General features: G+C 59.3%; 51 protein-coding genes (1 of these 51 running past the window's edge). 20 read left to right on the top strand and 31 right to left on the bottom strand.

The window, feature by feature from the left end:
• The 7 genes from parE to hemG form a co-directional block, all read right to left on the bottom strand.
• Nucleotides 1-784: the beginning of a DNA topoisomerase IV subunit B gene (gene parE / locus WH50_RS14530; protein ID WP_104155640.1), read on the bottom strand. It extends 1,121 nt beyond the left edge of the window; only the first 784 of its 1,905 coding nucleotides appear in the window; it begins with the start codon at nt 782-784; the stop codon falls past the left edge of the window.
• Between the two features lie 33 nt (nt 785-817).
• Complete coding sequence (locus WH50_RS14525) at nt 818-1,396, bottom strand: YqiA/YcfP family alpha/beta fold hydrolase (RefSeq protein WP_110187954.1); 579 nt, start codon at nt 1,394-1,396, stop codon at nt 818-820.
• Nucleotides 1,393-2,190: a metallophosphoesterase family protein gene (locus tag WH50_RS14520; protein ID WP_110187953.1), complete on the bottom strand. Its 798-nt coding sequence runs from the start codon at nt 2,188-2,190 to the stop codon at nt 1,393-1,395. Before WH50_RS14520 ends, WH50_RS14525 begins: the two co-directional genes overlap by 4 nt.
• A 197-nt stretch (nt 2,191-2,387) precedes the next feature.
• Nucleotides 2,388-2,840, bottom strand: a complete 453-nt coding sequence (locus WH50_RS14515; protein ID WP_104155637.1) for a DUF1249 domain-containing protein — start codon at nt 2,838-2,840, stop codon at nt 2,388-2,390.
• 214 nt (nt 2,841-3,054) lie between these two features.
• Nucleotides 3,055-3,711, bottom strand: coding sequence for an NUDIX domain-containing protein (locus tag WH50_RS14510; RefSeq protein ID WP_110187952.1), 657 nt, complete (start codon nt 3,709-3,711; stop codon nt 3,055-3,057).
• 312 nt (nt 3,712-4,023) lie between these two features.
• Nucleotides 4,024-5,793, bottom strand: coding sequence for a GGDEF domain-containing protein (locus WH50_RS14500; protein WP_110187950.1), 1,770 nt, complete (start codon nt 5,791-5,793; stop codon nt 4,024-4,026).
• A 181-nt stretch (nt 5,794-5,974) separates the two neighbouring features.
• Nucleotides 5,975-7,327, bottom strand: a complete 1,353-nt coding sequence (gene hemG / locus WH50_RS14495; RefSeq protein WP_110187949.1) for a protoporphyrinogen oxidase — start codon at nt 7,325-7,327, stop codon at nt 5,975-5,977.
• Between the two features lie 230 nt (nt 7,328-7,557).
• On the opposite strand from hemG, the gene WH50_RS14490 reads away from it, so the two are divergent.
• From WH50_RS14490 to WH50_RS14470, 5 genes are all read left to right on the top strand, one after another.
• The gene (locus WH50_RS14490; RefSeq protein ID WP_104155633.1) at nt 7,558-8,049 is read left to right on the top strand and encodes a 3'-5' exonuclease; all 492 of its coding nucleotides are present in this window, start codon (nt 7,558-7,560) and stop codon (nt 8,047-8,049) included.
• Nucleotides 8,050-8,266: 217 nt separating this feature from the next.
• Nucleotides 8,267-9,022, top strand: coding sequence for a sulfite exporter TauE/SafE family protein (locus WH50_RS14485; protein ID WP_104155632.1), 756 nt, complete (start codon nt 8,267-8,269; stop codon nt 9,020-9,022).
• A gap of 296 nt (nt 9,023-9,318) precedes the next feature.
• Complete coding sequence (locus tag WH50_RS14480) at nt 9,319-12,426, top strand: diguanylate cyclase (RefSeq protein WP_110187948.1); 3,108 nt, start codon at nt 9,319-9,321, stop codon at nt 12,424-12,426.
• 200 nt (nt 12,427-12,626) lie between these two features.
• Complete coding sequence (locus WH50_RS14475; protein ID WP_110187947.1) at nt 12,627-13,652, top strand: nucleoside hydrolase; 1,026 nt, start codon at nt 12,627-12,629, stop codon at nt 13,650-13,652.
• Nucleotides 13,653-13,664: 12 nt separating this feature from the next.
• Nucleotides 13,665-15,071, top strand: coding sequence for a hypothetical protein (locus WH50_RS14470; protein ID WP_207780313.1), 1,407 nt, complete (start codon nt 13,665-13,667; stop codon nt 15,069-15,071).
• A gap of 71 nt (nt 15,072-15,142) precedes the next feature.
• Here the strand turns inward: WH50_RS14470 and WH50_RS14465 are convergent, their stop codons facing one another.
• Entirely contained in the window at nt 15,143-15,964 is an 822-nt protein-coding gene (locus WH50_RS14465; protein ID WP_110187946.1) for a nitrate- and nitrite sensing domain-containing protein, read from the bottom strand.
• 48 nt (nt 15,965-16,012) lie between these two features.
• A complete protein-coding gene (locus tag WH50_RS14460; RefSeq protein WP_110187945.1) occupies nt 16,013-17,128 on the bottom strand; it encodes a methyl-accepting chemotaxis protein in 1,116 nt (371 codons plus the stop codon).
• Nucleotides 17,129-17,564: 436 nt separating this feature from the next.
• On the opposite strand from WH50_RS14460, the gene WH50_RS14455 reads away from it, so the two are divergent.
• Together WH50_RS14455 and WH50_RS14450 are read left to right on the top strand one after the other, a co-directional pair.
• Nucleotides 17,565-18,548, top strand: a complete 984-nt coding sequence (locus tag WH50_RS14455) for a substrate-binding domain-containing protein (RefSeq protein WP_110187944.1) — start codon at nt 17,565-17,567, stop codon at nt 18,546-18,548.
• A gap of 48 nt (nt 18,549-18,596) precedes the next feature.
• A complete protein-coding gene (locus WH50_RS14450; protein WP_165838434.1) occupies nt 18,597-20,933 on the top strand; it encodes an ATP-binding protein in 2,337 nt (778 codons plus the stop codon).
• Between the two features lie 59 nt (nt 20,934-20,992).
• On the opposite strand, the gene rimI is transcribed toward WH50_RS14450, so the two are convergent.
• From rimI to WH50_RS14430, 4 genes are all read right to left on the bottom strand, one after another.
• On the bottom strand, nt 20,993-21,442 hold the full coding sequence (gene rimI, locus WH50_RS14445) for a ribosomal protein S18-alanine N-acetyltransferase (protein WP_110187942.1): 450 nt from the start codon (nt 21,440-21,442) through the stop codon (nt 20,993-20,995).
• A gap of 16 nt (nt 21,443-21,458) precedes the next feature.
• The gene (locus WH50_RS14440; RefSeq protein WP_133251329.1) at nt 21,459-22,358 is read right to left on the bottom strand and encodes a hypothetical protein; all 900 of its coding nucleotides are present in this window, start codon (nt 22,356-22,358) and stop codon (nt 21,459-21,461) included.
• An 88-nt stretch (nt 22,359-22,446) separates the two neighbouring features.
• A complete protein-coding gene (locus tag WH50_RS14435; RefSeq protein ID WP_110187940.1) occupies nt 22,447-23,994 on the bottom strand; it encodes a 2-isopropylmalate synthase in 1,548 nt (515 codons plus the stop codon).
• A gap of 163 nt (nt 23,995-24,157) precedes the next feature.
• Nucleotides 24,158-24,838: a DNA-3-methyladenine glycosylase gene (locus tag WH50_RS14430; protein ID WP_110187939.1), complete on the bottom strand. Its 681-nt coding sequence runs from the start codon at nt 24,836-24,838 to the stop codon at nt 24,158-24,160.
• 33 nt (nt 24,839-24,871) lie between these two features.
• Here WH50_RS14430 and WH50_RS14425 point away from each other — a divergent pair, with 33 nt between their 5' ends.
• The 3 genes from WH50_RS14425 (at nt 24,872) to WH50_RS14415 (ending at nt 26,997) form a co-directional block, all read left to right on the top strand.
• Nucleotides 24,872-26,017 carry a MalY/PatB family protein gene (locus WH50_RS14425; protein WP_110187938.1) on the top strand — a complete coding sequence of 382 codons (1,146 nt, stop codon included), beginning with the start codon at nt 24,872-24,874 and terminating at the stop codon, nt 26,015-26,017.
• Nucleotides 26,018-26,131: 114 nt separating this feature from the next.
• Nucleotides 26,132-26,506, top strand: coding sequence for a rhodanese-like domain-containing protein (locus WH50_RS14420; RefSeq protein WP_110187937.1), 375 nt, complete (start codon nt 26,132-26,134; stop codon nt 26,504-26,506).
• Between the two features lie 56 nt (nt 26,507-26,562).
• Entirely contained in the window at nt 26,563-26,997 is a 435-nt protein-coding gene (locus WH50_RS14415; protein ID WP_133251328.1) for a hypothetical protein, read from the top strand.
• Nucleotides 26,998-27,022: 25 nt separating this feature from the next.
• Here WH50_RS14415 and WH50_RS14410 read toward each other — a convergent pair whose 3' ends face one another.
• The 5 genes from WH50_RS14410 to ptsJ form a co-directional block, all read right to left on the bottom strand.
• Nucleotides 27,023-27,397, bottom strand: coding sequence for a hypothetical protein (locus WH50_RS14410; RefSeq protein WP_104154442.1), 375 nt, complete (start codon nt 27,395-27,397; stop codon nt 27,023-27,025).
• 26 nt (nt 27,398-27,423) lie between these two features.
• Complete coding sequence (locus WH50_RS14405) at nt 27,424-27,891, bottom strand: DUF2489 domain-containing protein (RefSeq protein WP_165838433.1); 468 nt, start codon at nt 27,889-27,891, stop codon at nt 27,424-27,426.
• A 19-nt stretch (nt 27,892-27,910) separates the two neighbouring features.
• Entirely contained in the window at nt 27,911-28,639 is a 729-nt protein-coding gene (locus tag WH50_RS14400; protein ID WP_243410122.1) for a tRNA-uridine aminocarboxypropyltransferase, read from the bottom strand.
• 73 nt (nt 28,640-28,712) lie between these two features.
• Complete coding sequence (locus tag WH50_RS14395; protein ID WP_110187934.1) at nt 28,713-28,970, bottom strand: helix-hairpin-helix domain-containing protein; 258 nt, start codon at nt 28,968-28,970, stop codon at nt 28,713-28,715.
• A gap of 30 nt (nt 28,971-29,000) precedes the next feature.
• On the bottom strand, nt 29,001-30,296 hold the full coding sequence (gene ptsJ / locus WH50_RS14390; protein ID WP_110187933.1) for a MocR-like B6 salvage transcription factor PtsJ: 1,296 nt from the start codon (nt 30,294-30,296) through the stop codon (nt 29,001-29,003).
• A gap of 94 nt (nt 30,297-30,390) precedes the next feature.
• Here ptsJ and WH50_RS14385 point away from each other — a divergent pair, with 94 nt between their 5' ends.
• The 7 genes from WH50_RS14385 to WH50_RS14355 all read left to right on the top strand — a co-directional run bounded on the left by WH50_RS14385 (nt 30,391) and on the right by WH50_RS14355 (nt 36,551).
• Nucleotides 30,391-31,200 (top strand): YggS family pyridoxal phosphate-dependent enzyme, encoded by an 810-nt coding sequence (locus WH50_RS14385; RefSeq protein WP_110187932.1) that lies wholly within the window; start codon nt 30,391-30,393, stop codon nt 31,198-31,200.
• A gap of 197 nt (nt 31,201-31,397) precedes the next feature.
• Complete coding sequence (locus WH50_RS14380; RefSeq protein ID WP_110187931.1) at nt 31,398-32,372, top strand: AurF N-oxygenase family protein; 975 nt, start codon at nt 31,398-31,400, stop codon at nt 32,370-32,372.
• On the top strand, nt 32,372-33,421 hold the full coding sequence (locus WH50_RS14375; RefSeq protein WP_110187930.1) for a 2Fe-2S iron-sulfur cluster-binding protein: 1,050 nt from the start codon (nt 32,372-32,374) through the stop codon (nt 33,419-33,421). The genes WH50_RS14380 and WH50_RS14375 overlap by 1 nt, the downstream gene beginning before the upstream one ends.
• 59 nt (nt 33,422-33,480) lie before the next feature.
• On the top strand, nt 33,481-34,200 hold the full coding sequence (locus WH50_RS14370; protein WP_110187929.1) for a glutamine amidotransferase: 720 nt from the start codon (nt 33,481-33,483) through the stop codon (nt 34,198-34,200).
• Entirely contained in the window at nt 34,200-35,072 is an 873-nt protein-coding gene (gene pdxK / locus WH50_RS14365; protein ID WP_110187928.1) for a pyridoxine/pyridoxal/pyridoxamine kinase, read from the top strand. Before WH50_RS14370 ends, pdxK begins: the two co-directional genes overlap by 1 nt.
• Before the next feature lie 4 nt (nt 35,073-35,076).
• On the top strand, nt 35,077-35,328 hold the full coding sequence (locus tag WH50_RS14360; protein ID WP_110187927.1) for a cytoplasmic protein: 252 nt from the start codon (nt 35,077-35,079) through the stop codon (nt 35,326-35,328).
• A complete protein-coding gene (locus WH50_RS14355; RefSeq protein ID WP_110187926.1) occupies nt 35,325-36,551 on the top strand; it encodes an aspartate aminotransferase family protein in 1,227 nt (408 codons plus the stop codon). Before WH50_RS14360 ends, WH50_RS14355 begins: the two co-directional genes overlap by 4 nt.
• Before the next feature lie 126 nt (nt 36,552-36,677).
• Here WH50_RS14355 and WH50_RS14350 read toward each other — a convergent pair whose 3' ends face one another.
• The 5 genes from WH50_RS14350 to kynA all read right to left on the bottom strand — a co-directional run bounded on the left by WH50_RS14350 (nt 36,678) and on the right by kynA (nt 41,083).
• Nucleotides 36,678-37,214, bottom strand: coding sequence for a DinB family protein (locus tag WH50_RS14350; protein WP_110187925.1), 537 nt, complete (start codon nt 37,212-37,214; stop codon nt 36,678-36,680).
• 91 nt (nt 37,215-37,305) lie between these two features.
• Nucleotides 37,306-38,220 carry a hypothetical protein gene (locus tag WH50_RS14345; RefSeq protein ID WP_110187924.1) on the bottom strand — a complete coding sequence of 305 codons (915 nt, stop codon included), beginning with the start codon at nt 38,218-38,220 and terminating at the stop codon, nt 37,306-37,308.
• 154 nt (nt 38,221-38,374) lie between these two features.
• Complete coding sequence (gene kynU / locus WH50_RS14340) at nt 38,375-39,619, bottom strand: kynureninase (RefSeq protein WP_243410119.1); 1,245 nt, start codon at nt 39,617-39,619, stop codon at nt 38,375-38,377.
• Entirely contained in the window at nt 39,612-40,247 is a 636-nt protein-coding gene (gene kynB, locus WH50_RS14335) for an arylformamidase (RefSeq protein ID WP_110187923.1), read from the bottom strand. Before kynB ends, kynU begins: the two co-directional genes overlap by 8 nt.
• A 14-nt stretch (nt 40,248-40,261) precedes the next feature.
• Nucleotides 40,262-41,083, bottom strand: a complete 822-nt coding sequence (gene kynA / locus WH50_RS14330; RefSeq protein WP_207780314.1) for a tryptophan 2,3-dioxygenase — start codon at nt 41,081-41,083, stop codon at nt 40,262-40,264.
• A gap of 271 nt (nt 41,084-41,354) precedes the next feature.
• Between kynA and WH50_RS14325 the strand changes: the two genes are divergently transcribed.
• On the top strand, nt 41,355-42,254 hold the full coding sequence (locus WH50_RS14325; RefSeq protein WP_243410118.1) for a LysR family transcriptional regulator: 900 nt from the start codon (nt 41,355-41,357) through the stop codon (nt 42,252-42,254).
• An 82-nt stretch (nt 42,255-42,336) separates the two neighbouring features.
• Complete coding sequence (locus WH50_RS14320; RefSeq protein WP_110187921.1) at nt 42,337-43,662, top strand: DASH family cryptochrome; 1,326 nt, start codon at nt 42,337-42,339, stop codon at nt 43,660-43,662.
• Nucleotides 43,663-43,739: 77 nt separating this feature from the next.
• Here WH50_RS14320 and WH50_RS14315 read toward each other — a convergent pair whose 3' ends face one another.
• From WH50_RS14315 to pssA, 5 genes are all read right to left on the bottom strand, one after another.
• Nucleotides 43,740-45,368: an NAD+ synthase gene (locus tag WH50_RS14315; protein WP_110187920.1), complete on the bottom strand. Its 1,629-nt coding sequence runs from the start codon at nt 45,366-45,368 to the stop codon at nt 43,740-43,742.
• A gap of 158 nt (nt 45,369-45,526) precedes the next feature.
• The gene (locus WH50_RS14310; protein ID WP_243410117.1) at nt 45,527-46,159 is read right to left on the bottom strand and encodes a protein-methionine-sulfoxide reductase heme-binding subunit MsrQ; all 633 of its coding nucleotides are present in this window, start codon (nt 46,157-46,159) and stop codon (nt 45,527-45,529) included.
• Nucleotides 46,160-46,237: 78 nt separating this feature from the next.
• Nucleotides 46,238-47,236 (bottom strand): protein-methionine-sulfoxide reductase catalytic subunit MsrP, encoded by a 999-nt coding sequence (msrP, locus tag WH50_RS14305; protein WP_110187919.1) that lies wholly within the window; start codon nt 47,234-47,236, stop codon nt 46,238-46,240.
• A gap of 432 nt (nt 47,237-47,668) precedes the next feature.
• Entirely contained in the window at nt 47,669-51,583 is a 3,915-nt protein-coding gene (locus tag WH50_RS14300; RefSeq protein WP_104154460.1) for a DEAD/DEAH box helicase, read from the bottom strand.
• Nucleotides 51,584-51,759: 176 nt separating this feature from the next.
• Nucleotides 51,760-52,530, bottom strand: a complete 771-nt coding sequence (gene pssA / locus WH50_RS14295) for a CDP-diacylglycerol--serine O-phosphatidyltransferase (protein WP_243410116.1) — start codon at nt 52,528-52,530, stop codon at nt 51,760-51,762.
• Between the two features lie 438 nt (nt 52,531-52,968).
• Between pssA and WH50_RS14290 the strand changes: the two genes are divergently transcribed.
• On the top strand, nt 52,969-53,559 hold the full coding sequence (locus tag WH50_RS14290) for an isochorismatase family protein (RefSeq protein WP_207780312.1): 591 nt from the start codon (nt 52,969-52,971) through the stop codon (nt 53,557-53,559).
• Between the two features lie 91 nt (nt 53,560-53,650).
• Here WH50_RS14290 and ilvC read toward each other — a convergent pair whose 3' ends face one another.
• The 3 genes from ilvC to WH50_RS14275 all read right to left on the bottom strand — a co-directional run bounded on the left by ilvC (nt 53,651) and on the right by WH50_RS14275 (nt 56,967).
• Nucleotides 53,651-54,667 (bottom strand): ketol-acid reductoisomerase, encoded by a 1,017-nt coding sequence (ilvC, locus tag WH50_RS14285; protein WP_110187917.1) that lies wholly within the window; start codon nt 54,665-54,667, stop codon nt 53,651-53,653.
• Nucleotides 54,668-54,751: 84 nt separating this feature from the next.
• The gene (gene ilvN / locus WH50_RS14280; protein WP_110187916.1) at nt 54,752-55,243 is read right to left on the bottom strand and encodes an acetolactate synthase small subunit; all 492 of its coding nucleotides are present in this window, start codon (nt 55,241-55,243) and stop codon (nt 54,752-54,754) included.
• Nucleotides 55,244-55,245: 2 nt separating this feature from the next.
• Entirely contained in the window at nt 55,246-56,967 is a 1,722-nt protein-coding gene (locus WH50_RS14275; protein WP_104154465.1) for an acetolactate synthase 3 large subunit, read from the bottom strand.
• Between the last annotated feature and the right edge of the window lie 704 nt (nt 56,968-57,671).

Here is a 57,671-nt window from a genome sequence, read left to right as displayed (position 1 = left end):
GCAGCCAGTGCACCGCCCATTCGGCGGCTTCCTGCTCACCGGCAAAATTACCCACAAAGGGAACATCCGGCAGGGTCACGAAATCGCTGGCGGCCTGACTGAGGTAGTCGGTCAGGCCGTCCTGATAGCACCACTCGGTGCGTTCTTCCTGATCAGCGCCCTTGCTCTGGTCAATCAGAACGATGGTCAGGCCGGAGCACAGTACAGCCTTGGCACGCAGCAAATGGCGCAGGCGGCTGACACTGTATTTGGGGGAGTCAAAGTAACCGGGATCAGGCAGGAAACGCACCTTGGTGCCGGTATTTTTGACCCCGCAGGTCCCCACTTCTTCCAGCTCTGCCAGCTTGTTACCGTCGGCAAAACTCATGCGATAGACCTTGCCACCGCGTTTGATTTCCACTTCCAGATGCTTGGACAGCGCATTGACCACCGATACCCCGACGCCGTGCAAACCGCCGGAGAACTGGTAATTGCCCTGTGAGAACTTACCCCCCGCATGCAAACGGGTGAGGATCAGTTCCACCCCGCTGACGCCGTGCTCAGGGTGAATATCCACCGGCATCCCACGGCCATTGTCGGTCACACTAAGGGAGCCGTCGGCATAGACCATGACTTCGATACGATCGGCATGTCCGGCCAGCGCCTCATCCACCGAGTTATCGATGACTTCCTGGGCCAGATGGTTGGGGCGATCGGTTTCGGTATACATACCCGGGCGTTTACGCACCGGGTCCAGGCCGCTGAGCACCTCAATGGCCTGGGCGTTATATTCTTGCTTGCTCATGGCAGTCATTCTTTCACAGAGAGGGTTATCAGCTTAGCTGCGGGCAAAGGCCAGCAGTGCCGGACAATGACTGAGGAAACCGTCAAAGCGGTGATTGCCGCCTTCTTCAATACGCAGCTGGCAATGCTGGTAATACTCAGCCGCTTCACGGTAGTCCAGGGTTTCATCCCCGGTTTGCAACAGCACCAGAAACTGCTGGGGCTGTGGCAGCGACGCCACATAGAGGTCGCGCAGCTGTGTTACGTGTTCAGCGGTGAGCTGGTAACGCTCACCGGTATAGGGGTTGTCGATGTCGATACCCAGACGATCTTCCATCAGTCGCCATACCCGCACCGCCGGGTTGATCAGCACCGCCTTGAGGCCGTAATGTGCCGCCAGCCAGGTGGCATAGAAACCACCCAACGAACTACCCACCAGTACCGGGGCCTGCGGCGAGGCTTCAATCAGGTTGCAGGCACTGCTGATAGCCTCCGCTGGCCAGTGGCTGAGCTGCGGCACCTGCGGTTCGGGCAACCCCTGACTCTGCAGAAAGGCACGCAGCTCCGCGGCCTTGGCCGCCTGTGAGGAACTGTTGAAACCATGCAGGTAGATGAAGGGCGGTGTCGCGTTCATGTCGAACCCCTGATTGCATATACAGTAGAAGTGCGCATGCTACCATCGTCACCCAGCTGAAGCCAGCGCCCGGCCGGCGCCTGCAAAGCGGGTTGCGGCTCCAGCAGGAAGCCTGGCTGCCCGGCGGCAAACTGTGCGGCGACTGCCGGTGTTGACCACATCTGCCAGTGGCCACGCCGCCAGTGATGGGCCTGATGGACATGGCCACAGAGCACCCCACGCAGTTGTGGCGCCTGATCCAGCAACGCCAGCACCTCGGCGGCATTACCTGTCATCACCTCATCCTGCCACGGGCTATTCACCGGCAGCAGGTGGTGATGAAGCACCACGAGTTGATGCTCGGCCTGTGGATGCTGCAACTGGTACTGCAAACGCGCCAGTGCGGCTGCAGACAGGGAGCCACTGCCGCGGCCATCACCGTCCGCCGTGCTGTCGCACAGCAGTAGCTGCCAGCGCCCGGCCTGCCACTGATCGGCACAGGGCAAACCGGCACTGTCGCCCCACAGCTGGCGCATCAGGCTGACATCATCATGATTACCGGGCACACAGACCCAGGGCAGATCCAGCTGATCAAGACACTGGCGCAGCGCCTGATAGGTGATCGCTTCGGGATGTTGCGCCAGATCCCCTCCCAGCACCAGCAGGTCGGGACGGGGCTGATCCGCCGCAGGAGAAAGTAGGCAGTGCTCGATCATCTGCTGCCAGCGCTGCCAGGCGTTGAAGCCATGATGCATATCGTCAGGATGACGCGTCAGGTGCAGATCGGTCAGATGCAGAACAGTAAAGCGGGACATGAATCACCGTAGCAGCAGAAGGATAATCAGCTTCAGCAGGAAGCGCCGGGCTGGGCGCTCATACTCAGAACGCATTTACGCTATCGCGAGCCAGCGCCACACAGGGCATAACGGGCTGGGAAGTAGCGGCAGATGGGCATACCGCAGGTCTTTGCCACGCCGCATCCCTATACGCAGCAGATCGTGACCACGCCCCCTTACAGGCGAACCACTTCCACTGGCTCCTGACTCAGGCCGTAATCAATGCAGTGATTCAGCCATTCGGCCAGAAAGGTATTGAGCTGGGCCTTTTCATCAGGGGCGCGCATGGCAGGATTGGGATACAGGTAAACCCCTTCCAGCATGCGGTTACGCGGGGCGATCACTTCGGCAATGCGGGCATCGTGATACAGACGAACATGCAGCAGCGGGGTCTTCAGCCAGGGCGACTCTCCCAGACTCTGCTCCACTTCGAGAGCCGTGGTGTAAGCAAAGTTTTCCACCACACGCAGTGACAGTTGCCCCAGCTGGCCATCGGGCAAACGCAAGCCATAACGGCAGGACGTACCGGCATCCAGTGCGGGTAACAGTTTCAGCAGGCGCCGGTAGTTGGCTTCACCTTCAGCCATCATCCGCGCCAGATCTGGAACGTATTTGCGTTTTACCTTCATAACTCAACCTGACCTTCAACCTGGCAAGCCCCGCTTATTGGGCTCGTCCATCGTAAATCTCAACAGCGTTCAACGTATCACGCGGTGCTTATCTGAATATGTGCCTGCTACCCGTGGCAATCTCCACATCAGCAGCAGTCTGCAATAAATCAGCGCAGGGGCATAGTCCGGCAGACGTCTTTTTGATTATTTTTTAACCAGCCACTTATCCCTGTTAAGCGATGGGCAGTCCCTGCTGCTGCCACTGTGCCAGTACGTCATCACGATGCAGCTGCAACCACTGCAAACCCAGCAGGGTGGCCGCATTATTGATGCGGCCATTGCGGGTAGCGGCGATGGCATCGGCCAGCGGCACTGTCACCACACGAATATCCTCACCCTCTTCAGGCAAGCCATGGATTCCGCCCATACCGCGGCTATCCACCCATGCACAATAAAGACCGACCCGTTCATTGGTGCCGCCGGGGCTGACAAAATAATCCAGCATATGCATCACGCCCTGGATGTCGGCACCGGCTTCTTCCACCGCTTCGCGGCGCGCCACTTCACGGTCGGATTCGCCCTCCTCCACCATGCCCGCCACCAGTTCGTACTGCCAGGCCTCGGCTTTGATGCCCATGAAGGCGCCGGTGCGAAACTGCTCAATCAGCACCACCGTGTCACGTACAGGATCATAAAGCAGCACACAGACGGCACGGCCACGGTCAAACAGCTCACGGGTGATGGTGATGGACTCACCATTGAAGCAGCGATGGCGCAGCGTCAGCGTACGCAGTCTGAAGAAACCTTTGAACGAGAGTTCGTCCTTGAGAAGGGTGACGGCATCATCATGCTCGCCGGAAAAGCTGGGAATCAGTGCAGTCCCTGACATAGTGCGTCCTCAGTGTTACGCAGATACGACAGGTCCGAAGGGGCAGCCGTCTGCTTTTCAGAGCGTCTTCACGACCATCGCCGACAGGGCCGAACAAGGCTTCTTTTACCTTGCGGCCAGCGCATTGCGCATCGTGAACAGGCTTAAGAACGTCTTCACGGTCTCGCGAGCTAGAGCAAAACAAGGCGAAAAGCACTGAGGAAGCGGAGTTTAGGGAACCTAAATGAGCATTCCGAAGGGCTTTTCAACGCAGTTTGGCCGACGCGCAGCAGATCGTGAACGCGTTCTAAGGAAAGCAGGCAGTATAGCCCCTCAAGCACGAAGTTGATAATGCGGGGGCAGGTGAATACGGGACTCATGGATGCAGCTCTGCTGCAGTGCCTTGGCCTCATGTTTGGCCTCAGCCGCCAGCTCGGCCACATCATGGTAGTTGGCGCAGACCATGGGGTCGGGGTGAATCACCGCGATGGCGATGCCAAGCAAACCGAAGAAACTGTGGCTGCCATCCCGTCCCCGGCCGGGGATACCGCCTGCGGCGATATCCTGGGTGTCATAGAAATGGCCAATGCTGCTCTGGAATTCATCCAGCGCCTTCTGCAGACGCCGCCGCCAGTCATTCTCCCTGAAGATGATAATGAAGTCGTCACCGCCGATGTGGCCGACCAGATTGCTGCGACCGGCACAGTGGCGCACCATCAGCTCACCAACGAACTGGATGACCTGATCCCCGCGGGCAAAGCCGTAGTAGTCGTTGAAGGGTTTGAAGTTGTTGAGATCACAGTAGGCCACACGAAAGTCGGCCCCTGTCCTGAGAAGCCCGTCCACCTCCTGGTTCAGCACCACGTTGCCTGGCAATTGTGTCAGGGGGTTGGCATAACGGGCATGCTGAACCTGTAGCTCCGTCATCTTTCTCAACACATCACGGACACTTCCCAGTCCTGCATAGTAACCATCCTCGGTAATGATGAAACTGTCACCAATATCGACCTGTTCGGCCTCCGTCAGCGCCTGACTGACCTGCTCCAGTGGCAGGGTGGCATCCACAATCAGTGGCTCACGGTCCATAAAACGGCGCACCGGCTTATTCTCGTACAGGGCGCGGCCATACTGCGTGGAGAAGGTCTCCAACAGTGCCGCCCGCTTGACGATGCCCACCGGCATCCCTCTTTCCACCACCGGCAGCGCGGTCAGCTCGGGGGCGTCCTGAAACAGCTGGGCCACGCTCCCCAGCAGCACATCCGGCAACACCGGCTGTATTGCCCGGCGTACGCCACCGGCCCGTTCACCACTGCGCATCACGGCCTGACGCTGCTGGCCATCATAACGAATATGTTCAATCGCCAGTTGCAGCTCCGGTACCTGTTGCGGACGGCCAAACAGGAAGCCCTGCCCCACGGCGATCCCCATCTGCTGGATGGTACGCAGCTCATCCAGGGTTTCGATGCCCTCGGCAATCAGTTTGGAACCGACGCCTTCGGCAATACTGACGATGGCCTTGACGAACTCACGCTTGAGCGGATTACGCTCCAGCTGATGGATGAAATGCTTGTCGAGCTTGACGTAATCCGGGGTCATCTCCAGCCACAGACGCAGGCCGGAATAGCCGCTGCCGATGTCATCCAGCGCCACCTTGAAGCCCATGCGGCGATAATGATTGACCACCTGGCGGGTCAGCGCGTAGTCGTGGAAGGGTTGCTGTTCAGACAGCTCGATTACGATGGACTCCGGCGCCAGCCCGAGTTTGTTGACCAGTGCCAGCGTCGTGCCACTGGGATAATCCGGGTTCAGCAGCAGATCGGCACTGACGTTAAGAAACAGGCGAGCGTCGAGCTGCAGCTCGGCAAAGCGCTGAATCGACAGGTAGCGGCAGCACAGCTCCAGCTCCTGCAACCGCCCACAGGCACGTGCAGTGGCGAACAGACGGTCAGGAAAAGCCAGCGGGCTGTCCGACGGTCCGCGAATCAGCGCCTCATAGCCATAGATTTCACCTCTTTCCAGATCGACAAGAGGTTGGAAGTGAGGAAACAGCAGACGGCTCTCAAGCAGTCTGTCCAGTTCCTCCGCTAACGCATCGTCAGTCATCGTTCACGTCTACTTTGCATATCACCAGACCGAACAGTCTATGAAAGCCAGATGACAACAAAATGACGTTTGTAACGTTAGGTTGTTAACAGTGCATTTCCGACCTGATCAGGGTATTGCTGCCCTCACTCACGGCCCCTCCTCATGCCCTCACTCATGCCCCCTCACTCATGGCCTCTGCTCAGCCAATGCGCCCGGCCAGCAGCCGTGCCTGCTCAATGCAGTCGGCCACGGCAATACCGTCACGCCAGTTGCTGCAACAATGCAGGCCCGGCAGGGCAGCCAGTGCCGTGTCTATCTGCTGCAGGCGTTGCAGATGGCCCAGCTCATACTGGGGGATAGCCGCTGGCCAGCGTGTGATCCAGCACTTCTCCGCCTCCCCGCTGATGCCCAGCAAAGGACGAATATCCGCCAGCACCTGTGCAGCGATCTCATCATCGCGGCGTTGCGCCACCGCCGGATTCAGACGCCCGCCGATAAAAGACGTCAGCAATACCTTACCGGCCGGTGCCCGCTGCTCGAACAGACTGGAGGGAAACAAGGTGCCCAGGGTGTCGATACCTTCACAGCGGGGCATCAGCATGCCAAAACCATCCAACGGATGGGCGATCTGCGATGCTGCAAAGCCCATGGAGACCGATACCGCCTGGGGATAGACCATCTGCGCCAGCGCCTCACTGGCCGCCGGTGCCAGCGTCGCCAGCAGACGTGCGCTGACCGGGGCCGGAGTGGCCAGAATCACCTGCTGCGCCTGCCAGTGGCGCTCACCGGCACAGACCTGCCAGCCCTGCTCATCACGGCGCAGCAGATCGACCTGCACACCACAATGCAGCCGGTTGCCCAGTGCCGCCGCCAGTGCCTCAGGCAGTTGCTGCATACCGTGGCGAAAGCTGACCATGGTGCCGCTGGGGCCAGTTTCCAGCTGGCGGCTTTTACGTGCTTTCATCAGGGCGATGCCGCCTTTGATCAGGGAGCCGTGCCGGGCTTCCAGTGCATACACTTTCGCCGTCGCCGCCTGCACCGACAGGCGTTCGGGATCACCGGCATAAACACCGGAAACAAAGGGATTGATGGCGTAGTCGAGAAACTCCCGACCGAGGCGGCGACGCACAAAGCTGGCGATACTTTCTTCCGTCGTCGCCCTGCCGATAAAAGGCTCGGCACAGAGGCGCAGCTTGGCGGGCAGGCTAAACAGGGAAGTAGAAAGAAAGGCCGCAGGGCTGCCCGGCAGCGCCTGTAACTGACCATGGCGCACCACAAAGCGGCGTCGGGCCAGTGCGCTGGGGGTCACTCGCTCGGATTGCAGGCCAAGACCTTCGATCAGCTGGCCAAGGCCCGGGGAACTGTCCAGGGTCGAATTCGGCCCGGCTTCCACCAGATAGCCATCCTCACGCAACGTGCGCAAATTGCCTCCGGCCACCTCGCTGGCCTCCAGCACGTGGACATCATGGCCCTGTTGTTGCATAAACCACGCCGCAGACAGACCGGAAATACCGCCGCCAATCACTAAAATACGTTGTGCAGGTTGTACCATTTATCCCTTGCTCCGTATGATTAGCAGGTTTTTGCAGGACCGTCCCAGACGTATCCGCGTCGGGGCAACAGATAGATGCCGGACGCTGCAGTATTCTGCCCATAAGAACGTATTCAAGATCCTTCTGACCTGCGCCACATCAAGGGCGGAGCGGATAGTGAATCATCCAACGTTGCTGCGGGCTACATTATAGGCCAGTACATCTTTACTGGGACAAGCCGGAGCACATCTTGAAAGAAAGCCTTCCCATCATTCTCGACATCGAAGCCTCCGGATTCGGCTCCGGCAGCTACCCTATTGAGGTGGGACTGGCTCTGGCGGATGGCAGCTGCGAAAGCGTGCTGATTCATCCTGAACCTGAGTGGATCCACTGGAGCGAGGAAGCGGCCAGCATCCACAAGATCAAGCGTGAGATGCTGCTGCGTGAAGGGCTGCCCGCCCGGGTTGTGGCACAACATCTCAACGCCCTGCTGGCCGGACAGACGGTCTATTCAGACGCCTGGGGCTTTGACAGCACCTGGCTGTCATTGCTGTTCTACCATGCAGGCGTCAACCAGCACTTCAAACTCGACTCCCTGCGCCGGCTGCTGACAGAAAAGCAGGCCACCTACTGGGGCGCCATCAAGGATCAGGTCGTTCGCACCTTCAAACTGACCCGTCACCGTGCCGGTGATGATGCGCGGCTGCTGCAGCTGGCATTACGTCAGGTCAGCCAGCTCTGAACAGGCTCTGCCCCTCCCCTCTGACGGCCTTTCTTCCTTCATTGCTCTTCCTGACTGTCTGACAACAGCCTGTCGCGCCCATCCGGATGGCCAATGGGCGCCTGCCAGTCTATCCTTGCCCGCCACATGTCCCTAAGAACCTGTTCCCGGTCTAACGACGCTGCGCTGATAACCCCGGCGGGCAGATAAGCCAATTACAACAACTCAAGGAAACTCTATGGATACCCTCAGCTATTGGCTGTTGCTGGTGGTGGTCGGCCTGATCGCCGGTGTGATCAACACCCTGGCCGGCGGTGGCTCCAACCTGACCCTTCCCGCCCTGATGGTGCTGGGCATGCCGCCGGAGGTGGCCAATGCCACCAACCGCGTGGGTGTCGCCCTGCAATGTCTGGTCGGTAGTCTTGGCTTCAAGCGGCACAATCAGCTGCCAGTGGAAGAAATTCGTCCCATCCTCTGGCCCACCATCAGCGGTGGTCTGCTCGGCAGTATCATTGCCTCCTATGCGCCCAGCAGCTGGCTGAAGCCGATGCTGCTCGGCACCATGCTGACCATGGCCATCGTTATGCTGATCCGCCCGTCGGTCATCGCGCCGCCACCGGGTACACCGGCACGCACCATGCAGCAGACCCCCAGTGCCTGGTGGGTATTGTTCCTGGCCGGTATTTACGGCGGCTTTGTGCAGGCGGGCGTCGGCTTTATCCTGATTGCCGCTCTGGCAGGCAGCCTGCGCTATGATCTGGTGCGGGCCAATGCGCTGAAGCTGGTATGCAGCCTGACCTTCACGCTGGTGGCGCTGGTGGTGTTCGTTGTGCGCGGACAGGTGGACTGGGTACCGGGGCTGATCCTCGGTCTGGGCACCATGACGGGCGCTCATCTGGCCGTCAAGATGGCGATCAAGGCGCCTGCTTCGGTACTGAAGTGGTTCCTGTTTGTGATGACGCTGTGTGGCTGTGCGGCGGCTTTATGGCTGTAACATTGTGGCTGTAACATTGTGGCTGTAACATTGTGGCTGTAACAGTTAGCGCGCAGGGCGTGGTCAGTGGCACTGCCGACTGACCACGCTACGACTATTCGTCCTCCCCCGTTATTCTCCACAGCGTTCTTTCTTCAGCTGTTCTTTCTTCAGCTATCCTTTTTCCCCGCCGCTCTGCTAAACCAGCCCCGTCTGCCCCCTCCTGTTACTTCAGGCAACATTCGCTGTCGCCATGGATAGCACCGTGGCGCGGATTCTGCTACGTTTTGAAACCCCTGGTTCCAGGATGTCCGTCCATGGCATCGCCTGTTGCACGTCGCTTGCTGACTGTCGTCTGCCTGATGAGTTGCCTGTTACTGGCCACTCAGAGTTTTGCTGTGCCCCTGACCAAGGTGCGCTTCCAGATGTCATGGAAACACCAGTTTGAGTTTGCCGGTTACTATGCGGCCAAGGCACAAGGCTATTACGCCGATGAGGGGCTGGATGTCGACATCCGCGAACTGGAGTCCGGCGAGACTCCGCTGCAGGAAGTGCTGAGTGGTCGTGCCCAGTTTGGCCATATCAACTCGGAGATCGTACTTAACCGTCTGCAGGGTGAACCAGTGGTGCTGGTCGCCAACTTCTTCAAGGTCTCCCCGCTGGTACTGGTCACCAGCCCCGATATCCTCAGCCCCAATGACCTGCGCGGCAAACGGGTGATGGCCTCGGCCAATGAGCTGCAGTCCGCGCCCTTTCTCGCCATGTTCAGCTATTTCAATGTCTCACCACAGGATTTTCAGGTGGTGCCGCACAGCTGGAGCATCGACGACTTCAAGCAGGGCAAGGTAGATGCGGTGTCGGTATTCTCCTCCAACGAGATGTACTTCCTGCGCCGTGACAAGGTGCCGCACAACGTGCTCAACCCGGCCAGTTACGGCGCCAATGCCTACGACTCCAACATTTTCACCAGCGAACAGGTGATGGCGGCTGACCCCACCCTCAGTGCCCGCTTCGTGCGTGCCTCCATCAAGGGCTGGCAGTACGCCTTTGCCCACAAGGAGGAAATGGTCGATCTGATTCTGAATCGCTATTCCACACGCAAATCCCGCGATGCCCTGCTGTTTGAGGCCAACGAGCTGGAACGACTGACTCTGCATGATGTCTTCCCCCTCGGTTCGGTGGATCCGCGCCGCATCGACAATCTCGCCGACCTTTACATCAGCAGCGGTCAGGCACCGGCCAACGCCAAGGACCGCCTGCTGGGCTTTGTGCAGACGCCTTTCAGCAATATCAGCCTGTCCGCCGAAGAGCAGCACTACCTGCAGCAACATCCGGTGTTGCGCGTGGGCTACAGCACCCGTGCACCGTTCAGTATGTTCGGCAGCGGAGAAGCCCAGGGCTTTGATATTGACTACGTACAGCTGCTGGCCAGGGAGCTGGGCAGTCACCTGCAGTTCAGCGAGTTTGCCCCGGAAGACCTCAATCAGGCGCTGCAACAGCAGCGTATCGATATCGCCCTCAACAGTGGCCGGCTGCCGGAAGATGGCTCACTGCAGCAGCTGCCCGCCTATGCCTCCTTCACACTGGGGCTGGTCACCCGCGCCAATATGGATCCCGTCAGCTCACTGGAAGCGCTGCAAAACAAACGTCTGGCCCTGCTCGACAGCGTCTACGATGCCGAACGTCTGGGTCGTTACTTCCCCGCCATCCACTTTGTCAGCTGCACTGATGTCAGCCACTGCCTGCAGCTGGTGTCCCGCGGTCAGGCCGATGCCGCACTGGGTGCCATGCCGATTCTGCAATACGCCACCCAGCTGCATCTCTATCCCAATCTCAGCGCCGCCATCAGCCTGCACAGCCCGCTGCTGGAAGTGGAAAACGAGCAGCTGAGCCTGAAAAGTGATGCCGGTGTGCTGGCCAGCCTGCTGCAGAAGGCTGCCGACAACCTGATTCCGCAACAGCTGAACCAGCTGCAGAAGCGCTGGATCAGTAATCTCGGCAGCATCGACAAAGCCCTGTTTACCGACGCCGACCGTCAGTACATCCAGCAGCACAACCGGGTCAGCTACTGCTCACGCAGCGACTGGGCACCCTACGACAGCCAGAACAATGGCAGTCATCAGGGCGTCAGTGCCGACTTGCTGGCGCTGTTCAGCAGCCGCCTGCATCTGGATTTTCAGTTCTACCCCACCGCCAGCTGGAGTGCGGCGCTGGCAGCCCTGCAGGATGGCAAGTGCGATCTGCTGCTGTCAGCCATCGATGATCCGGCCATGCAGGCCAGCGGCCTCAGGCTCACCGCCCCTTATCTGTCCATTCCGGTAGTGATTGCCACCCGCACCGAACAGCACTTTGTCGACAACCTCAGCAGTGTCGGCAATCAGCCTCTGGCCGTGCTGCGTAACAGCCCGACCATGCAGGCGCTGAGCCACAGCCAGCCGCAGCTGCGACTGTTCCCGGTCAGCTCCATGCAGGAAGGTCTGCGACTGGTGGAGAACAAGGAAGTGTTCGGTATGCTCGGTGGCACACTGGCCATTGCCCGCGCCATCCAGCAGGGCAACTTCGTCAATCTGAAAATTGCCGGCAGCAGCGACCAGCGTCTGGATCTGCACTTTGCTCTGCGCAGTGATGAAGACGCACTACTGGGTCTGCTGCAACGTGCGATTACCAGCCTCGACAGTGACAGCGGTCAGCAGGCCCGCAACCGTATTATGTCCAGCTGGAATCAGGTCCGTTTTGATCAGCGTATCGACTACCGGTTGATCTGGCAGGTACTGGCCATCTTCACCCTGATTGCCCTGCTGCTGGCCTGGCGTCAGCACAGTCTGCACCGCAGCAATCGCCTGTTGCAGCAGGCACACGATGAGCTGCGTCAGGCCAATGCCTCCATCGCCGTGCAAAATCAGCGGCTGGAGCAGCTGTCCAGCACCGACGCCCTGACCGGCCTGTTCAACCGTATGAAGACTGACCAGCTGGCCAGCAGCGAAGCGCAGCTGGCAGAACTGAGCCAGCAGCCGCTGTCGGTGATTCTGCTGGATGTGGATCACTTCAAGATGGTCAACGACCGCTTTGGCCACCCCATGGGTGACAAGGTACTGAAGGAAATCGCCTCGATCCTGCGCCGGCACAGTCGCGACGATGATCTGGTCGGACGCTGGGGCGGAGAAGAATTTATCGTGCTGTGCCCGCACACCAGCGCAGAGCACGCCATCGCGCTGGCCGAGCGCCTGTGTCAGCTGATCGCCGCCCACAGCTATCCTCACCGGCAGCCGCAGACGGCCAGTTTCGGCATTGCCACCCGTCAGCCCGGCGAAGCCGTGACCACCACGCTGGCACGGGCCGATCAGGCGCTGTATCAGGCCAAATCCCGCGGCCGCAACCGGGTGGAATTTGCCACTCCCCCCTTTACCGCTCAACCGACGGTTTAGCCCCTCGGCCTTACCGGCCATGATCCCAGCCTGTTCACGCTCTGCTACACGTTGGTCAGATGGCGTTGGCAAGCATAGCGGGCACAGCTGAAGAGATCGCCTCGATATGGCGCTTCGGACTGACTGAACTATGCTCTTACTGGTCATCTAAGAACGCATTCCAAGAAAAGCACTCTCAGCCACTCGCAAGGAAGGACGCCATGCCCACCCGCATTCCTGTACTGATCGATACCGATGTCGATTTTGATGATTACATGGCCATGCTCTATTTGCTGATGCATCCCGGCGTCAATGTGCAGGGCATCACCGTGACCGGCAGCGGCGATGTGCACCTGAGCCACGGTGTACGCAACGTCAACGACATGCTGTTACTGCTGGATGACCCGGCCATTCACGCGACCCCGGTCGCTGCCGGTGCCCGCGCACCGATGATCTACAGCAATACCTTCCCCTACGACGCCCGCAAGGCCGCCGATGAACACTACGAAGCCGAGTTCCCCGGCAGCAATCCCAAACCGGTGATCAGGGATGCGGTGAGCTTTCTCAAGGACTATCTGCGCAGCTGCCGCCAGCCTGTCACCGTGCTCTGCATTGGCGGTGGCAGCAACTGGGGCAGGCTGTTTCAGCAGGCGGGCGCCGACCCGGAGCTGCGCCGCTGCTGCCAGCAGAAAATCAGCCGTATCGTGATGATGGGCGGCAACCTGCTCCCCCGCTATGTCGGCGAGGAGCGCGGGGCCGAGGGCAATATCCAGCCCACGCTGGGCGACCAGCCGTACTACACCAACAAGGTGGCGGAGTGGAATATCTTTATTGATCCCCTCGGCGCCCAGTACATCTTCGACAGTGGCATCCCCATCACGCTGGTCGCCCTCAATGCCACCCAGCAGGTCCCCATTACCCAGGCGCTGGTGGAACAACTGGCCGCGATCGATAACGCCCCCGCCCGCTTCCTGACGCAGGTACTGAACAGCAGCACCATTGCCCCGGGTATCGGCAAGTATCTGGACTTCTGGGATCCACTGGCAGCGGAAGTACTGGTCGACGCCAGTCTGGTGCATACCGAGCGTTTCACGCTGCGGGTCGAACAGCAGCTGGACGAGGAAGACGATCACTCCGGCGAGCTGATTCCTGATACCGATGGCGCGGTGATCGAGGTGGCCATGAGTGCCGACCGGGAGCGGGTCTACACCGAGTTTCTCAAGGTCATCAGCCAGTACACGGCATAACGGGAGATCACCATGGGCTTTAGTCTCACCCATTCACGCTGGCTGTTACTGACGCTCAGCCTGACCAGCCTGCTCTGTCAGGCAGACAACAGCGCTGCGCAACTGGCTTACCGCAATGCGGTCACGCCACCACCGCCCGACTGGAACGGGCCGGTGTTCCAGCTCAGCGACGCCTACCCCACCACGCCGCCGGCGACCTGTGACAGCCAGCAGTGCCCCTGGCTGGGCTACCCGGCCAGCCTGTTCCAGACCACGTTCGGCAAGGACGGTGTGCCGCAATGGGATGCCACCTGGAACAGCTACATTCAGAGCATTCTCAGCTACATCCGCGAGGGGCAGAGTGATGACCTCAACAATGCCCAGGGCTTCAACACCCAGGTGGATGGCAAAACCCGCTGGTACAGCGTGCCCTGGATGGCCTATGACCCGACCTCCGGCCGTGAGTTTATCCACGGTCTGACCAATGAACGTACTGCTGTGCTCAGTGACTTCCACGGTAGCCGCCGCAACCTGCATGGCCTTGGTGCCAACCCTCATACCCTGGTCGGCGCTACCGACTCACAGGCCCGGTTTGAGACCTGGGCCGTGGCCTATTACAACGATGTCGGCGCCTACTCACTGGGCCAGGCCTGGGACCAGCAGGGTAACCCGCGCTTTGGCGATTATCAGGGCGTGCCAGCGCAAAGCGGTATGCCTTTCGCCACCGGCACGGTGGTGGTGAAACTGCTGTTTTCCTCCGCCTCCCCCAAGGATGTGCCCTATCTGCACGGTAGCCCGCAGTGGCAGGCAGACCGCCATGTGGAGAAGGACAACCAGTTCTACTGTGAGCGCCAGCCACAGCCGGTGCATCTGGTGCAGATGGATGTCGCCGTGGTCAATCCGCAGTCCCCCACCCGCTGGGTGTTTGGCACCTTTGCCTATAACGGCGATCTGGGCGGCAAGAATGTCTGGGAAAATCTGAGCCCGGTCGGCCTGCAGTGGGGAATGGACCCCTGGACCTTCCCGGCAGTGCCCAAATCCGCCAGCATCCGCGCCCGGCAGAGTGTGCTGAACCGCGATAATCTCAATGTGCGGGCCGAGCATTTCGGCTGTGAAGGCAGGCTGGCAGGCCCGGTGGATAACAAGCTCAGTTCGTGTCTGTCGTGTCATGGCGGCGCCTATGCCAACAAGGCAGGCAACTCGTTCTTTTCCGGTGCCTTCAGCCCGCCCATCTTTGGTTTCGATGGTTTGTGCGAGCAGTACAGTCAGGACAACAGCAACTACTTCCAGACCCTGACCTTCCCCATGCAACCGGCAGGCGGCGAATACGGCCAGCTGCTCAATCTGGATACCTCATTGCAGTTGCAGATTGCCCTGCAGCAGTGGTCGTACTTCCAGCGTGACAAGGTTCCTCAGGCCTGTGTTGATCCCTCTTCCTGAAGCTCAGCCCACGGTGCCTGCCATAAGCAGGCACTGTGTTCAGAACGTGTTTTCAGATCGTGAGCAAGTTCTCAGCTCAGGCGGCTGCGCAGCCCATCCATCTCCTGATCAAACAGCGCATACAGGCGCTCCAGCACCTGCGTAGCCTGCTGAAAGTAATCCCTGGGGCTGATACTGACCCGCTCGACCAGCAGTTGTTCATCAATCAGCCGCAGGAAGGCCTGCACCTGAGCACGGTCATCCCCACTGGCGTTGACGTGCTGAAGGCTTGATTCCAGCGCCAGCTGGATGCGACTACGGAGGTAACTCAGCCGGATACGGGCGACGCTGCTGCAGCACCCCGCAGCGGCCACACCGATGCCCAGTGCCCGGGCCTGACCGATATTTTCAGCGGCCTGCAGCAGATCACGCCAGATGCGCCGCATCTGTTCACTGCCAGCCTGTGCCAGGGCCGTCAGACCAAACCACTCACCGGTGTCTTCCATCAGATACAGCAGGTTGGTGATCAGCCGGTTGTGCTGCAGCAGGTTCTGCTCGGCTTGCAGCTGCCGGTAGCCGCCCTGCAGTCGCTGCCAGTGATCGGCCATGCCCTGCCAGCGCTCATTACCGGTCAGCCAGCTATCGATGGCGAGCAGCTCCTGAATATCGCGACGGATCGCACCCTGCAACTTTTCCAGCTCCCCCGCCAGCGATGTATCACCATTGAGCAGCCCGGTGCTGAATCCACGATGCTGCTGGAAGTGAGCCAGCAGCGTGCGCATCGCCTGAATCAGACGGACACCTGTCAGCAATTCCTGTTGCTGCTGGCGTCGTTGTTGCCGCCAGAACCAGCCTGCCAGCGCACTCAGCAGCCCCAGACCGATGCCGATCATTGCCCAGGTTGTCCAGCTCATGGTGGCGCGTTCCTCCCCGCAAGGTGTGTGAAATGGTGGATGTAAAGGTCACTGCTGTGATAGCGGCTGGCGCCCGTTGGCACCGGTCAGCTGATAGATATGATGGGTAATCCGTGAGGTCTGTTCGGCCATGTCGCTATTGGCCGTGGACACGCTGGCCACCTCTTCGATATGGCGGGAAATATCGCGGGTCGCGGCACTTTGCTGCTCAAAGGCCACCACCACCGTATGAATCTGATCAGCAATGCTGTCGCTTTGCTCACGGATACGCAGCAGGGCCGACTCGGCCTCAGTGGCCGACAGGACACAGCTGTCGCCACTGGCCAGTACCTGCTGCATCTGCTCGCGCACCCGCAGCATCTGCGTCTGGACCTGATCAATGCTGCTGGTGATGTGATTGGCACATTCGTGGCTACGTTGCGCCAGGTGCCGTACCTCATCGGCGACGACCGCGAAGCCCCGGCCCATTTCCCCGGCCCGGGCGGCTTCGATGGCGGCATTGAGCGCCAGCAGGTTGGTCTGGGCGGCAATATCACGAATGGCCGCTGACAGCTCAGCCACAGTCGCCGTCTGCTGCTCCAGACTGCCCACTTCACCGGCGGCCTGACGGGCCAGCGTGGCCACCTGCTCCACCGCCTGCCGCGAAGCACCCAGCGCATTCATACCGGCCGCGGTCAGGCTGCGGGAGGCTTCGGACGCATCACGGGTATGACTGATACGCTGATTGATGTCATCGATGCTATGGCTGATTTGCGTCACCGCCGCCGCACTGGAAGAAGTCGCCTGCGACTGACGCTGGGTGTTGTCGGCCAGCTGACTGGCGGCGCGGGACAGCTCCTGGGTGGAATAGCTGATCTCCGCCACGCGATCAAGGGCCTCCTGCTGTCGCCGCTGCATCTCGCGCATGGCACTGGCCAGTGGCTGGGCCAGCGGTTGCAGTACTCCCGGTAACAGCGGAGTCACCCCGTCCTGCCGGGGTGCGGCGTCACTGGCCATCCGCTCGGCCCAGTGCTGCAACTGTCGAAGATCACGCCACAGGCTGCACAGCCCGGCTGACAACAGTGTGACGGCCAGCACGATCAGCAGCAGACCGGGCTCTGTCAGCCTCATCAGAATAAGACCGATACCGGTCACCAACAGCAGGATGACAAACGACAGTCCCATCCTGCTCCCCTTGCTCAGGCAGCTGTGGTGCAATGGCGCCCCTCCCTCAGAAGCTATGTTCGGCCAGAGCCATTCTGGCCCGATAACCCTTTCACAATCAGCTAAGCGTCAGCAAAGTCCGTACCACGCAACCAGCCCGCCGCTCCCCGAGGAAAACTGCCTGAAAGCCACCTCAGCAGGACCAGCACCGGGGGTTTAGGGTGAGATTCAGATCCTTTTCTGCGCCGTAACAGACAGTGCTGCGCACCAATACCGCGCACCTGAGAATGTGCCCAGTAGCTCGTGAATTGGCCCCAGGACAGGCCATTAAGGGCCGGTGTTCTGATCGCAGAGCCGCAAATTCACCCCCCATGACGTCAGGCCTTCCCGCATAGGTGGACGAACATCGCCCCTCTTCCTAAGCTTGCTAGAAGCTACCCTTGAGAGGAGAACAGCCATGCTGGCTGCGCTTGTCAGACTGGCCGGGGGGATGCTGATCGCAGCCACCCTGCAGATCAGCCAGGCCGCGCCGACCCATACGCTGGTGGTTATCCCCAAACTGGTGGGCATCAGCTATTACGATGCGGTAAAACAGGGCATCGACAAGGCCGCCGCCGAACTGCCGGACCTGCAGGTGATCTGGGCTGGCCCCACGCTGGATCGGGTAGAGAAGCAGATCGAGCTGATCGAGCACTATATTCCCAGTCACCCCGACGTCATTGCCGTGGCCGCCAACGATCCGGTTGCTATCGTGCCGGTACTGCAACAGGCGCAGGCCGCTGGCATTCATGTGATGAGCTGGGACGGTGATACCGACTTGCGCGAATTTTTCGTCAATCTGGTCGACTATCAGTCCTTCGGCACCGCCCTGGTCGATGCGCTGGTGGAGCAGATGGGCCATAGCGGCGAGGTGGCCATTATCACCACGACTTTCTACGCCCCCAACCAGTCCAACTGGATTGCCGCCATCAAGAGCCACCTCTACGCCCACAACCCCGGCCTGAAAATTGTTGATATCCGCCCGGCCGGGGAAAGCTCGGAAGAGTCTTATCGCGTCACCCGTGATCTGCTCAGTACCTACCCCCAGCTGAAAGGGCTGATCGCGCTCGGCGCACCCAATCTGCCCGGAGCCGCCCGGGCGCTGGAAGAAACAGGACTGGCGGGAAAAGTCACTCTGGTCGGCAACTCCACCCCTAATCAGATGCGTCCCTATCTCAAGCGCGGAGTAGTGCACAAGGTGTTGCTGTGGAATGCGCCCGATCACGGCTACCTCACCGTCTACAGCGCCTACAACCTGCTGCAGGGCAAGCTGCACGCCGGTCAGCCTTTTGCCGCCGGGCACCTTGGCCTGCTGACCCCGCGCGGCGATGACACCAGCATGCAGGTGCATCTGCCGGTGCTGGTATTTACCCGGGACAATGTCGATCTGTATGACTTCTGATGCAGTGAAGCAACGACCGTCTGCTGGGTGGTTCTGACAATGAAGATCATGACCCGTCTGAGTATGCTGTCGCTGGCGATGGTGCTGTTGATGACCACCGCCGTGGTGATTGTCGGCAGCACCATGATCGACCGGCTAGTGCTGCACTTTCAGCAACAGCTGCAGATGCTGGAGCTGCAGAATGCCAGTCAGGCCATCCTGCAGGATCTCAACCGCTCCGGCCTGCGCGCCGCAGTAAGGCAGGCTCAACAGCAACAAAGCCGGTTGCAGGCGCTGGAGCACTTCAGCACGGCGCAGCTGTTTATCGTCGACGGTGTCGGTCAGCGTGTGGTCTACCACCCTGTGCTGGAAAGCGGTGCGGCCCTGGAATCCGCGCCGGTCAATACCATGTTTAATCAGCATCATGGCGTCTGGGTACACGCCTCGTCACTGCAAAATGATCAGGATCATGACGAGCAGTTCACCGCCTTTCAGCGCATCCCCACCCTCAACTGGCTGATTGGTATTTCCATCGACATGGCCGAACTGCGACAGGTGAAAAACACCTTTCTGCAGTTGGTCGGGCTGATCACCTTCGCCGTGCTGATTTCCAGCTTCATTGTCTTTCAGGTGTTTGGCCGCCAGTATCTGGGGCGAATCAGGCAGACGCTGGAGGGCATGCAGCAGATCGAGGCCGGCACCCTGTTTCAGCTGAGCAGTGCCAGCAATCAGGATGAGCTGGGCCTGCTGCAACAGGGCATCAATCAGATGAGTGACCGCATTCAGCAGCGCACCCGTGCACTGCAGGCCACCGCTGCGGCCCTGCGCGATCGCGAGGAGCGGCTGCGCTGGATCATCGACAGCAACATCATCGGTATCTTTTTCTGGGAGACTGATGGCAGCATCACCGATGCCAACGATAACTTTCTCACGACGATCGGCTATAGCCGTGCTGAGCTGCTGGATCATCAGCTCAACTGGATAAACCTGACGCCGGAGGAGTGTGGCAGTGTGGATCAGCAAGCGCAGGAAGAGTTCCAGCGTCATGGCTACTGCCAGCCCTACCGCAAGCTGTTCTACCACCGCAATGGCAAGACGATCCCGGTGCTGATCGGTGGCGCCTTTCTGCACAACACCCACCACCGCGGCTGGGCCTTTGTGGTGAACCTCTCAGCACAACAACGGGCCGATGAGGAGTCCCGGGCACGTCGGCAGGCAGAAGCAGCCAACGAAGCCAAGAGCCGTTTTCTTGCCAACATGAATCATGAACTGCGCACGCCGCTGAACGCCATTCTGGGCTATGCGCAGATTCTGAAAAGCAGCACCTCCGTCGAGCAACTCAATCAGGGGCTGGATAACATCCTGTTCAGTGGCGAATATCTGCTGACACTGATCAACGACGCACTGGATCTGTCCAAGGCCGAAGCGGGCAAACTCAACCTGATGCCCCGCACCATCAACTTGCCGCAGTTGCTGGGCAAGATAACCGAACTGATCCGGGTACGCATTGAACACAAGGATATCGATCTGCAGTGCGTGGTCGGGGATATTCCCAACCATGTGATGGTGGATGATATTCGCCTGCAGCAGGTGCTGCTCAACCTGCTCGGCAATGCCATCAAATTCACTGACCGCGGGTACGTCTGCCTGCGCGTCAGCCGCAGCCGCCCCGACCACGTACGTTTTGAAGTGGCCGACTCCGGCATCGGCATTGCTGCAGAACATCTGCCGTTGCTGTTCAACGACTTCGAGCAGGTTGGCGACCAGCAGCAACGAGGCGGCACCGGCCTCGGTCTGGCTATCAGCCGCCAGCTGGTGCAATTGATGGGAGGGGATATCGAGGTGCAGAGTCAGGCTGGTCAGGGCAGTCTGTTCAGCTTTGAGCTACTGCTGCCCGACGTGCGCGCCACCGAAGTGCCTGCCATCAGTCAACAGACGGTGGTCGGCTATCTAGGTCAGCGGCGGCATATTTTGGTGGTGGATGATGTGGTGACCAATCGTGCCATCCTCACCCATATGCTGCACGCCATCGGCTTTACCACCAGTCAGGCAGCCGATGGTCTGGAAGCCATTCACAGGGCGGAACAGCGCCGCCCCGATGCCATCCTGATGGACATCAGCATGCCGGTGCTGAACGGTCTGGAAGCGACCCAGCGTCTGCGTCTGCATCCGACCCTGTCGGCGGTGCCGGTGTTGATTGTCTCTGCCCATTCAGAAGAAGAGGCCAGCTGTCTGGCGGCCGGTGCGGTGCGTCTGCTGGCCAAGCCGATCCGCCAGCGCACTCTGTGTCAGGCACTCGGCGAGGTGCTGCAACTGCAGTGGATTTATCAGGATAAACCCGCCGCCGTCGCCATCGGGGTGCCAGAGCAGAACCAGCCTGCGCCACCACCAGAACACACGGCCTAGCTCCCCGTACCCATGCGATACGCGGCTCAGCCTGAGTGCTTCAGGAATACGACTGCGCGTTAAAGCATCAGGCTCATCAGCAGGGCATCTTCCACTCCGTCACCTTCCTCCGCCGGGTAATACCCCTTGCGGCGGCCATCGAGCACAAAACCCAGTGACTCGTAGAGAGAGATCGCGGCGTGATTGCCAGCCCGCACGTCCAGCAACAGACGCACGACACCCTGTTGCCGTAGCTGTTCTATCCCCTGCCGCAGTAACAGACGCGCCAGTCCGCGTCGCTGCCACTGCGGATAAATGGCGATGGTCTGCAGTTCGGCTTCATCCAGCACCTGAGAAAACAGCGCATGGCCGGCCAGCTGCTGGTCGACCTCAATGCCCAGCAGGCAGTACCCGCAGTTGAGGCTATCGGCAAAGGCGGCGGCAGACCAGGGATGGCGAAACGTCTGCGCCGCACCGGCAGCTACCTGTGGCAGAGCACTGGAGTCCAGCGCCCGGATAACGATAGACATGGTGATTGATCTGACGTCAGTGAGGGGTAGTGAGTACGTTCCGGGAAGCGAGATGCTGGCGCAACGCCTGCACGTGCTGCCAGGTTTCCGCCTTGAGCGAAGGAATATTGAGCAGGGCATGCAGCCCGTGGCTGACTGCCACCGCCTCCCACCCTTCGGCAGCATGCAGCTGACGCCAGTCACACTCCTCAGGGTCCAGTTGCAGACAGTGGCGGATCGCCTGCTCGCCCAGCACCAGCAGTGCCGGTTGCTGTTCAGGTCGCAGTTTATCCAGCCAGCGTTGCAGCGTGAGCTGTGCCACCGCTGCAGACTGATCCACCCCGCGGGTACGGATCATCGGCCAGCGGAAGTAACTGATCTTGCCAAGCGTTTCGCGACGGCCCGACACCGCCGTCAGCAGATTCACCAGCAGTGTCAGATGCTGCTCACCCAGTGCGCGCATCTTCAGCGGCAGCTCGGTCAGCACCACCCCGGCGGAGAACACCATGCAGGCCAGATGAAACTCCGGCACTTCGCCGGGTTCCGCACTGGCAGCCGTACGTTCGCGCACCGGGCTGGCAGGCACGGGCTGCGGTGCAGTAGTGACAGGAGGCGGTGTGGCCACCGCAGGCGCCAGCTCGGCACGTACAGACTCGCTGTGCACCACCACAGCCGGAGCGGGCGCACGCTCGCCTATCGCTGCCACGCCGGGCACGGCTGCCGGTGGCTGGGCCACCACCTCTGCTGTCGATGCCTTGGAACCGTCCCAGTCCCACTCGAAATAGAGCGAAGGCGCAGCGCCGGGCAGCACCGTACGCGGTACCCAACTCTCAATGCCCATCACCTCCAGATACGCCTGGCGCTGGCTTTCATCGATTGTAGGTTGCGGACGCATGGGGGCGGTCGTTGCCGTTTCCACTGTTGGCCTCTCTTCCATCTCTTGGGGCTGCTGTTCTGCTGAGCACTGGCAGAACGTGCTCAGCAGAGGTGAACACGTTCTTAATTCATGACGCGCTACGCGCCCCTCACACCTGAGGGTGCGCTTTCTCGCGATTGGACAGCATGATGTTCAGCGCATTGATATAGGCCCGGGCCGAGGCAATAACGATGTCGGTATCGGCACCGTTACCGTTGATGATGCGACCGCCTTTCTCCAGACGGACTGTCACTTCACCCTGCGAGTCAGTGCCGGAGGTGATGGCATTGACGGAGTAAAGTTCCAGCGTGGCGCCTGACTCGGCAATCTTCTCGATGGCCTTGAACGTGGCATCCACCGGGCCGGAACCTTCGGCCGTGCTCTTCACTTCCTCGCCACTGGCGGTCATCAGGGCGACGGTGGCCACAGGTACTTCCCCTGTCTGCGAGGTGACGCTCATATAGGTCAGGCGGAAGGCTTCGTCCATGTCTTCAGCTGCGCGCTGCTCGCTGACCAGCGCCTGCAAGTCTTCGTCGAAAATATCGTGTTTCTTGTCAGCCAGCTCCTTGAAGCGGCGGAAGGCTTCATTCAGCTCGGCATCGGTCGCGAAGCTGATGCCCAGCTCCTCAAGGCGTGAGCGGAAGGCATTGCGGCCGGAGTGCTTGCCCAGCACCATGCGGTTGGTGTGCCAGCCGACGCTCTGGGCCGTCATGATTTCATAGGTTTCACGGTGTTTGAGCACGCCATCCTGATGAATGCCGGACTCATGGGCAAAGGCATTGGCACCCACAATGGCCTTGTTGGGCTGCACCGGGAAACCGGTAATGGTGGAAACCAGACGTGAAGCAGGGACGATCTGCTCGGTGACAATGCCCGTGGTCAGCTGCATGGCATCGTGACGGGTGCGCAGCGCCATGACGAATTCTTCCAGCGCCGCATTACCGGCCCGCTCGCCCAGACCATTGATGGTGCATTCCACCTGACGGGCGCCGTTGGCCACCGCAGAGATGGAGTTGGAGACGGCCAGACCCAGATCATTGTGACAGTGCACAGAGATGATGGCCTGATCACTGTTGGGCACATTTTCAACCAGGCGGCGAATGGTATGGCCAAACTCTTCCGGCAGGGCATAGCCCACGGTATCAGGGATATTGATGGTGCGGGCACCTGCGGCAATGGCCGCCTCGACGATCCGGCACATGAAATCAAACTCGGTACGGCTGGCGTCCTCCAGCGAGAACTCCACATCGTCCATCAGGTTGCGCGCACGGCGGATGGCACGTACGGCGTTTTCCACCACCTGATCCGGTTCCATCTTCAGCTTGTACTTCATGTGGATGGGCGAGGTGGCGATAAAGGTGTGAATACGTCCGGCACTGGCGCCACGCAGGGCCTCACCGGCACGGTCAATGTCGGCATCCAGAGCACGGGCCAGCGAGCAGACCCGGCTTTCCCTGACCGCATCGGCCACGGCTTTCACGGCTTCAAAATCGCCCACGCTGGCCATGGCAAAGCCCGCTTCGATCACGTCCACCTGCATCTTTTCCAGCTGCTTGGCGATACGGACCTTCTCATCACGGGTCATGGAGGCACCCGGGCTCTGCTCCCCATCACGCAGGGTGGTATCGAAAATAATTACGCGGTTGGAATCGGTCATCACGGTATCTCCACCAGTACATGCAGGGCTGTCAGGCGCGGGCCATGCGTGCAGTCTTATTGTCTGTATGAGCGTGTTTATGCAGCTGTTGCCACCACTCCCGCAAGGGGCTGCCATTATGCCTCAAACCGCAGGCAGATGCTGGCTTTAACGCCGGCGGAGGCTACTCCGGCTCACTGACCACCAGCGGCTGCCCGGGCAGAATCTCATGGCACGGCAGTTGCGGCCGGGTTAGCGGATTCTGGGTGCAGTGACGCGCCTCGGCCCGGTCGATCAGGCGCCACAGCAGGTGTTCATCACGCCCCGGCGGAATACCCAGACGCACACTCTGCAACAGTGCAACCGGCGTATACCCCACATCCTCCACCCGCAGCCGCTGCGGATGCTGAGCCTGCTGATCCCACTCCCTGACGGTCAGCCCCAGTGATTTGCATACCAGCGTCTGACCACTGCACAAGCGGGTCAGGGGGCGCGGCAGCCCCTTGCTGTCCGGGTTGAGCTGCTGCATCTGCTGCAGACTGCTGGCCGGGCTCAGGCTGTCACTCCACGGCAGTGCTGACTTGATCAGCACACCGTTGCCCTCCCCTTCGGCACTGAAGTTGAGTGAGTCTTTCCCGCGGGCGTAATAGAGATAGAGCGTGCCCGGCGCCATAAACAGCGCCTTGCGCTTTTCGGTATAGCCGAGTGAAGCATGGCTGCCACGGTCACGGCGGTCATAGGCTTCGGTCTCGATAATGCGCGCTGCTAACCATTGATCACCGACACGGTGGCGAATGATTTTGCCGATCAGCGCACGCGCCAGCAGGAGCGGGGGTTGGGCGAAAAAGGAGGCTGGGAGTATCATCGGTCACAGGTAACAAGAGACAGGGAAAAGAAAATGCACAGGTTCGACAAACCGGTTAACCGCCAGGGTACTTTCAGTTCCAAATGGGACAAATACCACGGCAGTGATGTATTACCGATGTGGGTCGCCGATACCGATTTTGTGGTGCCAGGCGCCATTATCGATGCCCTCAAGCAACGTGTCGACCACGGTGTTTTTGGCTATACCCAACCACCCACGACCCTGACCACACTGATCGTCGAGCGCATGCAGCGTCTGTATGACTGGCAGATCGACCCGGCATGGATCGTCTATCTGCCCGGGCTGGTACCGGGGCTGCATCTGGCCTGCCGCAGTCTGGTCGTACCGGGTGGGCATGTCCTCAGCCCCAGCCCGATCTATCCTCCTTTCGTCACCGCCCCGCTGCTGTCGGAACGCCAGCTGACCAAGGTCCCCATGCAGCTGCAGGAGCAACGTTGGGTACTGGACTTTGCCCGGCTGGAAACCGAGCTGCAGCAAGCCGGCCCCGGTGCGCTGCTGCTGTTCTGCAACCCGCACAACCCCGGCGGCACGGTGTATACCCATGAGGAACTGCTGCAGCTGGGCGATATCTGTGAGAGCTACGACGGCTACATCTGCAGCGATGAAATCCACTGTGATCTGCTGCTGGAACCCGGCCTACAGCACATACCGCTGGCCAGTCTGAATGACACCATCGCCAGACGCACCATTACCCTGATGGCCCCCAGCAAGAGCTTCAATATCGCCGGTCTCGGCTGCTCCTTTGCCATCATCAGCGATGATGCCCTGCGGCAGAAATTTAACCGCGCCCGCAAAGGCATCGTCCCCGATGTCAGCCTGCTGGCCTACACCGCGGCCGAAGCGGCCTATCAGGACGGTGATGACTGGCTGCACAGCCAGCTGGGCTACCTGCGCAAGAACCGCGACTATTGTGTCGAGCGCATCAACGCTATCCCCGGCCTGACACTGCAGCCCATCGAAGCCACCTACCTGGCCTGGATCGATGCCAGTGGTCTCGGGGTCGAAAACCCACAACAGTTCTTTGAACAGCACGGCGTGGGCATGTCACCCGGTGCCGACTTCGGCAACAAGCAGTTTGTCCGCCTCAACTTTGGCTGCACCATGCATGTCCTCAAACAGGCACTGGATCGCATCGAACAGGCGGTTAGCCAGCGTTAAGCGCCCACTTAGCGATAGGGTGGTCAGCAGGTGGCTTGATAACGCGACCTGCTGGCCGCAAGCACAGACTGTCGTGGCCACACACGTTTCCCGTTTCAGTTAAGGACAACATGTATGAAGTATCGCCTGCCTGCTATCGCCTCCCTGCTCTGCTCGTTACTGTGCGGAACCGTCAGCACCACGGTGCAGGCCGAGGGTAACCCTGTCTACGCGGCCAGCATGGTCAAGCGCGGTGCGCTGGTGGTGGATGTGCGCAGTGCCGAAGAATACGCTCAGGGCCATGTGCCACAGGCCAGCCATATTCCCTACGAAGAGGTCGTCGCCCGCTTTGCCGAACAGGGCATCAGCAAAGAGCAGACCGTGGTGCTTTACTGTGCATCAGGTCGTCGTGCAGAGATTGCCCGTCAGGCACTGGAACAGGCGGGCTATCAGCATGTCATAAACGGTGGTGGGTTCCGTGAACTGCGCCCACGCATTCCCAATCGCTGACATCATTGCCGCTCGCTATCCAACGGTAGCAGGCGCTCTGAGAGGAAGGTACAGACGTGACCAGAACAACAACGGCAGTGGTGTTCGCCAGCCTGCTGACGGGGCTGTGGATAACCACCCCGGTGCTAGCCTCGACCGCCACTGGGGATAACAGCGCCATGGCGGGCAACCGCCTGACCGGCCTGCAGCTGGCCAGCAGTGACAGCGCCAAAAGCAAGTATGACCACGACCGTGCCAAACGTGAGCACCGTCGCTGTCTGGTGATTCTCGAAGGCAGCACGGAGGCCAGCGTGATCGCCAGTTATCAGGATCTGGTAGAGCAGATGCAGCAACAGGGCATCGATGCTGACAGCAGTGGCAAATACTACTGCGCCAGTGATGACTACGCCGGGGACGTCGCCAGAGATCTGGCCAACGCCGACTACATCCATATTGATTACGGTGGTAACTATCAGACACTGCATCAGCAGTCAGATAGCAGCGAGCCCTGATTCCGCTTGCGCCGGGCACACTGATTCAGAACTCGCGCTGCTCCAGCTCCTTGCTGCGCAGCAGTTTGACACTGCGCAGAATGTGTTCAGCTCTGGCTCGCCCGGCACGGTTGTACAGGTAACCATTGAGGCCATGGGGAAACGGCGGATGGTCATCATCGCCTTCCTCCAGCGCCACACAACGCACCCGAATCTGCTCCAGCTCCGGGTCATAGTGAATGGGATAGCCGAGGAACAGCTCCCACTCTTCCCGCCGGGTGTAGCCATCCACCACCCCCTGCAGTAACGCTTCCACCTTCGCCCGCGAGGGGCGGTAAGAAGGCACGCCCATATGGGTGAAGACCCACAGACACAGCAGGATCACGATCAGGGTCAGACCAAACATAGCAATAAATGGCATAGTGCTGCTCGCTCCCGCTGCCCGGCTCAGGTGGTCCAGCGTTGTGCCTGCAGATGGCTGACCGCACGCTGAATAGGCTCCTGCAGCTCAGCTTCCATCTCATCCATGGCCTTCCAGTGCACCCGGCGCTTTTTCAGCTCCAGCCGCTTGAACGCCTCCTTGCGTGGAATATGTTCCGTGCGCTGCCACACCGTCTCCAGTACCTGCAGATCAGGGTGCTGCAGCAATTCAGGGAAGGTATTGTCGAGCAGCCCCTTGAGTCGCAAGCAGCCTTCTGTCAGCTCACATTGTCCGTCACGCATCGCCGAGGTGATCACCCGCACGCTCTCGATAACATAGGCGCGCTGTTCTTCCACCTGCTTCAGCAGCGCCTGTTCAGCTTCCTTCTGTGCCGCCACCCGCTGGCGGTCATCACGCCAGAGTTTGAGCACCACCGGCAGCAGTACCACGATCAGTACCAGCCCCAGCACGGTCAGAATTGTCGTTAACGTCATACTTACCTCAATGCTCCGTTCACGCCTGCTGCGCCAGCAGCCACTGCCGACTGGCTTCGGCATCGTCCTGATGGGTGCCACGACGCCCCGCCAGATAGTGCACGTTGAATACATAGAAATAATGCGCCAGCACTTCTGCTGCGGGCTCACCGGCCAGCTTGAGCAATTCGACGCCCACTTCCGCAGTACACAGATGGCTTTCCTCTGCGGCTTCTCGCAGGCCATAACCGGAGCTGCGCTCGGGAGTAAAACTGATCAGCGGCAACGACTGCAGCCACTTGCTGTGACGAAACATTCGTCGCGCCTGACGCCAGGTGCCATCCAGCAGAATGAATACCGGTGTTTTTCCCGTCTGACGCTGGAACGGCAGCAGTCGCGCCTGATCCTCAGGTTCGTCAGCAGGAAACACCAGATAAGGTTGATAACGCTCATCCGCCAGACGTTCAAGCAACGCGGCCGGCGGATCAATACGGCTCCACTCGAATACTTCAGTGGTGGGCAGGACGTCAGCAATCAGTCGCCCGGTATTGGAAGGTTTGAACAGCTCATCATGATGCATGATCAGCCAGAACTCGCAGTCAGCCGCCGCAGTGGCTTTATATGCACAAATACAGCCTTGCTCTGGCAACTGGCACGCCTGACAGCGGCGCACATTGGCACCACGGGCATTGAAAGGCTTACGGGGCACATCGGCAGGCACCGATGCCGCGGGATGGTATTTGAGCATGATGGATAAGGTCGTCGGCAAACAAAGCCGCCTATGATAGTCGTGGCCGCTGACGGGGGCAATTTGCGCCCCGGTCAGCGTCCCTGCGCCACGCTTATTCCGCCACGAGCACGTCCTGAGTCGCCCGTTGTGCCCTGGCAATGGCAGCCTCGACCGCCCCTCGCGCCTGCGGGCTGTTTTTCCAGCAGGAGCTGCCCAGCATTGAAGCAACCTGCTCCAGTATCTGCCGGCTGTCACATCCGGCCAGCTGAGCCAGCGACTCTATTCCCAGCGCTTCAAAGCGCTGTATCACCGTGCCACCGACACCCTTGACCGCCAGCAGTACCTGCCGTTCTTCTGCACTGAAAGGCATTTCCCTCTCCTCGTAAGCGTCTGCTGCAACCTAGCCCAGACAAGCCCTGATATCTTCTGCCAGCTTTTGCGCCTGCGGTTCATCCAGTGTTGCAATGGTCAGACGTAACCCTGCAACGATTTCATCCAGACAGAACGGCTCGCTGTTACGCACCAGCCAGCCCCGACGTGCCAGGGCATGAGCCAGCGGTTGTGCCTCTTGCTGCAAGGGTAACCACAGGTTCAGACCATCACAGCTGGCTGGCACCTGCAACCCGTGCTGCTGCAATGCCTGACGCAGCCACTGCTGCCTTTGCCCGTAATCGGCTTTTGCCTTGCTGATCTGCGGTTCAAACAACGGTGAGGTCAGACTGGCCAGCACCACATCCTGCAACAGGTGGCTGACCCAGTTGGTGCCACTGACCAGCCGCAGACGCAGTCTTCGCGAGGTCTGGGCATCGCTGCACACCAGCGCCAGCCGCATGTCCGGCCCCAGCACCTTGGACACCGAGCGAATCAGAGCCCAGCGCTCTGCCGAAGCTGGAATGACCGAGTGATAAGGCTGGTTGGATAACAGCGCAAAATGATCATCGACGATGATCAGGACATGGGGATACTGCGCCAGCAAAGCCTGCAACTGTGCCGCCCGCCCGGCACTGAGGCTGCAACCTGTCGGATTATGTGCCCGTGGCGTCAGCACCACCGCCTGCACGCCCGCTTCCAGCGCGGCAGCCAGCCCCGCAGGGCACATCCCTTCACTGTCGACAGCTACCCCCACGGGTAGCAGCCCCACGACCCGCAACGTATTGATACTGCTGAGAAAACAGGGGCTTTCCACTACAACTCTGTCACCGCCAACCAGCTCCGCCGCCAGCAGTCGCTCGACCGCATCGACCGCCCCGTGAGTCAGATTGATCTCGCCTGCGGTCGGACAATCCGGCTCCATCCAGCGGCGACCGTACGCCTCCAGCTCGGCATTCACTGTAGGTTCACCGTACAGCCGGGGGCGGTATGGTCGCTGCGCCAGAGCGGCGGCCACATCCGGTAACCACTGGGGGTTGGGGTTGCCGCTGGCAACATCAATCAGTGGCGAGCCCTGCACCCCGCCCTCGCGCTCTACCATGTTTTCCGTCTGCCGAATCAGCGTCCCCAGCCGCCCCTGACTGACGGCAATACCCGCCGCTACCAGACGCTTATAAGCGGCAGCGACCGTATTGCGGTTGACCTCAAGCGCAACAGCCAGATCGCGAACGGGAGGGAGTGCGTCGCCCGGCTGTAAAGCCTTTGAACGCGTCATGAGCCGAATGCAGTCAAAGATTTCGGCAGCGGTTTTTCCAACTATTTTCATTTTGTCCTATGACAATATATACTTCGCACTGTGACAAAACGCAGCATAGTGCGTTTACCTCTATCACGCCACTCCACAGCAAAGGGACTGAACGGTGAGTGAATCAAATGTCGCTGAAGTTCTGGATACGCAGCCGCAGCATGACTTGCATGGTCGCTATCCCAAGGCCCAGAGCGTTGCAGACTTCCAGCGCAATCTGGCTACCGTGCAACAACGTATCGCCGGCGCCTGTGCCCGGGTCGGCCGTTCGCCGCAGGAAGTCAGGCTGCTGCCTGTCAGCAAGACCATGGACGAAGCCAGTATACGCCTCGCCTATGCCGCAGGATGTCGGCAATTAGGGGAGAACAAACCGCAGGAAGCCCACCGCAAATGGCAGAACCTCAGTGATTTGACCGACGTTCAGTGGTCCGTCATTGGCCACCTGCAAACCAATAAAGCCAAGCTGGTTGCCCGCTTTGCCAGTGAGTTCCAGGCCCTCGACAGCCTGCGTCTGGCCGAAGCGCTGGACCGCCGCCTGCAGCTCGAAGGCCGCCAGCTGGATGTGTTCGTGCAGGTCAACACCTCAGGCGAGGCCAGTAAATATGGCCTGCCGCCGGAGGCAGTGGCGGACTTCATTCAGGCTCTCCCCCAGTTCCCTACCCTGAAGGTGAGGGGGCTGATGACCCTGGCCCTGCTTTCGGCCGAAGGTGAGCGCGTCAGGACCTGCTTCCGCTTGTTGCGTACCCTGCGTGACCAGCTGCAAGCAGATACCCCGCCCGGTGTGAGCCTGAACGAGCTGTCCATGGGGATGTCCGGCGACTTTGAAATCGCCATTGAAGAAGGAGCCACCGTAGTACGGGTAGGTCAGGCCATTTTCGGTGCCCGCGCGCTGCCAGACAGCTACTACTGGCCGGGAGGTGAGTAGTAGCTCATCCCAGCCTTAGAACATAGCCATGATCCGCTGGCTTTAAATCGTTACACCAACTGAGCACATAACTAAAACGAACGATTCAACTCTCCGTATCGCCGTCTTATTCAGGAGCAAGACAGCCGCTACGACGGAGTTGACCACCGCGCTTTGCCCGTCAACGCGCGTCACTTACAGCTAACAGGATGAACAACATGGAACAGTTCAGCATTTCTCAGGAAGATGCCGTTCAAAAGATGCTGCAGAAATTGACTACCCTCTGGCGCACCCGTGCCGCGGTCAATCAGGATATTCCGGTCTATGCCGAGCTGGCATTCGATGCCAGCAAGCGAGATTTTAGTGAATCCCTGCTACCCTTCCGTGATCATGACGCCTGGCTTCAAGCTCCTGAAGCCATTAAGTCTGCGTGCCTGTCCTATGCCTGGGGCATCTATAACCTCAAGACCATCTACATCGAATGTGATGTGGTGACGCCGGCCTGCGAAGACATCATCAAGACGCCACCATCCAGCAACAACCGTGCCCTGCTGCAGGACGTCATGTCTGAGGCACTGCTGGATGAAGCGTTGCACACCCGCATGTCAGTCATGGCCTGCAATTACATCTATGACCACCGCCAGCTGGTACCGCTGGATTTCACCGACTTCAATCTGGTGCAGTGGCGGCGCCAGCAACTGGCCTCCTGCGGCGCCGAATGGGAACGTCGCCTGACCCGTTTTGCCATCGCCTGCGCCAGTGAAACGCTGATCACTGACTATCTGAAAACCATGGCGGAAGATACCTCCATCCAGCCTATCTGCCATGAGGTCACCCGTACCCATGCGGTGGATGAGTGGAGCCACTCCAGCGTCTTCAGCTTCTCGGCGATGGACATTATTCGCAGCCTGAGCGAGAAGGAGCGAGAGTACTTCCGCCGTACTGTGCGCAAGACCGTAGAGATGTTCGCCAATAATGAGCTGGGCGCCTGGCAGGCGGCATTTAACCTGATAGGTATGCCGCACGGTGAGGATATTCTCCACGACACCGGCGACAGCAATGAGGTTGGCGTGTATACCGACTCGGTTGAACGCCTGATTGACCGCATCGGCCTGTCCGGTGCCGCCAGCACCCTGTCGCTCCCCAGCCATACCCCGGCTGCGGGCCGACATGGCAAGGGGATGACGCTGTGATGCCTACCGTTCAAGCACGTTGCGAAAGCTCATCCCTGAAAACCGACGATGTCAGGCTGTTCAGGCTGAAGCTGGAAAACTCACCCGTGCGGCAGACGATATCGGCAGGTCAGCACGTCACCCTCGTCTACCCAGATCTGCAGGGCCGCCCGCAGCGGCGCCTGTATTCTGTGGTCCGTACCACAGGTGCCGACACGATCGAGATTGCCGTCCAGCGGACAGGCAAACAGGGCTTGTCCGACAGTCTGCATGCCACCCTCAGGGCTGGGTCTGTGCTGGCGGTGGAAGGGGTCAGTGGCAACATCACCGTCGACCGCATCAAGGATGCACGGCAGGTACTGATGGTGGCCGCCGGAATCGGTATTACGCTGCCAATGGCCCTGCTCAATGCTCTGGCTGAACGTGACGATGCCGGTCTGCCCGTCCCTGCCATCAGGCTGATACTGTGCGCACCCTATGTGGTGAGCATTCCCTTCCTGCATGAATTGCTGCAGCTGAGCCTGACTCGCCGCTGGTTTCACTTCGATGTCTACATCACCCGCGAGCTGATCCTCAGCCACAGTCAGTTTCACTCTGGCCGGCCAACCGCAGCAGCGTTCGAGCTGGAACAGACACCCGAGACGGTGATCGCCTGCGGCGGCTTTGCCTTTGCCCACGCCATCCGTGAGCACATCAGCCAGCGTTATCCCGACAGCCAGCTACTGCTGGAAGCCTTTACTGCACCGACGCGCGATGAACCGTCCGCGCAGAGTGCTAATAAGGACAGCGAGGACAGCGGGATCACCCTGCAACTGACCCGCTCCGAGCGGCATGTCAGCGCCGACCCCAGCCTATCGTTACTCGACAACCTGCAACTCCACGGCATCCCGATCAAAAGCCAGTGCCGCTCCGGGATCTGTGGCAGCTGCCGGGTCCACGTCAGCGGCGAGGTGCATCGCGAGCCGGATTTCTGTCTGGACGAGAAGGATAAAGCACAGGGGTACGCTCTGGCCTGCTGCACCTTCCCGCGCGCCGGACACATCATCGTTGATCCGGGTATCAGCCATTAATCTGCCATGCCACGGTCAGTCGCCGTGGCCCACTACAGCCATACATTAGGGATTGATCTATGAAGACTGTCGTTGCTTTGCGCCATCTGCAGTTTGAAGACCTCGGCACACTGGAACCCCTGCTGCAGGAGCTGGGTTATCAGGTGACCTATGTGGACGCCACCCAGGCCAATCTGGCCCGTCTGGATGCCATCGGCCCCGATCTGCTGGTCATCCTCGGTGGGCCGATTGGTGCCTTTGACGATGATACCTACCCCTTCATTGCCGAGGAGGCGGCACTGGTCAAGACCCGTCTGCAAAGCCGCCGGCCACTGCTGGGCATCTGTCTGGGTGCACAACTGATCGCACGGGTACTGGGCGCGACGGTCTCACCCATGGGTTACAAGGAAATCGGCTTTGCTCCACTCAGCCTCACGACAGCCGGTCTCAACAGCCCGCTGGCAGCGCTGGGCGACATCCCGGTATTGCACTGGCATGGCGATCAGTTTGAGATTCCGCAGGGGGCGACGCGTCTGGCAGGTACCGAGCGCTGTCCCAATCAGGCCTTTGCCTACGGTCGCAACGTGCTGGGTTTGCAGTTCCATCTGGAAGCCGATCCCGGCCGCATCGAACAGTGGCTGGTCGGTCATGCCAACGAAATCGGTCAGGTGGGTCTTGACCCACGCCAGCTGCGAGCCCAGGCACACCAGTTGCAGGGCGCTCTGGAGCGGGTGGCGCGAGAAGCCATGTCCACCTGGCTGGAGCACACCGTTATTGATGCTCCCGAAGCGGTGCTGTGATGGCGATTTATCCGCACCCGGCTGGCTCCGCCAGCAGGGACGCAAAACCGCTGCCGCTGGATGTGGTGTCGGTGCAGTCGCAGGTGGTCTATGGGCGCGTTGGCAACAACGTCGCCCTGCCCACCCTGCACAGCCACGGGCTGAACGCGACCAGTGTGCCGACAGTGCTGTTCAGCAACACCCCACACTACCCCAGCGTGCATGGCGGAACCGTTGCCACTGACTGGTTCAACGGCTTCTTGCGCGACCTGATCGCCCGCGATGCCCTCTCTCAGCTGCAGGCAGTGCTCTGTGGCTATCTGGGCAGCCCGGCTCAGGCTACCTTGCTGGCCCGCTGGCTGGCCGATGTCCGTCTGCTGCGACCTCAGGCTCTGGTCATCATCGATCCGGTGCTGGGTGATCACGACTGCGGCAATTACGTTGCCCCAGGCATGGTCGACGCCTACCGCCAGCACTTGCTGCAACAGGCCACCGGGCTCACCCCCAACGGCTATGAACTGGCCTGTCTGACCGGGCTGCCCACCGCCAGCTGGTCGCAGGTACAAACGGCCGCAAGGCAGCTGCTGCAGCTCAGTGGTGCACAGTGGGTGGTGGTGACCAGTGCGGCTCCCGAGGAGTGGCAACCCGGCGAAATGTGGGTGGCCATTGTCACCCCGGATTACGCCGAGGTGATCCGCCACCCGCGTCTCGACTGCTATCCCAAAGGCACAGGTGATCTGTTCTGCGCCAGCCTAACGGCGCGTCTGCTGCATCAGGTGCCACTGCACGAAGCCGTCAGCCGGGCCTGCGATATCGTGCTTGGCGCCCTGCAACTGACCGCCAGCCAGCAGTCTGCCGAATTACTTCTTCCCACCTACCCGTTATCAGGATGACAACATGAGCGTCTACCGCCTGGTGATTCACCGTCATGGCAAACTGCTGGGTCACTTCGAGTCCGGCACCCCCTGGGCAGAACAGGCCGTCATGGAAGTGGCTGCACTGTTCCCCGACACGGCCGGATATCAGCTCAGCGCGCAGAAATCCATCGAGGAACGCAGGCTGCTGGCCAGTGGCCCGGAAGGCGTGCAGATAATCCATGCCGAACATACCTTTACCCCGCTGGAGCTTGCTGCAGGGTCACCGACATGAGCCACTCCCATCTGATGCCCGCCTATGCACGGCAGGCAGTTACCTTCTCCCACGGCGAGGGCGCCTGGCTATGGGATGAACAGGGCAAGCGCTATCTCGATGCAGTGGCAGGCATTGCCGTCACCAATCTGGGCCACAGTCACCCTGCGATTACGGCCGCTATCAGCGAACAGGCCGGACAGTTGCTGCACTGTTCCAACCTCTATGGTATCCGCTGGCAGGAACGGCTGGGCGAGCGGCTGTGTCAGCTCGCCGGCATGGACAGCGTGTTCTTCTGCAACTCAGGTTCGGAAGCCAATGAAACGGCGCTGAAACTGGCCCGCCTGCACGCCACCCGCAAGCAGGTCAGAGCACCGCAGATTCTGGTCATGGAGAACAGTTTCCATGGCCGCACTCTGGCCACTCTCGCCGCCACCGGCAACCCTGCCGTACATCATGGCTTCTTCCCGCTGATGCCGGGTTTTATCCGTGTGCCCTATGACGATATCAGGGCCGTGCAGGCGGCAGCGCAGGAGCATCCCGGCATTGTTGCTGTGCTGGTCGAGCCGGTACAGGGGGAAGGCGGTGTGCGGGTGGCAGGCAGTGACTATCTGCAGGCACTGCGAACCCTCGCCGATCAACAGGACTGGCTGCTGATGATCGATGAAGTGCAGACCGGTATGGGCCGTACTGGCCGATGGTTTGGCTTTCAGCACGCGGGCATTCAGCCCGACGTTATCACCCTGGCCAAGGGCCTGGGCAATGGCTTTCCCATCGGCGCCTGTCTGGCCAGTGGCAAGGCGCATGGCCTGATGATGCCTGGCCACCACGGTTCCACCTTCGGTGGTAATCCCCTGGCCTGCCGGGTGGGATGTAAAGTGGTGGAGCTGATGGAACAGGACTGTATCATCCCTCAGGCGGAGCACAGTGGTCAGTGGCTGCTCGACACCCTGCAGGAGGTACTGGCGGAGCTGCCCGGCGTGGTCGCGGTCAGAGGCCACGGGCTGCTGGTCGGCATTGAGCTGGACCGGCCCTGCAAAGAGCTGGTCGCCCGCGCACTCGATGATGAGCAACTGCTGATTTCGGTCACTCGTGACAAGGTGATCCGCCTGTTGCCCGCGCTCAACTGCACCGCCACTGAACTGGACGAGATCGCCCTGCGGGTCATTCGTCTGGTACAGGGCTGGTCACAGCGGCAGTATGGCCTGATTGGCTCCATCGCCGAGGATGCCTGCTTGGCCTGAGCAACCCGAGAATCTGTCGGACGGGGCCACAACAGTGAGGGCAGTCCGGCAGATACCCGGGGACGAATGAGCCATCAAGGCTGCCCGCACCCGCAGAGCATCGTGATATTCGGCTAGTCGCTTGCGCTATTCAAACTCAGGCACCAGTGCCAGCAGGTCGGTAATGCCAACATCAATTCCGACCTGACTGAGCAGCGTAGAAACCTGACCTCGGTGATGAGTCTGGTGATTGTAGAAATGCTGGACCAGATAGCCGAACTGCTTTTCAAACAGCTGTTGCTTACTGTTGCGGTAACGCAATGGCGCCAGATAGTGGCTGTCATCCGCTTCCTGACTGAAGGCAACGATCAGGTTATCCAGCATACGCCGTGCGCCATAGAGCTCTTCAAGAGTATCGTACAGTGCTGCATCCAGACTGCCGGGCGTCGGTATATCCAGCACGGGCTGCAGTGACTCCAGGGTTTGGCCATGTTTGGCAAAGCGCTGCAGCCACAGGGTGTCACCGACCAGAATATGATTGAGGGTGCCGAGGATAGAACCAAAGAAAGCACCGCGATCCAGCATCAGCGAATAGTTGTCGAGCTGCGCAGCGGCCTCATACAGCTGATCGTTCATCCACTGGTTGTAGTGAGCCATCAGTTCAAAGTGATGTTTGAGAGACATCGGGCTGTTCCTTGCCGGTAGGATATGTCAGTGGAGTCTAGCAGTCTGCAAGGGTTAACGCAGTGCAGAGGTGCCAGCAAAGACGCGTGCTTTAGCCGCGCGCCAGTACCAGCCCCTGTGGAATCAGCAGGTCGAACACCTCCTGCTCCAGCCCCTGCAGCTGACCAAGATTGATCATGGCCAGCGCCGACAGGCAGATAAACTCCTCCTCACTGTCCCCTGCCCGCCCCAGTGCCCAGTGATGGTGTACGGCCAGTTGCCCCATCACACCGGCGTTAAACATCGCCGCATCAGCACTGAAAATACCCAGCAGCGCCCAGCACATCGCCAGCAGGCCGCGATAGCAGAACAGATACTGACGATCAGCCCGGCTACTGCCGATGACCTGCCGGAGCAGATGACAACTCTGGCTACCCTGGCCGTCCAGCCACAGCAGCAACGCACGTAGTATTGCCTGCGCCAGCCTGTTGAGGCGAACCTGCCCGGCCTGCTCCTGCTGCAAACAGATTACCTGTCTGGCCAGGCTCATATCTCCGGCCGCCAGAGCACAGACAACCAGCCGCAGGCCATCGCAGGGTACCACCGGGTGCGCCTGTTCTGATGCCTGACGCAGCAGCTGCAAACCGTAATGACAGGCACGCAGCCAGTAACTGCGCGCCATATCCCAGTCACCGATCAGTGCATAACCGGTACCCAGCGCCTCGGCATCCAGCGAGGTGGCCAGCAGCATGGCATGACCGTCCTGCAAAGCAGCCCGATGCACTGTCAGCTTATGCTGGGCATCTCGCATCCAGCGGGTGACCTGACTCAGGGTCGGCGATAACCGCTGCCCGGCACCTGCCTCGGCATGACCTTGTACCGCTGCTTCGTCGGGCAACCAGCAACGCAACAAGGCGGAAAGGGAGGAAGGGTCATCGGTCATGTAATCGGTATCCTGCGGCAAGCGCTGTGGTGGGGTGTCACAGAGCATTAACAATACAGTCACATTGGTAACGCTGAACCGCATGCAGTTCCAGCTCAGCTGGGGATCAGTCTCTTTCCAGATAGTTGATGACAACGAAGAGCAGATACCACCCCGTTGCCATACTGATTCGACAGACGACCTGCTCACATCAGTGTAAGCAGGCTGCAGAGGTAAGCCGTTGTTAACCGCTCGCGGATCAGGTCACCTTGGTACGCACCTGATACTCGCTGCTCTGCCACTCGCCCCGGGCCATGATGTCAGCCAGCACTTCCACCGCATCCCAGATATCCACGTAACGTAGATACAGCGGGGTAAAGCCGAAACGCAGAATGTCCGGTGCGCGGAAGTCACCAATCACCCCACGGGCAATCAGCGCCTGCATGATGGCGTAGCCCTGCTCATGGCGCAGCGATACCTGGCTGCCACGCTGGGCAGAATCCTTGCTGGAAACCAGAGTGAACCCCAGACCCTGCAGGCGCTGCTCGACCAGCGCGATAAACAGCTCACCCATCTTCACCGACTTGGCACGCACCTTGGTCATATCTGCTGCCACCATCAGATCAACACCGACCTCCAGTACCGAAGCACCAATCACGCTGGTGGTACCGCACAGGGTACGCTCGATGCCGGGCGCAGGCTCGTAGTCATCACGCATGGCGAACGGATTGGCATGGCCGAACCAGCCACTCAGGGGCTGTTGCAGGGTGGCCTGATGACGGCGGGCGACAAACAGGAAGGCAGGCGCACCGGGGCCACCATTGAGGTACTTGTAGCCGCAGCCGATAGCAAAGTCAGCGCCGACGCCGTTCAGATCCACCGGCACGGCACCGGTACTGTGGCTCAGATCCCACAGAATCAGCGCGCCTTTTTCATGGGCACGGGCAGTGAGCGCCGCCATATCGAACATGCTGCCGCTCTTGTAGTGCACATGGGTCAGGACCACGACCGCCGTATCTTCATCAATGGCATCGAATAACTGCTCACGCTCGACGGTATGCAGCTGCACCCGGCCATCACTGAACTGCTCCACCCCCTGCAGGACATACAGGTCGGTCGGGAAGTTGCCCGGCTCGGAAATGATCTTGCTGCGCCCCGGTTGCATCCGCACCGCAGCGGCGGCCAGCTTGAACAGGTTAACGGAAGTGGAATCACAGACGATGACTTCACCTTCATCAGCGCCCACCAGACGGGCAATCTTGTTACCCAGACGCTGAGGCAGGTCGATCCAGTGGTTGATGTTCCAGCTGCGAATCAGATCATTACCCCACTCACGCCCCACCACATCCTGCGCCCGGGCCAGCGCCTGTCTGGGCATCACACCCAGCGAATTACCGTTCATGTAGATCAGGTTGTCGGGCAGATGAAACTGCTCCCGGAATCCCGCCAGCTCATCTTCCTGATCCCAGCGTTGCAGCAGGTCGCGGTTCAGTTGCTCAGTCACGTTCAATACTCCTCAACAAGGCTCGGACCGGAGACGCATCCAGACCGCTCAGTTTTAACGGGGGGGCAATCAGCTCGTAGTGGCCTGCGGGCACATCGTCCAGCACCAGACCTTCCAGAATCGCCATGCCATAGCGCCGTACCGCGTGGTGCGCATCCAGCGTTTTTGACTGTTCAGGGTCAATGGAGGGGCTGTCGATACCAATCAGACGGGCGCCGCGCGAGGCCAGCAGCTCAATGGTGGCCGCGGCGATGGCAACAAAATCGGAGTGCCATTGCTGATGCGGGAACTGCGCGTAGGTACGCAGCAGTACGCGCTCAACCTTTGCAGGCAGCTGCGCCTCGATGTCAGCCGGTTCTACCAGCCCGCGGGCATGTCGCACATCCAGCAGCAGACAGGGGCCGATATAGGTATCCAGCGCCACCGCATCCATCGCCAGCCCCTGCGGATCATAGTGCAGAGGCGCATCGGCATGACTGCCACTATGAGTGGAAAAGGTCACCCTGGCGACATTGACCGGGCAACCACCTTCCAGCACCCAGGTGCGGTTGGCCTGATACGCCGTGTCTCCCGGCCACACCGGCAGATCTGAACGCAGCGCCTGGGAAATATCCCAAATTCGTGACATGGAATGCCCTCGCCTCAGATGGCTGTGCGCACTGCCCACAGTTCCGGGAAGAACTGCAGATCCAGCGCCTTGACCAGATAGCTGACACCGCCGGTACCGCCGGTGCCACGTTTGTAGCCGATGATGCGCTCAACGGTTTTCATGTGACTGAAGCGCCAGCGCTGGAAGTTGAACTCCATATCCACCAGCTTTTCCGCCAGCTCATACAGATCCCAGTGCGCGGCGGTATTGCGGTAGATTTCCAGCCAGATCGCCTCGACGTCGGCACTGGCCTGATAGGGTTGTGACCAGTCACGCTGGACATGGCTGTCAGGGATAGCAAAGCCACGCTTGTGCAGCAGCTTTAGCACTTCGTCATAGATACTGGGTGCCTGCAGCACGTCAGTCAGATGCTGATAGTGACGGGCATGGCCCCGGTGCGCCTCGATCATGCTGGCATTCTTGTTGCCCAGCAGAAACTCCAGCTCACGGTACTGGTAGGACTGGAAGCCAGAGCTCTGCCCCAGCTCATCGCGGAAGCTGGCATAGTCGGCCGGTGTCATGGTTACCAGCACTTCCCAGGCGCTGATCAGCTGATCCTGAATACGCGCTACCCGGGTCAGCATCTTGAAGGCCGGGCGCAGATTATCGGCTCGGATATGGGCCACAGCGCCGTAGGCTTCATGCAGACACAGTTTCATCCACAGCTCGGCAGCCTGATGGATGGTGATAAACAGCATCTCATCGTGCTGGGTGGAACGAGGGTGCTGGCAATTGAGCAGTGGCCCCAGGCTCAGGTACTGACCGTAGCTGATGTCCTGATCCCAGTGCACCTGTTCATCGGCCAGATCCACCATGGCGGCTTTCTGCTCACCACCGGCGCCTCCGCCCTGCCCATGCTCAGAGGCAGGGCTGGAATGACTGTATGGGCAACCCATGTTGATGCTCCCGGTTCTGCACCGCCAGGGGCTAAGCCTGGAGGGCGTTGTTTTGTTGTTGTCAGATAGCGCGCCGAACGCGAGCACCATCTTCCTGTGCGATTGAGAGGCGAGTTTACTGAGGGGATTTCACTCTGTACATTTCATAAAACTGCGCATTTTTATGAATTTTTTTGGCAGGAACAGCGCCATGAGCATCAAACTCACCACCCGTCATATGCAGATGATTCAGGCGCTGTCAGAGTCAGGCAGCGTATCCGAGGCGGCAGAACAGATTGGCGTCACCCAGTCTGCCCTCAGTCATCGTATCCGCGAGGCAGAGCGACTGGTCGGCACCGCGCTGTTCTACCGGCATAACAAGAAGCTGGTGCCCACCAGCGCCGGTAACCGCCTGCTGCACTCGGCTCAGGTGATTCTCGGTGAGCTGGAACGGGCAGAGAACGACATCAGCAAACTGACGGTGGGGATCGAACATGTGATTCGCATCGGTCTTGAGAGTCACAGTGGCTGCCACTGGCTGCCGGGCTTTCTGCGTCAGTTCCAGCTCAGCCATCCCAGCGTCAGCATCGAGATTATCCCCGATGTCTCGCTGGCTCCCCTCAAGGCACTGCGTCAGGGCCATATTGATCTGACCCTGATTTCCGGCCGGGTCGCGGAAGGGTTTCGCACCCTGCCGCTGTTTACCGATGAGATGATGGCATTGCTGCCTGCGCACCACCCGCTGGGCCAGCACAGCTGGCTGAGCGTGGAGGACATTGTGGCCGAGCCCTACATCGCTTATCACACCACACCGGACAAAGGCCGGGAGTATGAACAGCTGTTCAGCCGTTATCAGCGCCTGCCCAGCCGGGTGATTCGGGCCGGGATGACCGAAGCCGTGGTGGAATTTGTACGTGAGGGGCTCGGCATCACCATCATGCCCAGCTGGACCGCCGCCCCCTACCTCCGACAGGGAGGCTTGCAGCAACGGCGGGTTACCGAGCAGGGCCTGTTTATTGACTGGCAGGTGGTGATGCGCCACGACGAAGCCAGTAACAGTCCGGTGGTCACTTTTGCCCGGCAGATGAAGAAACTGCTGGCACGCCGCTGACGGGCACGGGTGGTGATCCATCGCGGACGGGGCACGTAAACAGCCCTAAATGCCATGAATGTAGTGCCATGAATGTAACGCCATGTCTGACTCTCTGCCGACCACAGGGCTGCTGTGGTTCCGACACGATCTGCGCCTGCACGACAACCCTGCCCTGTGGCAACTGACTCAGCGGTGCCAGCAGCTGGCCTGCGTCTACGTGGTTGATCCGCGCTGGCATGATCCCGGCCCGTTTGGCTGTTGCCCGCTGGGCCCGCATCGCGCCCGCTTTCTGCTCGACTGTCTGGAGGATCTGCATCAGCAGCTGCAACGGCAGGGGCATTCGCTCTGGCTGCTCTGCGCTGAGCCCGTCGAGGCACTCCGCCAGCTGTGCCAGCTCAGGCAGATGGACCTGCTCGGCTGCAATCATCACCCCGGCGTCTACGAACAGCAGCAGTACCGGCACCTGCTTGATCAACGACCATCAGGATGCCTCCTCGGTGACGCGGCCCATACCCTGTTCAGCCGCCAGCAACTGCCCTTTGCCCTGCCTGCCCTCCCCGTTTCCTTTACTCCCTTTCGCCAGCAGGTAGAGCAACATCCGCTGCCCGATACCTTACTGCCCGAACCGGTGCACTGGCCGGAACCGCTGTCGCTCAGTCCACTGGCACAGCCCTTCAAGCGTGAGCAACTGGCGCGCTGGCTCAAGCTCGAAGAACAGGAAAACCACAGCCCCTTTCAGGGCGGCGCCACTGCCGCACAAGCCCAGCTGCACGACTATCTGTTCGGGCGTCAGCAGGTCAGGCACTACAAGCAAACCCGCAATGAGCTGTGTGGATGGGGCAACTCCTCCAGCCTGTCCCCCTGGCTGGCCAACGGCTGCCTGTCCGCGCGTCAGGTGCTGGCAGCGCTGCACCAGCATGAAGAACGCTACGGCAGGAATGATTCCACGTACTGGCTGAGCTTTGAGTTACTGTGGCGGGAATATTTCCAGTGGGTGCTGGAGCAGCACGGGACGCGTCTGTTTGCATTCTCGGGCCAGCAGGGCAAAGCCCCAGCAGGAGTGCATCACCCGATGCGCTTCCAGCAATGGTGCCGGGGGGAGACCCCCTACCCTCTGGTAAATGCCTGTATGAACGAGTTGCACCGCACTGGCTGGTTATCCAACCGGGGCCGACAGCTGGTAGCCAGCTGTCTGGTCAACGAACTGCAACTGGACTGGCGCTATGGTGCAGCGTGGTTTGAACAGCAGCTGCTGGACTTTGATGTCGCCAGCAACTGGGGCAACTGGCAGTATCTGGCCGGTGTCGGTAACGACCCACGTGGTCAGCGCCACTTCAATCTGGCCAAACAGGAAGAGCTGTATGATCCGCTGCAGCACTATCAACAACGCTGGCTCGGCGGAGCCCTCGGCCCTGAATCTGCTTGATGCAGAATCTGCAGAAAGCATAAAGGCTGCCCGAGGCAGCCTTTAAGAGTGAGACATGACAAGGAAGAAACGAGGCGTTACTCGCCCGACTTCCAGGCAGAGGTGATGGGATAACGGCGATCACGGCCAAAACCACGCTGGGTGATACGAGGCCCAATGGCGGCCTGACGGCGCTTGTATTCGTTAACATCCACCAGGCGGATCACACGTTTGACGGTTTCCAGCTCAAAGCCCTGCGCGGCAATGGCGTGGGCGCTGTAGTCCTTCTCGATATACAGCTCCAGAATGGCATCCAGCACTTCATAGGGGGGCAGGTTGTCTTCGTCCACCTGATCCGGTGCCAGCTCGGCTGATGGCGGACGGTCAATCACCCGCTGCGGAATCACCGCACCGAGGCGGTTGCGATACTCGGACAGCTTGAACACCAGCGTTTTCGGTACATCCTTGAGCACATCGAAGCCACCGGCCATGTCGCCATAGAGGGTGGCATAACCGACCGCCATTTCGCTCTTGTTACCGGTGGTCAGCACCAGATAGCCCAGCTTGTTGGACAAGGCCATCAGCAGTACACCACGGCAGCGCGCCTGCAGGTTCTGCTCGGTAGTATCCACCACGGTATTGGCAAAGGAGTCGGCCAGCGTGCCCATGAAGGCTTCAAACATGGGTTCGATAGACAGGATGCGGTAATCGACGCCCAGTGTGTTGGCTTCTGCCTGCGCATCTTCCAGACTCATGGAAGAGGTGTAACGGAACGGCATCATCACCGCCGATACCCGCTCTTTACCTAGCGCATCCACGGCAATGGCCAGCGTCAGGGCCGAGTCGATACCACCAGACAAGCCCAGTACCACGCCCTTGAAGCCGTTCTTGTTGACGTAATCACGTACACCGGCCACCAGTGCCGAATAAACGGAAGCCAGTTTGTCCGGCTGCGGTGCCAGCTTCTGCGCCACCGGCGTCAGGGCGGGCTCCAGCTGGAAATCGACCGGATACAGACCTTCTTCATAGCAGGGAGCGGACGCGACCAGCTGGCCTTCGCCGTCCACCACCATGGAGCCACCATCGAACACCAGCTCATCCTGACCACCCACCAGATTGGTGTAGACAATCGGGCAGCCCGCCTGACGGGCACGTTCAGCCAGCAGCTTGCGGCGTTCTTCCCATTTACCGATGTGGAACGGTGAGGCATTGAGGTTAATGATCAGCTCGGCACCGGCCTCACGGGCCTGCATCACCGGCTGCGGCTGCCACATATCTTCGCAGATGGTAATGGCCACCGGGCGGCCCTTGATCTCCACCACGCAGGGAAGATGGCCGGGGACAAAATAACGTTTCTCGTCGAATACCTGATAGTTGGGCAGGCTCTGCTTGCGGTAGATGCCCTGAATCTGCCCTTCTTCGATGTAGGCGGCCATGTTGTACAGGCCTTCCGGCTCACGCCATGGGTAGCCGAGCATCACGCCGATACCGCGGACTTCTTCCTGCACCTGCTGCAGGGCTTTACTGACGCGCAGCTGCAAGCTGGGACGCAACAGCAAATCCTCCGGCGGGTAGCCGGTCAAGGTCAGTTCGGGGAACACTATCAGGTCTGCCTGCAGCCGGTCACGGGCATCATTGGCAGCCGCAATCACCTTGGCAGTATTGCCGGGAATATCTCCCACCAGAAAATCGAGCTGCGCCATAACGATGCGCAAACCAGGCTTCATAGACCAGAATCCTTTGTTGCAACCGGGTTGAGGGGGCACCATTCTCCGGCAAAAGCCGATGGATGGCAAAGCACAATATGCGCGGAGAAAGCGTCTTTCTGCTACGCCTTTTTATCAATCCGCATCCACTGGCCAGCCATCCCTCCCGGAAAACTCGTTCAACCGCGCTCCATCTGGCCCGGACGCACCACGCGCCTGACCTTCTGCCGGCGCTGCCACCACCAGTACAAACGAATCAGCAGCAGTACCGCGGTAATGCTGCCGTACAGAGCGGCCTCGAAATAGCTCGAGCGCACCTGCCAGAACAGATGCAGCCAGGCCAGCAGCACGGCGACATAGACGCTGTTATGCAGACGCTGCCAGGATTTGCCCAGCCGCCGCATCATCGCTCTGGTGGACGTAACACCCAGCACCACCAGGATCAGCAAAGCAGGGGCGCCCACGGTAATGTAGGGGCGTTTGATCAGCTCTTCGCCCAGCCGGCTGAAGTCTGCTCCCAGAATAAAAAAAACATACGCCAGCAGGTGTAGCACCGCGTAAAACAGAGCGAACAGCCCCAGCATGCGCCGGTGCACCATCAGCCAGCCCCATTGCAGCAGCCGTCGTGCTGGCGACACGCACAGGGTGATCAGCAACAGGCGCAGCGCCCACAGCCCGGTCTGCCAGACGACCGTCTTGGCCGGGTCAGCACCAAGGTGATTGGTAAAGGTTGCCCACAGCAGCCAGCCGAAAGGCAGGCTGGCAAGGACAAAGATCAGCACGCGCCGGGCGCTTACAGGCAGGGTTTTCAAACCGTGCTCCTCTTCAGAACGCACTTGTCAGCGGGGCAGTGACCACATCAGCCACTCCCCGCAGCATGCTTAGCAGCTTCAATAAAACTTGCGCAGGTCCAGACCGCTGTATAACGACGCCACTTCATCGGCATAGCCGTTAAACATCTGGGTAGGAACAATGTTGGGGCTGAACAGGGTGGAAGGCAGACGCCGCTCGGTGGCCTGGCTCCAGCGCGGGTGATCGACCTTGGGATTGACGTTGGCATAGAAGCCGTACTCATCCGGAGCAATCTCGCTCCAGGTGGTCTTGGGCTGCGTCTCGGTCAGCTCAATCCTGACGATCGATTTGATGCTCTTGAAGCCATATTTCCATGGCACCACCAGTCGCAACGGCGCGCCATTCTGATTGGGCAGCGCCTTACCGTAGAGACCAACCGCCAGGATGGTCAGCGGATGCATCGCTTCGTCCATGCGCAGCCCTTCGATATACGGCCAGTCAATACTGCTGAAGTAACTCTTCTGCTCAGGGAACTGCTTGGCATCCTTGAGGGTGGTAAACGCCACATACTTAGCTTTGCTGGTAGGCTCAAACCGCTTGAGCAGAGAGGCCAGCGGAAAGCCGATCCAGGGAATCACCATCGACCACGCCTCAACACAGCGCAGGCGGTAGACCCGCTCCTCCAGCTCCATCCCTTTCAGCAGATCTTCCAGATGATAACTGCCGGGTTTGCCCACCTCACCGGCAATTTCCACATTCCAGGGATAGGGATTGAACCCCTCGCTATTGGCTGCCGGATCTTCCTTCTGATAGCCGAACTCGTAGAAGTTGTTGTAGTGAGTGACGTTATAGAAAGGCGTCAACGGGTCCTTGGCCACTACAACATCGGGTCTGGCTGCTGCCAGTTGTTTGCGCAGCCAGTCCGGGCCGCGGTCAACAGCGTCCTTATCGGTATGAGCCGGCGCTGCCCAGGCTGACGACAGCGCCATGCCGGCCCCTGCTCCCACCACCCCGCGCATAAAGTCACGACGCGCCCGATAAATAGGTTCGGGAGTGATTTCCGACGCAGGAATCTTCGAGGGAAACTTGATCAACATGGAATAGCCTCACTGTTGGTTATGCGGTCCTGTACTGCATGACGTCCTCGTCCCCTTTCCTGTTTCTGGATTGCTCATGCGGTAGCTGTGCCACAGATAAAAGTCTGTTTGCACTATTGGTCGGTGCTAGCGCGCATTTCTTACAGCCAAAGCCAAAATACCTGCCAGTGGCCGCTCCTTGCCTACGGTATACGCGACTCCGCTGCCATCAGGGCAGACCGTAAACAGGTGCTCAGCGGGTTGGACAGAAATAAGGACAATAAGTGCAGAAAAAATTCAGCAGACTGCTGAATTTTTTGTTGGGGATAACCTGCACAACAGAAGTCGCGAGGGAGTCTGTGGACAACTGTGCAGTGAGAGAGGTAGATATGCCGTCAAAGACCTGCAATCACCTTGCAGCGTGCAGGTCTTTGACAGCAGATGAAGGCGTTATCAGGAACTGAGCAAGCTCAGCAGCAGCTCGCCATCCAGCTTGCTGGTGACCGCCTGATCACTCAACACCTTGTCAGCCAGATCGCGTTTATCGTGGTGCAGCGCGACGATCTTCTCTTCGATGGTCTTTTCCGTCACCAGACGATAGACCGTGACCGGCTGAGTCTGGCCAAGACGATGAGCACGGTCACTGGCCTGATCTTCCACCGCCGGGTTCCACCAGGGATCAAGATGGATCACGGTATCCGCTTCGGTCAGGTTAAGACCGGTGCCTCCTGCCTTGAGGCTGATCAGGAACAGATGGGTTTTACCGGCCTTGAACTCTTCCACTGCGGCCTGACGTGCCCGCGACGTGCAGCTGCCATCAAGATAGCTGTAACGCCAGCCAGCCTGCTGCAAACGCTCACGCAGACGACTGAGCAGGCCGATAAACTGGCTGAACACCAGCACCCGGTGATCACCGGCAAAGGCTTCTTCCAGCAGGTTCATCGCTTCATCAAGCTTGCTGCACGGGCCCTGATAGTCGTCGACAATCAGGCCGGGATGACAGCAAATCTGACGCAGACGAATCAGGCCAGTCAGCGTCGCCATCAGCCCCGATTGTGTCTGGATCTGCTCCAGTGTCTGCTGCCGCGCCGCCTCGTACACCGCCCACTCTTCTTCACTGAGACTGATGCGGTGAGTGATTTCGGTCTTGCTCGGCAGCTCTTTCAGCACCTGACTTTTCATACGCCGCAGAATGAAAGGTGATACCAGCGCACGCAGGCGGGTCATGGCCTCATCATCACGGCTGGCATCGGAATACTTGCGCACGAAGGAGGCCTTGCTGCCCAGCAAGCCCGGGTTAATAAAGGCAAACAGGCTCCACAGCTCCAGCAGGTTGTTTTCTACCGGCGTACCACTCAGAGCAATGCGGCTTTCAGCCTGCAGCTGAAACAGCGTACGGGCACGCTGGGTATTGGCGTTCTTGATCTGCTGCGCTTCATCCAGCACCGCAGTGGCCCAGCTGATTTCTGCCAGCTCTTCCTCCAGACGGCTGACCAGCCCGTAGCTCAGCACCACCACCTGATTGGGGCCGGCACTGACGATACCTTCGCGGCGGTCTTCCAGCTGCTCCAGATCAATCATGTCCAGCTCAGGGGCAAAGCGGGCCGCTTCCTGAATCCAGTTGGGCACCACCGATTTAGGCGCGACTACCAGCGCAGGCCCGGCTTCACGACGCAGCCGCAGCAGCGTCAGCGCCTGCAGGGTTTTACCCAGCCCCATATCGTCCGCCAGACAGGCACCAAAGCCATGCAGGCACAGGTGGCTCATCCAGCGCACCCCATCGCGCTGATACTCACGCAGCGGCTCCAGCAGATCGGTGGGCAGCTCCGGCTCATCCAGCCATGACCGGGTGATGTCCTGCCAGTGCTGATCGGTCTGCACTCCGACACTCTGCAACAACTGCTGCAGCGGGTAGGCAATCTGCTGATCAAAACGCTGTTCGTCACCGACCAGAGAATGCAGGGTGGTGAGGTACTGACGCAGCTGTTCGCTCATCAGCACCACATTGCCTTCATCCAGTGTCACATAACCCTGCCGGGCCTGTTGCAGCAGCAGGCGCAGTGAAGCCACCTTCTGCTGATCCAGCTCAACATGGCCATCGATACCAAACCAGTCCTGCTGCTGGCCGAGGCTCAGGCGCAGGTCAGGCATATCAATCACTCGCGCCTGCTGACTGCCACTGCGCCACTGCACCAGCTCAGGTTCATGCTCCATCACCGGTTGCAGCGCCTGCAGCAGTGCCAGCGCCTCTTCGCCTTCGAGTTGCCAGAAGTTGTCTTCCTGCTTGCTCAGCCCCAGACGCTCGATCCACTCCTGACGCAGCTGTGCTTCGCGCGGCAGATCACGGTGATACCAATGGGTATGGTCGTTACGGCTCTGCACCATGGCATTGCCCATGGCCAGAGGCAACGGATAGGGCCAGTCAGCCACCGGTTTGGTCACCAGTTGCAGCGCCAGTCCGGTGGACTGCCAGTCCAGCAGGAAGCACGGCCGCGAAGGCCATTCAATCAGGCGAACATTGCCACGCAGTTGCGAATGGTCGGAATACCAGGCCTGTTGCTGCCAGCGGTCAATGATCTCCTGCAGCGTGGGAATCGCCTGCTCGGGAATCGCTCCCGGAGCCGCGACCAGAGCACGCAGCAGCTTGTCGGCGGCTTCCGGCAGGATGTAGAACTGCCATATCCCTTCCCCCAGACGCTCCAGGGCCAGGCCGTTCTTCAGCAGGGCAGGCACCACTTCGCAGTGCAATCCCTGCTCGGCACGCAGGAAACTGACCAGTGGTGTCTGAGGAATCAGTGACAGCGGCACACCTTCCACCGTGGATACCCGTGGATGGCGGCTCAAGGTCATCAGCAGCGCCGGGGTCAGGCGAACCCGTTCGTAATAGTTCTGTGGGCGAATGCCGCACTGGGCGAGAATCAGGTAATCCTGCTCCTCCAGCATGCGGCCAAACTGTTCGGGATAGGACTGCAGCTGATCCAGCCGCACCTGCCGCCCCTTACTCCAGCTGCGCTTGCCCTGTTTCTGGATCTTGGCTGACAGCAGACCATGATCGAGGTCCACGACCCACACCAGTCGCTCCTGCAGCGGCTCGGGGACTTCTTCCACCGACAGGGTATGCACCCGCTCCAGCCAGCCTTGCCAGGCATCCTGCTGGCTGCGCACGTTCATCAGCAAAATTGGATGACTGATTTCTTCGCCAGCCAACGCCTGAGCCACGGCTCTGACCAGACTGTTCACCGGCGACTTGGCATCCAGCTGCAGCAACTGCTGATACTCAGGCTGCAGTTTCCACTCCTCGCTGAATCCCTCTGGCAGTGCCGATTGCAGCAGCAGCGCTTCCAGCAGCCATTGCAGTTTGAGCGGGAAGGCATCACGGCGGAAATACTCACCGAACAGGCGCTCGGCCTCGGCACTGGAGAAGAATGAATAAGGATTGCTGCTGGCTTTGCTCTGCAACGAGGCCGAATAGGCTTTGATCCATTGGCGGGCATGCTGCAACTGCCGTGGCAGCTCATCGGCAGCCAGCAGTTCCAGCCAGCTGATCATGCCCAGATAACCTTGTTGTCTGGCCCACTGGCAGGCCTGCCGGGCCAACTCAAGGCTGCGCTGCGGATCACTGACCCGCAGCAAGGCAATTTCCAGCAGGGTACGGTAGACCGGCAAGAAGCCCTGAGCATCCATATCCTGCTGCTGCCACAGATAACGCGACTGAAACAGCGACTGCTCGGCAGACTGGAACTCCAGCTGGCCGAACCAGTGATCCTCCAGATCCTTATCCTTGAGCTGGGTCAGGGCATAGTCGGCATCCCAGGCAGCCAGTAACGTCTCACTGAGGGTGTCCTGCAGGCCGTTGTCACGCATCTGGGCATCGACAGGCAAGACGTGGCCACCTTCCAGCACATCATTGAGGCAGAGAATGTTCAGCATCACCTTCTGCCAGTAAGGTGGCAGCAAATGCAGGTACTGCACCGCCACCGGCGTCTCACTGTATTTCTGTGCCAGCACCTGAGAAGCGCACTTGTCGAGGTCGGCATCCATCCCCAGCCATGCCCGCAGCAGCTCGCGCAGGTCGGCATAGTCGTCATCATCATCGTGATGAGGAGCCAGCAGTGTCAGAGGCAGACGCTGTTCATGGAAGGCACGAAAAACAGTCCAGACGCCATTCTCTTCCAGCAGGTATTCCTCACCATCGAAGTACAGCAGATCATCGTTGCTCATGGCATCGAGTTCACGATCAATATCCGCAGGACGCGCCGTGGCGTCGAGGGATTGCCGGATATGCTGGCGGATGGCGTTGCCGGTGGTCTCCGGCAGCTCCAGGACTGCCTGAAAGATTTGAAGTTGCAGAGCAGCGAGATGCGCCATTGCAGAAAGCCTGTTCCCTGGGGAAAAAGCGAAGGATACCAGTTGTTTAGCCTTCACTGAAACTTTCAGCGCGGTTGCAAAACACGGTGACCGACAAAAGGTGGGGGATATCAGATAGAAGTGACAGCCTCTGCCTGCCGTACATTGCCGTCAGACAGAGGAGGATCACCGCAGGATCAGTTAAATTTGCGCCGCAATTTGCGCAGATAGAGGGCAGGGCCAGAAAACCCGTAGATCAGGAAGATCCCCCACAATACCGCTGCAGGCTGATAGGCAATGACCGCAAACACCAGTGCAATGATCATCAGGGTCATGACCGGCACCTTGCCTTTCAGATCAATGGTCTTGAATGAGTAGTAGCTAACATTGCTGACCATCAGGATACCCGCTGCCGCGACCAGCAAGGCTGCCCAGAAGCTGTAAGCCGTGGTCAGTACATGGTATTCGGAGCCGACCCACACCATCCCGGTCACCAGCGCGGCCGCAGCAGGACTGGGTAAACCAACGAAGTACTTCTTGTCGACCGAGCCAATCTGCACGTTGAAACGGGCCAGACGCAGTGCAGCACCAGCCACATAGATAAAGGCGGCGATCCAGCCCAGCTTGCCGAGATTGTCCAGCGTCCAGGTAAAGGCCACCAGAGCTGGCGCCACACCAAAGGACACCATATCAGCCAGACTGTCATACTCGGCACCAAAGGCGCTCTGCGTGTTGGTCATACGGGCCACGCGGCCATCCAGACTGTCCAGCACCATGGAAATAAAAATAGCGATACAGGCGGAAATGAAGTGACCGTTCATGGCGGCAATGATGGCATAGAAGCCGGAAAACAGAGCGCTGGTGGTAAACAGGTTGGGTAACAGGTAGATGCTGCGGTTAGGCTTGCGCGGCGGGGTTTCCTGAGACTTGTTATCCTGGGGAGTGTTCGATGCGTGCGGTTGTTCCACGTTGCTCTCCTGCGCTGGCTGCCCATCGGCGAATGAATTTGTGGCCTGCTGAGTGCGAATTGGCGTGACGTTATGCGTATGGTCAGATGGCGATGCGGCCATTGATTCCTTCCCCATTAATAGCGGTTTGCGGCTAATAATACGTCCCCCTCCCCAAAAGGGAAATGTTGGCTCCGGCTTCCCTTTGTTTCCAGCCCCGTTGCTCTGCCTCTCTCGGCACCTCAATGAGCGCCATTTTTTACCTTGACCTCATGGCAGCCACTGCACATGATGGACCGATGAAAACGCTTGCCTGCGCCATCCAGCTGACCACCACCACGACCGCCCCTGTGCGGGTCGTGCGCTAGCGGCTGATTTTCATACACTGCTACCCACCCCGCCAGTTCTGGACGGGGTCATCGGGGCGTCGTTCTGACTGGCACCACCAAGGAACGAACCATGCCCAACCAGATCTCGAAAGACTCCTCAAAAAGCGCCTTACTGATTATCGACATGCAGGTCGGCCTGTTTGATGCCCCTCAACCGCCTTATCAGCGTGAACAGTTACTCAGCAATATCAATCAGCTGATCGCAGCCGCCCGTCTGGCTCAGGCGCCGATTCTGGTGGCCATGCACACCGGCCCTCAGCACTCAGCCATTGCGGCGGGCAGCCCACTATGGCAGCCCGTACCCGGCCTGGACCTCGACCTGCAACAGGATCAGCTGTTCAACAAAACCCGCCCCAGCTGCTTTGAGGGGACCTCTCTGGCACAGCAGCTGGCCGAGCAGACTATAGACCGGCTGATCATATGCGGCATGAAGACCCAGTTCTGCATCGACACCACTTGTCGTAGTGCCAGTGAACGGGGATTGGCGGTTGTTCTGGCGGCTGATGCCCACAGTTGCCCGGACGGCGAACTGCTGTCTGCCGGGCAGATCATCCAGCACCACAATCAGACACTGGCCGGTGCCTTCGCCGACGTACAGCCCGCAGCCAGCATCCGCTTTGGTACGCCATCACAGCCATTGCAGTGTGGCGAACGAGCATAAAAACAAAAACCGCGAGCGTTGCCGCTCGCGGTTTCTGTTGTTGCCTGGACTGGCGGCATCCTGTCATTAGCCGCCATTGCCCACTGCCGGATTAGTTGCGGGTTTTGTCAACCAGCTTGTTGGCAGCGATCCAGGGCATCATCGCACGCAGTTTCTCACCGATCTGTTCGATGGGGTGAGCAGCGTTGTTACGACGGTAAGCAGTCATTGAAGGATAATTGGTCGCACCTTCAGTGATGAACATCTTGGCGTATTCACCGTTCTGGATACGCTTCAGCGCATTGCGCATGGCTTTGCGAGATTCATCGTTGATAACTTCAGGACCAGTCACGTACTCGCCGTACTCCGCATTGTTGGAGATGGAGTAGTTCATGTTGGCAATGCCGCCTTCGTACATCAGGTCAACGATCAGCTTCAGCTCGTGCAGGCACTCGAAGTAAGCCATTTCAGGGGCATAGCCCGCTTCAACCAGAGTCTCAAAACCGGCTTTGACCAGCTCAACCGCACCACCACACAGAACAGCCTGCTCACCGAACAGGTCGGTTTCGGTTTCGTCTTTGAATGTGGTTTCGATGATACCGGTACGACCACCACCTACGCCGCTGGCATAAGACAGGGCAACGTCTTTGGCTTTACCAGTAGAGTTCTGGTAAACCGCGATCAGGTCAGGGATACCACCGCCTTTGACGAATTCAGAACGTACAGTGTGACCAGGTGCCTTGGGAGCGATCATGATGACGTCCAGATCGGCACGGGGAACAACCTGGTTGTAATGGATGGAGAAGCCGTGAGCAAAGGCCAGAGTCGCGCCTTTCTTCAGGTTGGGCTCTACTTCATCTTTGTACAGCTTGCCCTGGAACTCGTCAGGAGTCAGGATCATGACCAGATCAGCAGAAGCAACAGCATCAGCCACGTCAGCCACTTTCAGGCCAGCAGATTCAGCTTTGGCGCGGGTAGCAGAACCGGCGCGCAGACCAACTGTGACGTCCACACCAGAGTCTTTCAGGTTGCATGCGTGAGCATGGCCCTGTGAACCGTAACCGATGATGGAAACTTTCATGCCCTGGATGATGGACAGATCACAGTCTTTATCGTAATAAACGTGCATTTTTTTCCCCTAATACTGGAAGCCCTCGGGCTCCCTCTTCACAGTCAACTTGAATTCAATATCCACCGTCACGGCGGACCATTATCAGATACTTAAGGTTTTCTCGCCACGCGAAATACCCGACACCCCTGTGCGCACCACTTCCATGATGCTGGCATCGCCTACCGCTTTGATAAAGGCGTCCAGCTTATCGCTGGCACCGGCCAGCTGCACGGTATACAGGCTGGGGGTAACGTCAACGATCTGGCCACGGAAGATGTCGACGGTCCGCTTGATTTCATCGCGTACCGGGCCGCTGGCTTTCAGCTTGATCAGCATCAGTTCGCGCTCAATGTGCTCACCTTCGGTCAGGTCAACCACCTTGACCACTTCGATCAGCTTGTTGAGCTGCTTGGTGATCTGCTCCAGCACACGGTCGTTACCCATGGTGGTCACCGTCAGACGTGACAGGGTGCCGTCTTCGGTGGGGGCGACCGTCAGTGTCTCAATGTTGTAGTTACGCTGGGAAAACAGCCCGACCACACGCGACAGAGCACCGGCTTCGTTCTCCAACAGAACGGATATGATACGTCGCATGATCAGGTTCTCTCCGTCTTGCTCAGCCACATGTCTTTCATGGTGCCGCGTGGCACCTGCATGGGATACACGTGTTCAAAGGGATCAACGTATACGTTGATGAATACCAGTTTGTCCTTCATGGCAAAGGCCTTTTCCAGACCGGGCAGCAGCTCTTCCGGAGTACGGATAGTGACGGCTTCATGGCCATAGGAACGCAACAGGCCTTCAAAATCAGGCAGTGACTTCATATAGGACTGCGAGTGACGGGACTCGTAGTTCATATCCTGCCACTGACGCACCATACCGAGTGACTGGTTGTTCAGGCACAGAATCTTCACCGGGATATCGTACTGGTTCGCCGTCGACAGCTCCTGAATATTCATCTGGATACTGCCTTCGCCGGTGACACAGATGACTTCGTCTTCGGGGAAGTTCAGCTTCACCGCCAGAGCAGCAGGCAAACCAAAGCCCATGGTGCCCAGACCGCCTGAGTTGATCCACTGGTTAGGACGATCAAACTTGTAGTACTGCGCGGCGAACATCTGGTGCTGACCAACGTCAGAAGTGACGTAAGCCTTACCTTTGGTGACCTTGTGCACGGCCTCGATGACGGCCTGAGGCTTCAGCAGTTCACTGTCGGCTGTTTCGTAACGTCCGGCATGCACCGTGCGCCACTGCTCAATGCTGGCCCACCACTCTTTCAGCGCGCCCTGATCCAGCTCGCTCAGGCGTGGCTTGAGCAGATGAATCATTTCATCCAGCACAGGTTGTACATGCCCGACGATCGGGATGTCGGCAAATACGGTCTTGGAGATAGAAGCCGGGTCCACATCGATATGGATGATCTTGGCTGTCGGGCAGAACTTCTCTACCGCGTTGGTAACACGATCATCAAAACGGGCACCGATGGCCACGATCAGATCCGAATGGTGCATTGCAGAGTTGGCTTCGTAGCTGCCATGCATCCCCAGCATACCGAGGAATTGCGGATCAGTGCCGGGGAAGGCACCCAGGCCCATCAGGGTATTGGTGACCGGGAAATTGAGCATGTGTGCCAGTTCAGTCAGCTGTTTGGAAGCCTGACCCAGCACCACACCGCCGCCACTGTAGATAACGGGCCGACGCGCGGTCAGCAGCAGGTCGACAGCTTTCTTGATCTGACCGGTATGCCCACGGTAGACCGGGCTGTAGGAGCGCAGTTTGACGCTCTTCGGATATTCGTAGGGGAACTTTTCCGATGGCGCGGTCATGTCTTTGGGGATGTCGATCAGCACCGGACCGGGGCGCCCTGTCTGCGCAATGTAGAAAGCCTTCTTCACCACCGCAGGAATATCTTCGGCACGTTTGACTGACAGGTTGTGTTTCACCACCGGACGGGACACGCCAAGCATGTCGGTTTCCTGGAAGGCATCATCGCCAATCAGGTGACTCATGACCTGACCGCAGAGGATAACCATTGGAATGGAGTCCATATAAGCAGTGGCAATACCTGTCACTGCGTTGGTGGCTCCTGGTCCAGAAGTCACAAGCACCACGCCAGCTTTTCCCGTCGCCCGGGCATAAGCATCGGCCATATGAGAGGCTGCTTGCTCATGGCGGACTAGGATGTGCTTCACGGCGTCTTGCTGGAATAGTGCATCATAAATGTGCAACACGGCCCCGCCAGGGTATCCGTAGACATATTCGACACCCTCATCAGCAAGGGCGCGAATAAGCATCTCAGCGCCGGAAAGTAATTCCACTTGTACCACCCTCAAAGATAGCTATAACTCACGTTTATACGCAGTATGAATAAAAGTTTGAATTCACAGGGTTTTCCACACCGAAAAGGCGCGTAACGCTTACTCTGACCCAGAGCCTGGGGGATTGCAAGACGCCCAAGGTATGAACGCACAATGCCCTCGGGCCCTTTGCTGGAGCCAGAAAGGACGTCAAGAATTCAAAGGCCAGTTAGTTCGCCAACGGGTATAAGACGACTCAGGAATTGGGCCCAGACCATTTCATGGGTGGCGAAATTGATTTGAGGCCCAATAATAGACGTCGGCTAGGGTGATGCCGACACCTGAGGTGGGAGGTTCACTCCCAAGATTGGAGGCGCCATTCTTGCATGTGATGCTTAAGTGTGCAACCCGCATTTTGCATCTGCGAATCAGGTTGTTTTTGCGCACCAGCACGGTGCAAAAAATCACCTGATGAGAGGGTATTTTCAGTGCTTCAATACAGAGTCGGGTGGCCTGAGTTTTAAACGCTGGCTAATACTTAGCAGGCTGTTGAAAAACGTTATCGAGGCAGCCGAGACAAGGAAAGCACAGGCGAAAAAGCGGAGTTTAGTGAACTAAATGAGCATTTTGAGCCTGTTTTTGACGCGGTATTCGGCAACGCAGATAGATTTTCAACGACCTGCCAGGGGGCACAAGGCAGGCTCTTTCTATGGATGGGGTTGTAT

This window comes from Pokkaliibacter plantistimulans (assembly GCF_003194385.1).
GTDB lineage: Bacteria > Pseudomonadota > Gammaproteobacteria > Pseudomonadales > Balneatricaceae > Pokkaliibacter > Pokkaliibacter plantistimulans.
This window is presented reverse-complemented; position numbering and strand designations above follow the sequence as displayed.

Coding starts and splice junctions, on each gene's coding strand:
- WH50_RS14525 (WP_110187954.1), bottom strand. CDS start 1,396: ATGAACGCGACACCGCCCTTCATCTACCTGCATGGTTTCAACAGTTCC.
- WH50_RS14520 (WP_110187953.1), bottom strand. CDS start 2,190: ATGTCCCGCTTTACTGTTCTGCATCTGACCGATCTGCACCTGACGCGT.
- WH50_RS14515 (WP_104155637.1), bottom strand. CDS start 2,840: ATGAAGGTAAAACGCAAATACGTTCCAGATCTGGCGCGGATGATGGCT.
- WH50_RS14510 (WP_110187952.1), bottom strand. CDS start 3,711: ATGTCAGGGACTGCACTGATTCCCAGCTTTTCCGGCGAGCATGATGAT.
- WH50_RS14500 (WP_110187950.1), bottom strand. CDS start 5,793: ATGACTGACGATGCGTTAGCGGAGGAACTGGACAGACTGCTTGAGAGC.
- hemG (WP_110187949.1), bottom strand. CDS start 7,327: ATGGTACAACCTGCACAACGTATTTTAGTGATTGGCGGCGGTATTTCC.
- WH50_RS14485 (WP_104155632.1), top strand. CDS start 8,267: ATGGATACCCTCAGCTATTGGCTGTTGCTGGTGGTGGTCGGCCTGATC.
- WH50_RS14480 (WP_110187948.1), top strand. CDS start 9,319: ATGGCATCGCCTGTTGCACGTCGCTTGCTGACTGTCGTCTGCCTGATG.
- WH50_RS14475 (WP_110187947.1), top strand. CDS start 12,627: ATGCCCACCCGCATTCCTGTACTGATCGATACCGATGTCGATTTTGAT.
- WH50_RS14470 (WP_207780313.1), top strand. CDS start 13,665: ATGGGCTTTAGTCTCACCCATTCACGCTGGCTGTTACTGACGCTCAGC.
- WH50_RS14465 (WP_110187946.1), bottom strand. CDS start 15,964: ATGAGCTGGACAACCTGGGCAATGATCGGCATCGGTCTGGGGCTGCTG.
- WH50_RS14460 (WP_110187945.1), bottom strand. CDS start 17,128: ATGGGACTGTCGTTTGTCATCCTGCTGTTGGTGACCGGTATCGGTCTT.
- WH50_RS14455 (WP_110187944.1), top strand. CDS start 17,565: ATGCTGGCTGCGCTTGTCAGACTGGCCGGGGGGATGCTGATCGCAGCC.
- WH50_RS14450 (WP_165838434.1), top strand. CDS start 18,597: ATGACCCGTCTGAGTATGCTGTCGCTGGCGATGGTGCTGTTGATGACC.
- rimI (WP_110187942.1), bottom strand. CDS start 21,442: ATGTCTATCGTTATCCGGGCGCTGGACTCCAGTGCTCTGCCACAGGTA.
- WH50_RS14440 (WP_133251329.1), bottom strand. CDS start 22,358: ATGGAAGAGAGGCCAACAGTGGAAACGGCAACGACCGCCCCCATGCGT.
- WH50_RS14435 (WP_110187940.1), bottom strand. CDS start 23,994: ATGACCGATTCCAACCGCGTAATTATTTTCGATACCACCCTGCGTGAT.
- WH50_RS14430 (WP_110187939.1), bottom strand. CDS start 24,838: ATGATACTCCCAGCCTCCTTTTTCGCCCAACCCCCGCTCCTGCTGGCG.
- WH50_RS14425 (WP_110187938.1), top strand. CDS start 24,872: ATGCACAGGTTCGACAAACCGGTTAACCGCCAGGGTACTTTCAGTTCC.
- WH50_RS14420 (WP_110187937.1), top strand. CDS start 26,132: ATGAAGTATCGCCTGCCTGCTATCGCCTCCCTGCTCTGCTCGTTACTG.
- WH50_RS14410 (WP_104154442.1), bottom strand. CDS start 27,397: ATGCCATTTATTGCTATGTTTGGTCTGACCCTGATCGTGATCCTGCTG.
- WH50_RS14405 (WP_165838433.1), bottom strand. CDS start 27,891: ATGACGTTAACGACAATTCTGACCGTGCTGGGGCTGGTACTGATCGTG.
- WH50_RS14395 (WP_110187934.1), bottom strand. CDS start 28,970: ATGCCTTTCAGTGCAGAAGAACGGCAGGTACTGCTGGCGGTCAAGGGT.
- ptsJ (WP_110187933.1), bottom strand. CDS start 30,296: ATGAAAATAGTTGGAAAAACCGCTGCCGAAATCTTTGACTGCATTCGG.
- WH50_RS14380 (WP_110187931.1), top strand. CDS start 31,398: ATGGAACAGTTCAGCATTTCTCAGGAAGATGCCGTTCAAAAGATGCTG.
- WH50_RS14375 (WP_110187930.1), top strand. CDS start 32,372: ATGCCTACCGTTCAAGCACGTTGCGAAAGCTCATCCCTGAAAACCGAC.
- WH50_RS14370 (WP_110187929.1), top strand. CDS start 33,481: ATGAAGACTGTCGTTGCTTTGCGCCATCTGCAGTTTGAAGACCTCGGC.
- pdxK (WP_110187928.1), top strand. CDS start 34,200: ATGGCGATTTATCCGCACCCGGCTGGCTCCGCCAGCAGGGACGCAAAA.
- WH50_RS14360 (WP_110187927.1), top strand. CDS start 35,077: ATGAGCGTCTACCGCCTGGTGATTCACCGTCATGGCAAACTGCTGGGT.
- WH50_RS14355 (WP_110187926.1), top strand. CDS start 35,325: ATGAGCCACTCCCATCTGATGCCCGCCTATGCACGGCAGGCAGTTACC.
- WH50_RS14350 (WP_110187925.1), bottom strand. CDS start 37,214: ATGTCTCTCAAACATCACTTTGAACTGATGGCTCACTACAACCAGTGG.
- WH50_RS14345 (WP_110187924.1), bottom strand. CDS start 38,220: ATGCGGTTCAGCGTTACCAATGTGACTGTATTGTTAATGCTCTGTGAC.
- kynB (WP_110187923.1), bottom strand. CDS start 40,247: ATGTCACGAATTTGGGATATTTCCCAGGCGCTGCGTTCAGATCTGCCG.
- kynA (WP_207780314.1), bottom strand. CDS start 41,083: ATGGTGGATCTGGCCGATGAACAGGTGCACTGGGATCAGGACATCAGC.
- WH50_RS14325 (WP_243410118.1), top strand. CDS start 41,355: ATGAGCATCAAACTCACCACCCGTCATATGCAGATGATTCAGGCGCTG.
- WH50_RS14320 (WP_110187921.1), top strand. CDS start 42,337: ATGTCTGACTCTCTGCCGACCACAGGGCTGCTGTGGTTCCGACACGAT.
- WH50_RS14315 (WP_110187920.1), bottom strand. CDS start 45,368: ATGAAGCCTGGTTTGCGCATCGTTATGGCGCAGCTCGATTTTCTGGTG.
- msrP (WP_110187919.1), bottom strand. CDS start 47,236: ATGTTGATCAAGTTTCCCTCGAAGATTCCTGCGTCGGAAATCACTCCC.
- WH50_RS14300 (WP_104154460.1), bottom strand. CDS start 51,583: ATGGCGCATCTCGCTGCTCTGCAACTTCAAATCTTTCAGGCAGTCCTG.
- WH50_RS14290 (WP_207780312.1), top strand. CDS start 52,969: ATGCCCAACCAGATCTCGAAAGACTCCTCAAAAAGCGCCTTACTGATT.
- ilvC (WP_110187917.1), bottom strand. CDS start 54,667: ATGCACGTTTATTACGATAAAGACTGTGATCTGTCCATCATCCAGGGC.
- ilvN (WP_110187916.1), bottom strand. CDS start 55,243: ATGCGACGTATCATATCCGTTCTGTTGGAGAACGAAGCCGGTGCTCTG.